The organism is Saccharospirillaceae bacterium (assembly GCA_022448365.1).
Classification (GTDB): Bacteria; Pseudomonadota; Gammaproteobacteria; order Pseudomonadales; family Oceanobacteraceae; genus Bacterioplanoides.
Genome location: JAKVCS010000001.1, coordinates 230,686 through 288,356 on the forward strand (window position 1 = coordinate 230,686; position 57,671 = coordinate 288,356).

General features: G+C 48.0%; 55 protein-coding genes and 1 pseudogene (2 of these 56 only partly in view). 24 read left to right on the forward strand and 32 right to left on the reverse strand.

The window, feature by feature from the left end:
* On the reverse strand, positions 1-255 hold the 5' portion of the coding sequence (locus tag MK185_01000) for a MarR family transcriptional regulator (GenBank protein MCH2039200.1). 234 nt of this gene lie to the left of the window's left edge; 255 of the gene's 489 nt are visible here — the first part of the coding sequence; its start codon is at positions 253-255; its stop codon lies off the left edge, out of view.
* Positions 256-385: 130 nt separating this feature from the next.
* On the opposite strand from MK185_01000, the gene MK185_01005 reads away from it, so the two are divergent.
* Together MK185_01005 and MK185_01010 are read left to right on the forward strand one after the other, a co-directional pair.
* Positions 386-1,276, forward strand: a complete 891-nt coding sequence (locus tag MK185_01005) for an EamA family transporter (GenBank protein MCH2039201.1) — start codon at positions 386-388, stop codon at positions 1,274-1,276.
* Positions 1,277-1,282: 6 nt separating this feature from the next.
* Positions 1,283-1,912, forward strand: coding sequence for a nitroreductase family protein (locus tag MK185_01010; protein ID MCH2039202.1), 630 nt, complete (start codon positions 1,283-1,285; stop codon positions 1,910-1,912).
* 81 nt (positions 1,913-1,993) lie between these two features.
* On the opposite strand, the gene MK185_01015 is transcribed toward MK185_01010, so the two are convergent.
* Both MK185_01015 and MK185_01020 read right to left on the reverse strand, forming a co-directional pair.
* A complete protein-coding gene (locus MK185_01015) occupies positions 1,994-3,625 on the reverse strand; it encodes a phospholipase D-like domain-containing protein (GenBank protein MCH2039203.1) in 1,632 nt (543 codons plus the stop codon).
* Positions 3,626-3,781: 156 nt separating this feature from the next.
* Entirely contained in the window at positions 3,782-4,123 is a 342-nt protein-coding gene (locus MK185_01020; GenBank protein MCH2039204.1) for a hypothetical protein, read from the reverse strand.
* Between the two features lie 175 nt (positions 4,124-4,298).
* Here MK185_01020 and MK185_01025 point away from each other — a divergent pair, with 175 nt between their 5' ends.
* On the forward strand, positions 4,299-5,462 hold the full coding sequence (locus tag MK185_01025) for an L-lactate dehydrogenase (GenBank protein ID MCH2039205.1): 1,164 nt from the start codon (positions 4,299-4,301) through the stop codon (positions 5,460-5,462).
* Positions 5,463-5,516: 54 nt separating this feature from the next.
* Here the strand turns inward: MK185_01025 and MK185_01030 are convergent, their stop codons facing one another.
* From MK185_01030 to aspS, 4 genes are all read right to left on the reverse strand, one after another.
* Positions 5,517-5,921 carry a hypothetical protein gene (locus tag MK185_01030; GenBank protein MCH2039206.1) on the reverse strand — a complete coding sequence of 135 codons (405 nt, stop codon included), beginning with the start codon at positions 5,919-5,921 and terminating at the stop codon, positions 5,517-5,519.
* Positions 5,922-6,082: 161 nt separating this feature from the next.
* A complete protein-coding gene (locus MK185_01035; protein ID MCH2039207.1) occupies positions 6,083-6,352 on the reverse strand; it encodes an alpha/beta hydrolase in 270 nt (89 codons plus the stop codon).
* A gap of 11 nt (positions 6,353-6,363) precedes the next feature.
* The gene (locus MK185_01040) at positions 6,364-7,260 is read right to left on the reverse strand and encodes a hypothetical protein (protein ID MCH2039208.1); all 897 of its coding nucleotides are present in this window, start codon (positions 7,258-7,260) and stop codon (positions 6,364-6,366) included.
* A 138-nt stretch (positions 7,261-7,398) separates the two neighbouring features.
* Positions 7,399-9,174 (reverse strand): aspartate--tRNA ligase, encoded by a 1,776-nt coding sequence (aspS, locus tag MK185_01045; GenBank protein ID MCH2039209.1) that lies wholly within the window; start codon positions 9,172-9,174, stop codon positions 7,399-7,401.
* Positions 9,175-9,524: 350 nt separating this feature from the next.
* On the opposite strand from aspS, the gene MK185_01050 reads away from it, so the two are divergent.
* The 4 genes from MK185_01050 (at position 9,525) to MK185_01065 (ending at position 12,355) form a co-directional block, all read left to right on the forward strand.
* Complete coding sequence (locus MK185_01050) at positions 9,525-10,343, forward strand: SDR family NAD(P)-dependent oxidoreductase (GenBank protein ID MCH2039210.1); 819 nt, start codon at positions 9,525-9,527, stop codon at positions 10,341-10,343.
* A gap of 186 nt (positions 10,344-10,529) precedes the next feature.
* On the forward strand, positions 10,530-10,886 hold the full coding sequence (locus MK185_01055) for an HU family DNA-binding protein (GenBank protein MCH2039211.1): 357 nt from the start codon (positions 10,530-10,532) through the stop codon (positions 10,884-10,886).
* Between the two features lie 85 nt (positions 10,887-10,971).
* Positions 10,972-11,625: a uracil-DNA glycosylase family protein gene (locus MK185_01060; protein ID MCH2039212.1), complete on the forward strand. Its 654-nt coding sequence runs from the start codon at positions 10,972-10,974 to the stop codon at positions 11,623-11,625.
* On the forward strand, positions 11,618-12,355 hold the full coding sequence (locus MK185_01065) for an SGNH/GDSL hydrolase family protein (protein MCH2039213.1): 738 nt from the start codon (positions 11,618-11,620) through the stop codon (positions 12,353-12,355). Before MK185_01060 ends, MK185_01065 begins: the two co-directional genes overlap by 8 nt.
* Positions 12,356-12,470: 115 nt before the next feature.
* Here MK185_01065 and MK185_01070 read toward each other — a convergent pair whose 3' ends face one another.
* The 4 genes from MK185_01070 to MK185_01085 all read right to left on the reverse strand — a co-directional run bounded on the left by MK185_01070 (position 12,471) and on the right by MK185_01085 (position 15,673).
* Positions 12,471-12,872: a hypothetical protein gene (locus MK185_01070; GenBank protein MCH2039214.1), complete on the reverse strand. Its 402-nt coding sequence runs from the start codon at positions 12,870-12,872 to the stop codon at positions 12,471-12,473.
* A gap of 612 nt (positions 12,873-13,484) precedes the next feature.
* Positions 13,485-14,279 (reverse strand): hydroxyacylglutathione hydrolase, encoded by a 795-nt coding sequence (locus MK185_01075; GenBank protein ID MCH2039215.1) that lies wholly within the window; start codon positions 14,277-14,279, stop codon positions 13,485-13,487.
* Positions 14,280-14,296: 17 nt separating this feature from the next.
* On the reverse strand, positions 14,297-14,755 hold the full coding sequence (locus MK185_01080) for an HIT domain-containing protein (protein MCH2039216.1): 459 nt from the start codon (positions 14,753-14,755) through the stop codon (positions 14,297-14,299).
* A 225-nt stretch (positions 14,756-14,980) separates the two neighbouring features.
* On the reverse strand, positions 14,981-15,673 hold the full coding sequence (locus MK185_01085) for a GNAT family N-acetyltransferase (GenBank protein MCH2039217.1): 693 nt from the start codon (positions 15,671-15,673) through the stop codon (positions 14,981-14,983).
* Between the two features lie 395 nt (positions 15,674-16,068).
* On the opposite strand from MK185_01085, the gene MK185_01090 reads away from it, so the two are divergent.
* A complete protein-coding gene (locus MK185_01090) occupies positions 16,069-17,304 on the forward strand; it encodes a GNAT family N-acetyltransferase (protein ID MCH2039218.1) in 1,236 nt (411 codons plus the stop codon).
* A 107-nt stretch (positions 17,305-17,411) separates the two neighbouring features.
* On the opposite strand, the gene MK185_01095 is transcribed toward MK185_01090, so the two are convergent.
* Both MK185_01095 and MK185_01100 read right to left on the reverse strand, forming a co-directional pair.
* Entirely contained in the window at positions 17,412-18,095 is a 684-nt protein-coding gene (locus tag MK185_01095) for a hypothetical protein (GenBank protein MCH2039219.1), read from the reverse strand.
* 56 nt (positions 18,096-18,151) lie between these two features.
* Complete coding sequence (locus MK185_01100) at positions 18,152-18,817, reverse strand: HupE/UreJ family protein (GenBank protein ID MCH2039220.1); 666 nt, start codon at positions 18,815-18,817, stop codon at positions 18,152-18,154.
* A 248-nt stretch (positions 18,818-19,065) separates the two neighbouring features.
* On the opposite strand from MK185_01100, the gene MK185_01105 reads away from it, so the two are divergent.
* The 5 genes from MK185_01105 (at position 19,066) to MK185_01125 (ending at position 26,075) form a co-directional block, all read left to right on the forward strand.
* A complete protein-coding gene (locus tag MK185_01105; GenBank protein ID MCH2039221.1) occupies positions 19,066-19,428 on the forward strand; it encodes a hypothetical protein in 363 nt (120 codons plus the stop codon).
* Between the two features lie 247 nt (positions 19,429-19,675).
* Entirely contained in the window at positions 19,676-21,001 is a 1,326-nt protein-coding gene (locus tag MK185_01110; GenBank protein MCH2039222.1) for a TolC family protein, read from the forward strand.
* 12 nt (positions 21,002-21,013) lie between these two features.
* Positions 21,014-22,264 (forward strand): efflux RND transporter periplasmic adaptor subunit, encoded by a 1,251-nt coding sequence (locus tag MK185_01115; protein ID MCH2039223.1) that lies wholly within the window; start codon positions 21,014-21,016, stop codon positions 22,262-22,264.
* Between the two features lie 14 nt (positions 22,265-22,278).
* Positions 22,279-25,434 carry a CusA/CzcA family heavy metal efflux RND transporter gene (locus tag MK185_01120; GenBank protein ID MCH2039224.1) on the forward strand — a complete coding sequence of 1,052 codons (3,156 nt, stop codon included), beginning with the start codon at positions 22,279-22,281 and terminating at the stop codon, positions 25,432-25,434.
* A gap of 179 nt (positions 25,435-25,613) precedes the next feature.
* Complete coding sequence (locus MK185_01125) at positions 25,614-26,075, forward strand: NAD(P)H-dependent oxidoreductase (protein MCH2039225.1); 462 nt, start codon at positions 25,614-25,616, stop codon at positions 26,073-26,075.
* Between the two features lie 49 nt (positions 26,076-26,124).
* On the opposite strand, the gene MK185_01130 is transcribed toward MK185_01125, so the two are convergent.
* Together MK185_01130 and MK185_01135 are read right to left on the reverse strand one after the other, a co-directional pair.
* The gene (locus MK185_01130; GenBank protein ID MCH2039226.1) at positions 26,125-26,664 is read right to left on the reverse strand and encodes a GGDEF domain-containing protein; all 540 of its coding nucleotides are present in this window, start codon (positions 26,662-26,664) and stop codon (positions 26,125-26,127) included.
* A 63-nt stretch (positions 26,665-26,727) separates the two neighbouring features.
* A pseudogene (locus MK185_01135) lies at positions 26,728-27,120 on the reverse strand (hypothetical protein).
* 132 nt (positions 27,121-27,252) lie between these two features.
* Here MK185_01135 and murI point away from each other — a divergent pair.
* The 5 genes from murI (at position 27,253) to MK185_01160 (ending at position 31,871) form a co-directional block, all read left to right on the forward strand.
* Positions 27,253-28,068 carry a glutamate racemase gene (gene murI, locus MK185_01140; GenBank protein ID MCH2039227.1) on the forward strand — a complete coding sequence of 272 codons (816 nt, stop codon included), beginning with the start codon at positions 27,253-27,255 and terminating at the stop codon, positions 28,066-28,068.
* 104 nt (positions 28,069-28,172) lie between these two features.
* The gene (gene folE / locus MK185_01145) at positions 28,173-28,724 is read left to right on the forward strand and encodes a GTP cyclohydrolase I FolE (protein MCH2039228.1); all 552 of its coding nucleotides are present in this window, start codon (positions 28,173-28,175) and stop codon (positions 28,722-28,724) included.
* A gap of 42 nt (positions 28,725-28,766) precedes the next feature.
* Complete coding sequence (gene cls, locus MK185_01150) at positions 28,767-30,194, forward strand: cardiolipin synthase (GenBank protein ID MCH2039229.1); 1,428 nt, start codon at positions 28,767-28,769, stop codon at positions 30,192-30,194.
* 279 nt (positions 30,195-30,473) lie between these two features.
* Complete coding sequence (locus MK185_01155) at positions 30,474-31,046, forward strand: chalcone isomerase family protein (GenBank protein ID MCH2039230.1); 573 nt, start codon at positions 30,474-30,476, stop codon at positions 31,044-31,046.
* 81 nt (positions 31,047-31,127) lie between these two features.
* Positions 31,128-31,871 carry an SDR family oxidoreductase gene (locus MK185_01160; protein MCH2039231.1) on the forward strand — a complete coding sequence of 248 codons (744 nt, stop codon included), beginning with the start codon at positions 31,128-31,130 and terminating at the stop codon, positions 31,869-31,871.
* Positions 31,872-31,946: 75 nt separating this feature from the next.
* On the opposite strand, the gene MK185_01165 is transcribed toward MK185_01160, so the two are convergent.
* The 7 genes from MK185_01165 to MK185_01195 all read right to left on the reverse strand — a co-directional run bounded on the left by MK185_01165 (position 31,947) and on the right by MK185_01195 (position 40,046).
* Positions 31,947-32,324, reverse strand: a complete 378-nt coding sequence (locus MK185_01165) for a hypothetical protein (GenBank protein MCH2039232.1) — start codon at positions 32,322-32,324, stop codon at positions 31,947-31,949.
* Positions 32,325-32,427: 103 nt separating this feature from the next.
* Positions 32,428-32,928: a DUF2867 domain-containing protein gene (locus MK185_01170; protein MCH2039233.1), complete on the reverse strand. Its 501-nt coding sequence runs from the start codon at positions 32,926-32,928 to the stop codon at positions 32,428-32,430.
* A 430-nt stretch (positions 32,929-33,358) separates the two neighbouring features.
* Complete coding sequence (gene guaA, locus MK185_01175) at positions 33,359-34,939, reverse strand: glutamine-hydrolyzing GMP synthase (GenBank protein ID MCH2039234.1); 1,581 nt, start codon at positions 34,937-34,939, stop codon at positions 33,359-33,361.
* A gap of 128 nt (positions 34,940-35,067) precedes the next feature.
* On the reverse strand, positions 35,068-36,552 hold the full coding sequence (gene guaB / locus MK185_01180; GenBank protein ID MCH2039235.1) for an IMP dehydrogenase: 1,485 nt from the start codon (positions 36,550-36,552) through the stop codon (positions 35,068-35,070).
* Positions 36,553-36,642: 90 nt separating this feature from the next.
* A complete protein-coding gene (locus MK185_01185; protein ID MCH2039236.1) occupies positions 36,643-37,575 on the reverse strand; it encodes a lysophospholipase in 933 nt (310 codons plus the stop codon).
* Complete coding sequence (locus MK185_01190; GenBank protein MCH2039237.1) at positions 37,559-39,460, reverse strand: DUF4105 domain-containing protein; 1,902 nt, start codon at positions 39,458-39,460, stop codon at positions 37,559-37,561. The genes MK185_01185 and MK185_01190 overlap by 17 nt, the downstream gene beginning before the upstream one ends.
* A gap of 115 nt (positions 39,461-39,575) precedes the next feature.
* Entirely contained in the window at positions 39,576-40,046 is a 471-nt protein-coding gene (locus MK185_01195) for a DUF3015 domain-containing protein (GenBank protein MCH2039238.1), read from the reverse strand.
* Positions 40,047-40,264: 218 nt separating this feature from the next.
* Between MK185_01195 and xseA the strand changes: the two genes are divergently transcribed.
* The 3 genes from xseA to MK185_01210 all read left to right on the forward strand — a co-directional run bounded on the left by xseA (position 40,265) and on the right by MK185_01210 (position 44,083).
* Positions 40,265-41,644, forward strand: coding sequence for an exodeoxyribonuclease VII large subunit (xseA, locus tag MK185_01200; GenBank protein ID MCH2039239.1), 1,380 nt, complete (start codon positions 40,265-40,267; stop codon positions 41,642-41,644).
* 85 nt (positions 41,645-41,729) lie between these two features.
* Positions 41,730-42,608: a peptidoglycan DD-metalloendopeptidase family protein gene (locus MK185_01205; protein ID MCH2039240.1), complete on the forward strand. Its 879-nt coding sequence runs from the start codon at positions 41,730-41,732 to the stop codon at positions 42,606-42,608.
* Positions 42,609-42,868: 260 nt separating this feature from the next.
* Entirely contained in the window at positions 42,869-44,083 is a 1,215-nt protein-coding gene (locus MK185_01210) for an HD-GYP domain-containing protein (GenBank protein ID MCH2039241.1), read from the forward strand.
* Between the two features lie 198 nt (positions 44,084-44,281).
* Here MK185_01210 and MK185_01215 read toward each other — a convergent pair whose 3' ends face one another.
* The gene (locus tag MK185_01215; protein MCH2039242.1) at positions 44,282-44,824 is read right to left on the reverse strand and encodes a thioesterase family protein; all 543 of its coding nucleotides are present in this window, start codon (positions 44,822-44,824) and stop codon (positions 44,282-44,284) included.
* 8 nt (positions 44,825-44,832) lie between these two features.
* Positions 44,833-45,714, reverse strand: a complete 882-nt coding sequence (locus MK185_01220; protein ID MCH2039243.1) for an acyl-CoA thioesterase II — start codon at positions 45,712-45,714, stop codon at positions 44,833-44,835.
* A gap of 278 nt (positions 45,715-45,992) precedes the next feature.
* Between MK185_01220 and trmA the strand changes: the two genes are divergently transcribed.
* Complete coding sequence (trmA, locus tag MK185_01225; GenBank protein MCH2039244.1) at positions 45,993-47,105, forward strand: tRNA (uridine(54)-C5)-methyltransferase TrmA; 1,113 nt, start codon at positions 45,993-45,995, stop codon at positions 47,103-47,105.
* 27 nt (positions 47,106-47,132) lie between these two features.
* Positions 47,133-48,503, forward strand: a complete 1,371-nt coding sequence (dbpA, locus tag MK185_01230; protein MCH2039245.1) for an ATP-dependent RNA helicase DbpA — start codon at positions 47,133-47,135, stop codon at positions 48,501-48,503.
* A gap of 456 nt (positions 48,504-48,959) precedes the next feature.
* Here the strand turns inward: dbpA and MK185_01235 are convergent, their stop codons facing one another.
* The 4 genes from MK185_01235 to rlmKL all read right to left on the reverse strand — a co-directional run bounded on the left by MK185_01235 (position 48,960) and on the right by rlmKL (position 54,797).
* Positions 48,960-50,585, reverse strand: coding sequence for a sulfatase-like hydrolase/transferase (locus tag MK185_01235; GenBank protein MCH2039246.1), 1,626 nt, complete (start codon positions 50,583-50,585; stop codon positions 48,960-48,962).
* Positions 50,586-50,837: 252 nt separating this feature from the next.
* Entirely contained in the window at positions 50,838-51,464 is a 627-nt protein-coding gene (locus tag MK185_01240; GenBank protein MCH2039247.1) for an enoyl-CoA hydratase/isomerase family protein, read from the reverse strand.
* Between the two features lie 252 nt (positions 51,465-51,716).
* Positions 51,717-52,466 carry a TSUP family transporter gene (locus tag MK185_01245; GenBank protein MCH2039248.1) on the reverse strand — a complete coding sequence of 250 codons (750 nt, stop codon included), beginning with the start codon at positions 52,464-52,466 and terminating at the stop codon, positions 51,717-51,719.
* Between the two features lie 159 nt (positions 52,467-52,625).
* Complete coding sequence (rlmKL, locus tag MK185_01250; protein ID MCH2039249.1) at positions 52,626-54,797, reverse strand: bifunctional 23S rRNA (guanine(2069)-N(7))-methyltransferase RlmK/23S rRNA (guanine(2445)-N(2))-methyltransferase RlmL; 2,172 nt, start codon at positions 54,795-54,797, stop codon at positions 52,626-52,628.
* A 185-nt stretch (positions 54,798-54,982) separates the two neighbouring features.
* On the opposite strand from rlmKL, the gene MK185_01255 reads away from it, so the two are divergent.
* Positions 54,983-55,177, forward strand: coding sequence for a ribosome modulation factor (locus MK185_01255; protein ID MCH2039250.1), 195 nt, complete (start codon positions 54,983-54,985; stop codon positions 55,175-55,177).
* 95 nt (positions 55,178-55,272) lie between these two features.
* On the opposite strand, the gene MK185_01260 is transcribed toward MK185_01255, so the two are convergent.
* The 4 genes from MK185_01260 to MK185_01275 all read right to left on the reverse strand — a co-directional run.
* On the reverse strand, positions 55,273-56,298 hold the full coding sequence (locus MK185_01260; protein ID MCH2039251.1) for a quinone-dependent dihydroorotate dehydrogenase: 1,026 nt from the start codon (positions 56,296-56,298) through the stop codon (positions 55,273-55,275).
* Positions 56,299-56,423: 125 nt separating this feature from the next.
* The gene (locus MK185_01265; GenBank protein ID MCH2039252.1) at positions 56,424-56,651 is read right to left on the reverse strand and encodes a DUF2835 domain-containing protein; all 228 of its coding nucleotides are present in this window, start codon (positions 56,649-56,651) and stop codon (positions 56,424-56,426) included.
* A gap of 19 nt (positions 56,652-56,670) precedes the next feature.
* Positions 56,671-57,174 carry a hypothetical protein gene (locus tag MK185_01270; protein ID MCH2039253.1) on the reverse strand — a complete coding sequence of 168 codons (504 nt, stop codon included), beginning with the start codon at positions 57,172-57,174 and terminating at the stop codon, positions 56,671-56,673.
* On the reverse strand, positions 57,171-57,671 hold the end of the coding sequence (locus MK185_01275) for an ATP-binding cassette domain-containing protein (protein ID MCH2039254.1). It continues 1,419 nt past the right edge of the window; 501 of the gene's 1,920 nt are visible here — the last part of the coding sequence; its start codon lies off the right edge, out of view; its stop codon occupies positions 57,171-57,173. Before MK185_01275 ends, MK185_01270 begins: the two co-directional genes overlap by 4 nt.

Below are 57,671 nucleotides of genomic sequence, written 5' to 3' on the forward strand. Positions count from 1 at the left end.
CATGGTGCCAGAGGTCACCATCAAAGTAGAAAACAAGGTGGTTGGTGCCAGGCAATAGGGTGCACCGGAGCGCTTTAACGTCGCCAGCACATCAAACTCCCAATAACTCAGATCAAACTCAGCAAATACTTTATCCAGCTTTGGCTGTATCAACGCCGCACAGCGTTTCAGGCGACCAATCGGCCCCATGGGGGTGGTATCGAGATCCGGGCGTTCCGCCTGCCATTGGGCAAGAATGTTGTCGACTTTATCCATCGGTAAATCCTGGGCTGATGCTTCATTGTTATTGGCAAGCGACTCTATCGAGGATTTATCTTGATTTCAAGATAGTTTCGTTTAAACTGAATTTATCTTGAAGTTAAGATAAATTGAAATCGAGTATGTTATGCGTATTGTTTTACTAATTTTGCTGACGGCGTTGGCTCCCATCATCTGGGGTTCAACGTACATTGTGACCAGTGAATTCCTGCCTGCAGGGGTTCCGATTGCTTCCGCTGCTATCAGGGTTCTGCCAGCAGGCCTGCTCTTGTTGCTGATTACCCGGGTATGGCCACAGAAACAGCAATGGCTGAAATTAGCCCTGCTGTCTGTGCTCAACATTGGCCTGTTTCAGGCGCTGTTGTTCGTCGCCGCTTATCGACTGCCCGGTGGCCTGGCGGCCATTCTTGGTGCAGTACAACCTTTTGTGGTGATGCTGCTGATCTGGTGGGTTAATCAGAAAGGACCCAGCCTGGTTGCCGTGATTGCCAGTATCGCCAGTATTCTGGGGATGACAGCGCTGATTCTATCACCGGGTAGTCAGTGGGATTTGATTGGCACTCTGGCGGCTTTGATCGGCGCGATCAGTGTTGGTGGCGGCGTCTTCCTCACCCGCCATTGGCAGATGAATATGCCGACTCTGGCATTTACCGGCTGGCAGCTGGTGTTAGGCGGTTTGATGCTCGTACCGGCGGCCCTGTTGTTTGATGCACCGATGCCGGTATTGAGCCAGCCACAAATACTCGCGTATGTGTATTTGTCTCTGGCTGGTTCTCTGACGGGCTATTTTCTCTGGTTCAACGGTATTCACAAACTATCTCCAGTGGCGGTGTCATCACTGGGATTATTAAGTCCGCTATCGGCTGCGGTATTAGGCTGGGTATTCCTCGGTGAAGCCTTGCAGGGAACTGCCCTGCTCGGGTTTATCACCGTGTTGCTCAGCGTATTAATTGTGCAATGGGCCATGCTGCCTGAGCGTCCGAAATTTCCCACGCTTTTCAAAACGATTAAGGAATAAATCACCATGACAAATATTACGAATACTCACGTCAGCAAACTGTTACAGCAACGTGTATCGACCGGGCGTTATGATCCGGATTTTGAAATTGATAATGAAACAATTACAGAATTAATCCGCCAGACCACTCTAGCCCCCAGCGCTTATAATCTGCAAAACTGGCGATTTATTGCGGTGAAATCCGAAGAGCAAAAACAAGCACTTCACCAAGCGAGCTACCAGCAACCACAGATATTGGATGCAGCCGTTACCTTTATTGTGGTTGGCCAGTTAAATGCGCATAAACAGTTAGCTGTCGCCCTGCAACCATCGGTTGAAGCGGGTTTAGTGCCACAAACTGCAGCAGATAGCTGGGTTACTGCGGCAACACAAAGCCATGAAGGTAACCCTCAATTACAAATGGACGAAGCCTTCCGCAGTGCCTCGTTAGCCGCGATGACCTTAATGCTGGCCGCTGAAGATATGGGTTTTGCTACCGGGCCAATGAGTGGTTTCGTGCGCGAACAAGTACAACAGGCATTTAATCTGAGCGAGGATGATATTCCAGTGATGCTGATCACCGTTGGTAAAGCGGCAGATAAAAGCTGGAGCCAGAAAAAACGCTGGCCAGTAGATAAAGTGCTGGAGATTGCGTAATACAACAATGAGGAGCGTTATGCTCCTCATTGTCTGTCCAGTTCGTCTGCATCCAGAAATACATGACGATCAATGCTGGAATTAAGGGCACTTCCCCTGCTCATAATCGACAAAAGCTGACGATTTTGATTGCTGCCACATAGGGTTTTGATAACTCTGGTAATACTGATGCGCGGCCAGAGTATCTTCAACGATGTAGCCAAAATCCTGCAAGGTTGCCGGATACAGATTTTTAGAACCGATGTAAAAGGCGGCTCCGTCAACTGCGATGGTTTTGGCATGGTTCGCAATCGTATTGCCATTTGGCCAGGCACCAATGCCATCTGCATGCCGTAGCGGTGCCAGCTGAAACGATTGACACATCGTGTGCCGGGCCTGAGAGTCAGACAATGAAGCCCGTTGTTTCAGCTTTCTCAGCAAAATATCGGTAATCTCCGACATTTCTTTCATATTTGAATACGGTGCTACCAGACTTTGTTTGGCTCCCGGTGTGCTCACAACCACCTGAACTTTAACGCCTTCATTCAATTTATCCGCCAAAACGTCAAACAAACGCGCATCGTAATAAGAGTTTGCAAATGGCGGTGCACAAGGTGCGATCAGATCCTGCTGAGAAATAAACACCGATTCGTTGGCACTCTGAATTAGCGCACGCAACCCTTCTTCTTCAGGATTGGCAATGGTGTATTCCCTATTATCGTTAACATAATCTTCAAATAACCCTAAACAATCGGCTTTATGGTCATCGGCATCTGGCAGGCCTCCAAGATTCCCTCCCGGGGTTTGCATACCAAAACCTAACCCCCCTAATGACATGACGGTTGTTTCACCCGCAACATCTACTGCTGGCGCCGCGAAATTCGCAGGACAGTTATCACCGCTGGCAAGGGTTGACACAAGATCGACGTAGAACGTTTTATTGATCGCACCGTCGCGCCAGCGACAGCTGAAAGCCCACAACAAGTCAGCAAACTGGTGGGCCGATACGGCAGCCTCACCTTCCAGGCGCATGGTTAAATCGCTGATCGGATTATCAACCTGACCGTAGGCTGCTTCCCACATATTGTGGCCACCAACAATACTGCTACGGCCATCAACCGCGATAATTTTGGAATGGTTCCAGGAATACAACCAGCTGGTTTCAACACCTGCTACTGATATTTTAATATCGTCTGCGTTTGCACCTAAATCGGTTTTTAATCGTTTCATATACGCATCGGCAGTTTCACTGAAAGGGCTATCAAAATTTCCCATCACCGGAGGGGTACCGCCTAAAATACGCACCTGCAGTTGCGGTGCTACCGCATAGGCAGCCTGAATACCGTCAACAATCGCTTGCTGAAAAACACCATCTGGATAGGTTACCAGGGTAGTAATATCGATCCAGTGACGAGCCGATGCCAGATCCTGACGGATGCTATCGGCATAATGTTGCAATGCTCCGGTATCCGAACAAGTACCATCACCCCAACAGTTCGGGGTTTGTAACAACCAGCTGTCAGGCTGAGCACCATAACCGCTGATGCGATTATTTGTCGTGGTTTGCCACAGTATGCCCGCAGACCCTGGGAATGTTTGCTCAAGATGAGACTGAATATAACCGATATGATTGGTATCGGAGTAAGAAGATACTGAAGCCAGTATTAAAAAAGAGCTAACAAGGATTTTTATTTTTATTTGAAGTAGTACGACGAGATATGTGTAGTTTTTCAAACTAATATCCTTAGCTATAAAATGGGAGGCGGATTCTAATGACCGGCATTCACCAACTCAAGCTATTTATAACAAGGTAGTCAATAAGACAGGTATTATCCAATTCGAGCGTGCTGAAGCGATGAAAAATGGCTCATGCAGATGCTGTTTTAACAATCAGCGACTGGAATTTACAGAAAAATAATCCTTCATCCAGTCATATAAGGTATCGCTGCTGACATCTGATGATTTCAGCGCCTGATAATCATCACCCGGGTCCTGATCACTGAAAGTGAACTGACATTGCACCAGCCCAGGATGCTCATCGTGCAACACCACCAGGATACGTTTTTTGCTCACCAGACAGTCAATGGTCATCACGTCAGCTGGAATACCCATCTTACGCATGCCCTGCATTACCCCAATTACCGGATTAATATCGGTGAAATCCTGTTGAATACGGCCATGGGCTTCACTGGCTATTTCAGACAGGTCTAACAGAGCTTGATTGGCATTCATAACGGCTGATTCTTGTCGTCGCGTAATTTAAAAGCAAGTGCAAACGTTACCATAAAATGCAAAATTCCAGTAACTGAATGACTCGCTTACAAGATGCGTAAAGATCGTATTTCTGTTTAACTAATGACCGGCTTAAATTCCAATAAGAAATACGCTGAACAACAGAGGACAAGTTATGATAGGTTCCAGCCTCAATGTCGCCCCCGCTTGTGTTGATGACTACCGCGAGTTAGCGCGTAAACGCCTGCCGCGCCAGTTCTTCGATTATATTGATGGTCACTCCTATCAGGAAAAAACCGGCCAGGCGAACGTTGAGGCATTTGAAAACTTACAATTGCGCCAGCGCATTTTACAGGATGTATCCCGGGTTGATACCTCAACCGAATTCCTCGGCCGCCAGATGGACATGCCGGTGATTCTGGCGCCGGTTGGTTTAACTGGTTGTTTCGCCAAGCGTGGTGAAGTTCAGGGGTTAAAAGCAGCGAACAAAGCCAATGTCCCTTTTACTCTTTCCACTGTTGGTATCTGCTCGATCGAAGAGTTACAACAAGCGGCAACTCAGCCATTCTGGTTTCAGCTATACGTGATTAAAGACCATAAATTCTGCATTCGTTTATTGGAACGTGCCAAAGCAGCAGGTTGCGACACTCTGGTGTTTACTGTCGATTTACCGGTACTCGGTGAACGTTATCGTGATACTCGTAATGGCTTGTCCGGTAATGGCTCCTTATTGGGTAATTTAAAACGTGGCTGGGACATCATCTCTCACCCGCACTGGCTGCTTGACGTTCCGATTGGCGGCAAACCGCTGACCTTTGGTAATTTGCAGGAAGCCTTGCCCGATGCCCAGGGTTTATCCGATTTTAAAGGCTGGGTTGATGAGCAGTTTGATCCGAGCATATGCTGGGAAGACCTCAACTGGATTCGTGATCATTGGGACGGCAATATCGTATTAAAAGGCATACTCGATGCCGAGGATGCTAAGCAGGCGGTTGCTATTGGTGCCGATGCCATTGTGGTATCCAACCACGGTGGCCGTCAGCTCGACGGCGTGCCAGCCACTCTGGCAGTGTTGCCGGAAATAAAACAAGCGGTCGACGGTAAAACCAAAATCATCGTTGATAGCGGTATTCGCAGTGGCTTAGATGTGGTGAAAGCGTTGGCCTGTGGCGCCGATGCCTGCATGATTGGCCGCGCCTGGTCTTATGCTTTAGCAGCACGTGGCGAGCAAGGCGTCAGCCATATTCTCGATATTATGAAAAAAGAGATGCATGTGGCGATGTCGCTGACGGGTGTAAATCGCGTTGAAGAAATTGATCAGAGTATTTTGGTAAGATGAGTCCATAAACTGCAAAAGGGGGCATCTGATTTCGGCCCCCTCATTACCGTCCTACTATTTATTACAATGTTTCTCCGAAGGCTGAAAAGAAAAGCGCTGCTCAACAATGACTGGCTGCGCAGGCTTAATAACAGCAACATAGTGCTTAAAGCCACCAAGATTCATCATAGATTCCCACAACGAAATATCCTCTTTCGTCATGCCATTCTTAAGCTCAGTAACTTTTACATCCTTTGTACCACCATTATCTGTAATGGTGTATGTAACCAAACCCGAAGGCTTGGTTCCGTCATCGCCAGGTAAAAACAAACCACAGCCAAGCTCCTTACTTCTGACAACCGCGCTGTATTTATTACTTGGCGTCCAGTAGTCTCCTACCTGGTTGGACTTTACATTAATTGGTTTAAGGCCACATGCGGATATCAATGCACAGCCGGAAATAATCAGAGTTTTCTTCATTTGATGTCCTTATTTCAGTTAGAACGATACAGTCAATATTGAGTAGTCTGTTTGACGAGCCACTTTCCAATCTTTGGATAAATATCTTCCCGAGCTGTACGACCTTTTACCACCAGACCATAAGCAAAGTTTCTGGTGACCGGTTTTCTCCAGCACGGTATTTATGGTGCGTCGTTAAAGGCAGGAAATTCAAAGTCTTGTTTATTGGAAAACGGTGTACTGTGGCCATGACCACCCCACTCGAATAACCAGCAATCGAAGCCCAAATCAGAGAGATAAATGGCCAGATCACGAACGGCATCGGAATTAGATAAAGTGCCATGGGCAATAATCACCGGCAGGCCGGTGATATTGGTTTTGGCGTTTAGCAGGCGGTGAAGAACAATTTCACCGCTGCTTCTGATCTTTACAGGAAATTGGAGTTCTTTCATTTCTATTTTGCTTAGCTAGCCCCCGACTCCAGTTCATCGGAGATTAAATCGAGCTCAGCACAATATTCGTCAATTCTAGGTAAGGCCCCAGTTTCAATCGTTTTGATTAACGGTGAATAGTCCCCTTTATTCCTAGACGCCATCCCATGAATTACAGACAGCATCTCAACGTAATCATTTCGAACTACAGCAGCCCAACCAGCTTGAATCTCATGAACTGTCTCAAATCCTTCCGGAACTTTTATCTTTCTTCCAGCTATTTCGAACTCATATGCCCTTTGGTAGGCATCTTTGATTAAGTCGACAACCCTAATCAAATTATGAAAATCAACTTCGTTTGTTTCATCCGCATGCAATGCTTCAAGAAGATCAACAACCAGAAGCTGATGAGAAGTCTGAACAATCCGAATAAGGTTTTCTGGCCTAGTCTTCAACCAAGAAATGTAGTCATCGATATCCATTACTTTCTCAACTTCGATAATGACTCTGTTCCTAAGTACGTCATCCAACTTGGTATTAATGCTCTCGACGCGAGAGTTTAATAATTCATAAGCTAATGAATATTCCCAAAATGGCTTTTGAGAGAATGCAATTTTCTTCACCTTTAGGCTCTCATTTTCAAGTGCCTCAGGATAAGAGCTACGATAAAGGCTGATACAATGAATTAAAGAAAAAACGGCACTTACACCAAGAACAAGGAGTAAATATACTAATTTCGACAAGCCCCATGATTCAAAGTAGAAGTTCAAAGCCTCTATACAGACCCAAAACGAACTGAAAATTACGAAAGCCTCACCTAGCAACCTCTTCCATTGTTTAACAAAAAACTCTTTAACATGTTCGTGCCAAGGGGCATACGTCAGCTTTCGTTCGCCCGACATCCTTGGTTTTTTTGATTCATCTTCCATAACACCGCGCTCCAAATTCAACACAACCAAAAAACTAACAAAGGTTATTTACCATACTATCACTTCAAATATAAATTACTGACCAAAAAAAACGGGAGCCAAAGCTCCCGTTTTTATTACGCTCAAACCAACTAAATCTTAAGATTCTGCTTTCGGCTTCTCACGCAGTTTGATATGCAGTTCACGCAGCTGAGCGTTGCCAACCTCTCCCGGTGCGTCGGTCATAACACACGCAGCAGACTGAGTTTTCGGGAAGGCAATCACTTCACGGATCGACTGAGCACCGGTCAGCAGCATTACTAAGCGGTCTAAACCAAATGCCAGACCACCGTGTACCGGAGCACCGTACTTCAGCGCGTCCAGCAGGAAGCCAAACTTCTCTTGCTGTTCTTCTTCGCTGATACCCAGTACGTCGAATACCGTTTCCTGCATGGACTGTTCGTGGATACGGATAGAACCACCGCCCAGCTCACAACCATTAAGAACCATATCGTAAGCACGAGACAGCGCTGTGGTTGGCGCCGCTTTCAGTTCTTCCGGAGAGCATGAAGGTGCGGTGAATGGGTGGTGAATCGCAGTGATGCCACCGTCTTTGGTTTCTTCGAACATCGGGAAGTCGACAACCCACAGAGGTGCCCACTCACAAGTGTACAGGTTCAGGTCTTCACCCAGCTTACAACGCAGTGCACCCAGCGCTTCGTTTACGATCACTTCTTTATCCGCACCGAAGAAGATAATGTCGCCGTTTTGTGCGCCCAGCTTGTTCATAATGTTCATGGTGTTTTCTTCACCGATGAACTTGATGATTGGAGATTGCAGGCCGTTAACGCCGTTTTCAATCTCGTTCACCTTAATCCAAGCTAAGCCTTTCGCGCCGTAGATGCCAACGAACTTGGTGTATTCGTCGATCTGCTTACGGGAGATTTCAGCACCACCCGGTACACGCAGCGCCGCTACACGACCTTTAGGGTCTTTCGCCGGGCCAGCGAATACTTTGAATTCGATGTCTTGCAGGAATTCAGCCACGTCGACCAGCTGCAAAGGAATACGCAGGTCTGGCTTATCCGAACCGTACTTTTCCATCGCTTCGGAGTATGGCATACGTGGGAATTCACCCAACTGTACGTTTAATTCTTTTTCGAAGATTTCGGTGATCATGCCCTGCGTCAGCGACATGATTTCTTCTTCATCGATGAAAGACGCTTCGATATCGATCTGAGTGAATTCTGGCTGACGGTCAGCACGCAGGTCTTCGTCACGGAAACACTTAGCAATCTGGTAGTAACGGTCAAAACCGGAAACCATCAGCAGCTGCTTAAACAGCTGTGGCGACTGAGGCAGTGCAAAGAAATTGTGCTCGTGCGTACGACTTGGCACCAGGTAGTCCCGTGCGCCTTCGGGCGTAGCACGGGTCAGGATTGGCGTTTCGATATCCAGGAAGCCATTGTCTTCCAGGTAACGACGTACGTGGGAAGAAACCTTCGAACGGAAACGCAGCTTCTCCTGCATTTCAGGACGACGCATATCCATGTAGCGGTACTTCAGACGGATGTCTTCGCCCACGTCGGTGTAGCCGTCTAACGGGAACGGAGGCGTTGCAGCCTTGTTCACCACATTGATTTCTTTACCCAGTACTTCGATTTTACCGGTGCGCATGTTTTCGTTGATCGTGCCTTCCGGACGACCACGAACACGACCCGTGATCTGAACCACAAACTCAGAACGCACGCTGTCGGCGGTATTAAAGGCTTCAACCGTATCCGGATCGAATACCACCTGAACCAGACCTTCGCGATCACGAACGTCTAAGAAAATTACGCCACCGTGGTCACGGCGACGGTGAACCCAACCACAAAAGGTTACGGTTTCGTCAATCAAGGTTTCGTTGATATCACCACAATAGTGCGTGCGCATCGTTTGGTCCCGCATCAATACGTAATAGAAAATAAAAGTCGGGCAGTATACAGAATTTTTTCCGGGCGGCCGATACCCAAACATGAATTAATGATGAAACCTGAAAAGCAATGGCCTGAGATAGGGAAACAGCGGCTAAAAGTGGGCAAGCCACAGTGAGAATGCCTCATCTGCCCTGCCATCACGACGTAAATCCACCTTGAGAAGGCCTTTCACTCAGGTAATCTCAAACGCAGTCTGACGATTCGACATCACGTCAATGGCACATGTATCAGCAAAGCCTCATACAAACACAACAACAATATCGACGATGGGATGCTTATTAATCCCAGCTTAGGAGCCTATTCAGTATGCAATCTTTCACAAATAAAGTAGTCGTAATAACCGGTGCGGCATCCGGCATTGGTCGCGCCCTGGCGCAACAACTGAGTGTTGATGGCGCCCACCTGGCACTGTCCGACGTCAACATGGCCGGACTGGAGGAAACCAAGGCGTTACTGAAAGGAAGCGGTAACGTTACATTGCATACGTTAAACGTTGCTGACCGTGCTGCCTGGGAAGCCTACGCAGAATCGGTAATTGCTGACCATGGCCAGGTGGATGCGATCATTAACAATGCCGGTGTGGCGCTGTCAGAGACCATCGAAAAGATGAGCTACGAAGACATGGAATGGATCGTCGATATTAACTTCTGGGGTGTGGTATATGGCACCAAAACCTTCTTGCCGTTACTGAAAGCGCGCCCGGAAGCCGCCATTATTAACGTTTCAAGCATCTTTGGCATTATCGCACTCCCTACCCAGGGCGCTTACAACGCAACCAAGTTCGCAGTCCGCGGTTTTACTGAATCATTGCGCCAGGAACTGGCCAATACCAATGTCATGGTCACTACAGTTCATCCAGGCGGTATCAAAACCAATATTGTCCGCAATGGCCGCATGAAAACGTCCATGGCTGGTGATAAAACTCTGGAGCAACAAGCCCACGAGTTTGAAAAAATGGCAAGAACCACACCGGCACAAGCAGCCAGCATCATTGTCAACGGCACCTTAAAAGGCAAACGCCGCATTCTGATTGGTTCCGACGCCAAAGCAATGGATCGTGCCCAACGCTTGTTCCCGATCAAATACACCGACATATTCGGCTGGGTGTTACGGAAGTTGGCGTAAGTCAGCCAACCTGGAGCACCAAAATCTATTAATGTAGTGGATTTTTTAACCCGGTGGCTTACAAAAGCCTACAAAAACAGGGATTTCATACTTGCCTCCCTTGTCTTTTTGAATAAGAATCATGGCGCCGGTTGATTGAAGCAACCGGCCATCCGGAATAAGAATACTATTAAGGACCTGAAACTTATGCCTGCCAAAAAAGCCGCTCCTGCACGTAAAATTACTGCAGTAAAAGAGAAGTTCACCAAAACTCAAATCCTGAATGAGATCGCAGACAACACAGGTCTGTCTCGTAAAGAAGTGACTGCTGTACTGGAAGAACTCAACGTTGTTATCGAACGCCACGTTAAGAAGCGTTCAGTGGGTGAGTTCACCCTGCCTGGTCTGCTGAAGATAAAGACCGTTAAAAAGCCTGCCCAGAAAGCTCGCAAAAACGTGCCAAATCCTTTCCGTCCTGGTGAAACCATGGACGTTGCTGCAAAACCTGCTTCTACCAAAGTTAAGGTTCTGCCACTGAAAAAACTGAAAGACATGGCTCTGTAAGAGTTGTATCTTTGCGGGAAAGGCGGTCTTTGATATCCAAGGTATCAGGCCGCTTTTTTTGTGCCTGATATCCTGAATTAATATCATGTCTGAGCTGATTACCCTGCTGCAAAAAATCGAATCCTGCACCTTATGTGCTGAGCATTTACCACTTGGTCCACGCCCTGTTGTAAGGGCTTCGGAAAGCGCGCGGATTTTAATTATTGGTCAGGCTCCCGGGACAAAAGTGCATGCCAGTGGAATTCCATGGGACGATGCCAGCGGTAAACGTTTAAGGGAATGGCTGCAAACCGACCCAGACATTTTTTATGACAGCAGTAAAATCGCCATTATACCAATGGGCTTTTGTTATCCGGGCAAAGGCAAAAGTGGTGACTTACCTCCTCGTAAGGAATGCGCCCCACATTGGCATGAAACACTTTTGCAATGTATGCCCAATATCGAACTGACCTTACTGGTTGGCAATTACGCCCAGCAATATTATCTAAAAGATGCCAGTTCGAACCACAACTCAGACCCGTCGGATTCTTATCTGAAGAAATACAAAACCCTGACCGAAAGAGTCAAACATTGGCATAACGCTCCGGCTGGTTTTATTCCGCTGCCCCATCCATCACCGAGAAATCAGATCTGGTTGAAGAAAAATGCCTGGTTTGAGGATGAAGTCGTTCCTCATATTCGTGCCGAAGTACAGCGTCTTCTACCCCCAGAGCCACCAAATAGGAGCGGTTATGTTTAAACGTTTGCTAATAGTATTCAGTTATTTGGGGTATTTTCTGCTGGCTCCGGTACTGCCATTAATTGTCTGGCAGGGAAAAAACACGCGAAAAACAGCACTCAGACTGCCAGAAGCCGACGGGCCAAGATCCGGGGAGTTTAATTCTGCAACACCCGCTTCGCTGGATATTCTGCATCTCGGGGAAAGCACCGTCGCCGGGGTTGGTGTTAACCATAGCGACCTGGGTTTTACCGTCAGTATCAGTCGTGCACTAGCATCTAATAAGATTAACCACCAATGGCAATATATTGCACAAACCGGAATTGATACTTCCGGATTAATCAAACTGGTTAACGAGCATGGTACGATTCCCGATTGCAGCCACCTGATTATTACCATGGGGGTGAACGATACCACCGGGTTTTCCCGGCGTAAGCTCTGGCGTGAAAACCTGAAAACTCTGGTTAACAACGTTCAGCAAAAGAACCCAGATGCAAAGGTGATTTTCACCCAGATACCGCCCATGCATCGCTTCCCCGCACTGGCGAGACCGTTAAACTATTTTTTAGGATTACGTGCCTGGCAACTGAATCAGGAACTACAGCTGCTCTGCCAGCAGAATAACTGGTGTTTTATTTCTATAGATATTCCACTGCAACCTGAATGGATGGCAGAAGATGGCTATCACCCTAACGCCAGAGGATATCAATTATGGGGAGAAGGTGTTGCGAAAGAAATCAGCGACTTTTAAATTTGATAGAACACCAGACAAGCACTAATTTAAAACGGGCGACTGTAAGTTCGGGGCTGAAATACTATATCTAAACCTCTAAACGCCTTAACTGCAGTTCTAGACACCCTAAGATTCATCTCATCAATGGAAAGTTTTCTCTTAATCTATCTTCGACATTACACACATTAAAATCAATATCAACACTAATCAATTCCTCTTCAAGTCCAGCATGGACAATCGATGCATTAATAAGATCTACAGCATACAAAGAAAGGTATTTTTTCTCATCGAAGTTCAATTTTTGATGATTATTTATTTTTTCAATAGCACCCTCCATAGAACTCTTGCAGCCATCAAAATCCCCTAAAGAGAACAATATATGCCCTCGCAAAAGCAGATGACTATATATGACATTTCCAAACCAGTCAGATACATCAAGGTTTTTCTTTGCCCCAATATAGTCACCTTTAGAAGCTGAGCGAATCGAAAAAGTAAAAAACAAACCTGAAAAAAAAGGAAAAATCAACCTCTTCATTTATTCACCTTCATACTCTTCTAAAATATTTTTAATGCCTTTAGAAATCTTACTACCTGCAGTATGAAGAGCCCCTTTTACATTTCTTTCATGCATAGGCCTTGTCTTCTCAGATGTCTTATATAATATTTTCGTAAAACTCTCGATCAACACTTTCATTATCCAGCGTACTGGCTGAAGTATCCTTCATTCTATCATCATAAGCCTGTTTATCTGCTATGCGTTGTTGTCGTTTTCCTGCAAGACCATCAAACCCTGCCTTATTATCGACGTTATAATAAACTGGCCTTTTCTTCTCTTTCTCAAGATTTTCTTTAATAATCTCCCCTGTCTTATTCTTTAAGGGGAAAGATTTATCCGCGATTTTATCAAGTATTTTTTCACCAATCTTATCAACAGTTGCACTGACAGTGCTTTAATATTGCTTGACCAGCTTTAACCACGGGTACCGTAGCAAAACTTACGCCAGGAGAAAGACCAAAGCCAGCCACACCACCTGCCGCTTGAATTGCTCCTACAGACTATCTTGTAATATTTTCATAACCATCGGGCTTCACGATATTGGTCGTATACTTTGAATGATTATCAAATATAGAAAGGTGATGTCCCAGACTACCATTTATCCCGTAACGCACGTAATGCCTTAAAAACATCGCGGTCACCTTCCCCCAGATGCGGGAATTGTTGTTTTAAGGTTTGCCGGATTGTATCGCTATGGAGACGTAAGAACGGGTTATAACTGCGCTCCTGACCGAGCGTCATAATCGGCATATCATCATGATCCAGCTCTGCGACACTCTGCTGCCAATGCAACGCTGTGGCATTTCCGGGTTCTCGACTCAATGCAAAATTGAGATTGTTCTTCATGTAGTCATGCCCGGGATACAACAAGGTTTCGTCAGGCAGGGGATTCAACTGAGAAACAAAAGTGTCGTACATCGTATCGACATCCCCCCCGTTAAAGCAGTTTCCGGCACAAGCATTAAACAAGGTATCACCAGAGAATAAAATCGGTACCGGATTGTATTCATCGGCTTCTGCCAATAAACATAAATGCACCGGTGTATGCCCTGGCGTATACAACACTTTTAACCGGATCGAACCCAGCTCAACCAGATCTCCTGCTACCAGACCATGATCGACATTGGGGATTTTGCCCATGGCATTTTTATGCGCCCATATTTGTGCTCCGGTTGCTGCAGCAATCACCGGATTACCCTCGATATGATCATGGTGTTCGTGGGTATTAATAATGCGTTTAATTTGCCAGCCATGCTGCTCAGCCAGAGCTAACATATGTTCGCCATCTAGCGGGTCAAGGGCGATGGCTTGCTTAGTTTGTTCACAACCGATCAGATAATTGAAGTTACCCAATCGGTTGAACATATAGCGACGCAGGATTTTCATTCAGTCAGTTACCGATATTACCAGTAGATGTTATCTTCTGCGCCCTCTTCGGCCTGCAGGTCTTCGACAAAGTGGCTCTCGAACAGACTTCTTAGTTCATGTGCCCGCGCTTCCAGCGTATCCGGCGCGTAGGGTACCGCCGGGCTGTGACCCCAAACAGGCCCAGGCCATGCCAGATCATCTTCAAAACGAGCGATATGATGGACATGGAGTTGAGCTACCACGTTCCCCAGCGCTGCCACATTCATCGATTTAGCAGAAAAGTGATCAGCCATTTTTTCCGTTACCCAGACCGACTCTTTCATCATCTGCTGCTGATCTTCTGCCGACAAATGGTAATATTCTCGCAAATCACTGCGGGCCGGGACCAGAATTACCCATGGATAGCGGCTGTCATTCATCAACAGCACCTGGCACAGAGGCAGGTGCCCCAGTAAAACAGTATCTCCCTGCAGACGTTCATCGAGCTGAAACATCGTCGTTCTCCTGATCGTGAGTTTTGCTTAATCTTAGCTCCGATGTTGGCACAGGTCACTGATTTGCAGACAGTTTTTATCGGTGAGCGGCAGCACAGCGATAACATGTCTCATCACTTACCGAGAAGACAGGAACGAACCCTGGCTTACCTTGTGGCATAACATCAGCCCCATGGCCGGTTGTCGCTGGCTTGTGGTGAGTCGATATCAATCATCATATCTGCTTTACAGAGAGCGAATTTGTTGCCCGTTTTTATCAAAGTTATCAGCCACCAACCACGCCTCAAATCGCACTTTTTGTTGTGGCCATTCGCTGTCTAATAATGAAAACCAAGCCGTATCTCGGTTACGCCCGTTATACACCAAGGCCTTACGAAAGGTACCTTCGTATTGAAACCCAAGACGCTCTGCAGCTTTCCTTGAAGGAGCGTTGAAAGCGTCACATTTCCATTCATAACGACGATAACCCAGTTCATCAAAGACATACGTCATCAACAGGTACATGGCTTCGGTGGCAGTAGCTGTTTGTTGTAGCTGCGGTGAAAAATGCACGTGCCCTACTTCAATCGAGCCATGCTGTGGCTGGATACGCATTAGCGCAGTCATACCAACCGCCTGATCCGTCTTGCCATCAATGATGCAAAAAAACAGCGGATCGGTCCCAAGACAGTTCGATACCAACCAGTTCTTAAACGCACTGAAATCGACAAACGGACCATAAGCCAGATATGTCCAGTTTTTACCCGCTTGATCGAGGGCATAGGCACGAAACAATTGCTCAGCATGTTGTTCTATATCCATTTTCTCCAACCGACAAAAGCGTCCAGATAAAGGCTTTGCTTTGGGTTGTGGGCAGGCCTGCCAGTCTGGTAACGGCTCACCGATGGGTTGCCCTAACGTATTCATATACACGGTCATTTTTGCTCCTTAAAAACTCACCATTTCTTTCAAAAAACGTCCTTCGATTTTTACAAACATCAGCCTACGACGGGAGTGTATTCTCATTAATGCCTGCTGTTGTCTTGCATAGTCACACCCATAGAAATAGGCATATTCGACCGCCGGAGCGACCATCGTAGCAAGAACTCCCTGATTGCACCCTGAATATGGTGATTAAATAGCAGATGCCAGAGTAAGGAGACTGCAATACCAGTTAGCAAAACAGAACATTCAGGCATTGCCATTGTCTGAGGATTATCCCGATAATGGAGTGACACACACCGGGATTTAATTCCGCAGCGCCAAAACGTGAAGTTGCGGCAGGTGCACGACGAAAAAATAACCGATTCAACAGACTTTTTGGGTAAATACACTTGTCTGATACTCTGATTTATTATCCAGTACGATCAATTAACGAGATTGATGCATCCATATGGCAACGCTTGTTACACCAGAGTTGTGGTACTCAGCCATTGGACGAACCTGGGCTGCTTTATCCCTTTCTTGATTATCGTTTCTTAAAAGCGCTGGAAGATAATGAGTGTATCGATGCCAATATCGACAATCCTCTCGAACAAAGTCATAGCGGTTGGCTGATTCATTATCTTGTGGGTGAAAATGCAGCCGGAGAAATTCAGCAAATCCTGCCGTGTTTTATTAAACAGCACAGCTACGGCGAATATGTATTTGACTGGGCCTGGGCTGATGCGTATCAACGCCATGGTTTCGATTATTACCCCAAGTTGCTGGTGGCCGCACCTTTTACACCTGCTACCGGGCCAAGGGTATTGGGTACCTCAACACCCGACTGGTCGTCTGTTTCCGCAGAATTGTATCGCCAGTGTGTCGAGCTGGACTTATCCGGCTTGCACATCAACTTCATCAGCCAGGAGAGTCATCAGCAGTTATCCCAGGTCATTAATGTGCTCGGGCGCCAGGCATGCCAGTTTCATTGGATCAATCAGGGAGCAGATGGCGAACGCTATCAGAGTTTTGATCATTATCTGGAACACTTCACCAGCCGCAAACGCAAAAGCGTCAGAAAAGAGCGTAAGAAAGTTAGCCAACAACACATTCGCATCGAGCGTAAAACCGCTGATCAGATCAGTGACGACGACATAAAAGTCTTCTACCATTGTTACCAGATGACCTATGCCCGGCGTCGTTCCCGTGGTTATTTAAATCTGGATTTTTTCCGCCAGTTATTAGCCACTATGCCAGAACAATTATTGCTAGTTTCGGCGGCGTACGAGGATGCTCCGGATAAAACCATTGCTTGTGCCTTGTATCTGTTTGACAACGATACACTTTACGGACGTTATTGGGGGGCGTTGGCTGACATCGATGCGCTGCATTTTGAGGCTTGTTACTACCAGGGCATCGAATTTTGTATCGAGCGGGGATTAAAACGATTTGATCCGGGTACCCAGGGCGAACACAAAATCAGTCGCGGTTTTCAGCCAACGCTTACCTACAGTGGACATCAATTATTGCACCCGGAATTTAATCAGGCAGTGGCGCGTTTTCTTAATGAGGAGGAGCAGCATATTCTCGCTTACCGCGACGACGCCGAAACACTGCTGCCCTTCAGAACTCATGATACTGATTGATACCCACCGGCAAAAATGCAAGCGGTGAGCAACAGAACAAGCCCGGTATCTGATCAGGCGATCTGGCAAAAAGGAGGTCTGCAAACCAGATAAAGAACACTGAGAAATCAGATGATTTTCTTTAACTCGGTGTAATCACCTTTTACGTTCAGGGTTACCGTCACTGGATGTTTGTTACGATTGCGGAAGAACCAGCCATGATTACCGGTAAACGCTGCCGTTAAATGCCCCTGATCTGCGTCAACACCACGACCTTTTTCATAAGAAATGGATCGTCGCTGACCAGCTTCACGACCATTGCCGTGCGCATCAAAGTTGATAGGCCCACCGTCAGAAACCCAAGCATACTGAGCAACAGCTCCGCGTTGCATGACCAGTTTGTATTCCGTCCCCTGTCCCGGTGTTAACACAAATTGAACGGTATCTTTCCAGGCGGATGGTGCTGGCTTGGCATTAACTTCAACCTTGACGTCAGCTGCGTTGCTTTCGGCAATCGATTGTTGCGTTTGTTCTGGAATACGAAGCGCAGAGTCATCGGCGGGAGACGGCAGTTTTACAGCAGTTTCCAGCGTACGATCGGCCTCGGCTTCTTCCGCTAACTGCCGTTTTATTTCCCCCATATCGGTCAGACCTAACCAGCGACCAACGCCGGTTGGGTCAACGGCATATTCGGCTGGTAGTACCAGGGTGACCAGTATCAATATCGCAACCAACAGCGCCAATAAGGTGGATTTAATCAGTTGTTTTGAGCTAGGCAGCTCACCCTTCGACGGTAAATTTGCGTTGTACATAAACGTTCACTGTTAAAAACAAAAGATAAAATCCAAAGTCGCAAGCGGCGCAGAAACTAAACCAGAAAGTAACCGCTGAGTTGATAGCCTATCAACAGAAAACCCGCGCTCATCATAACAATATTTGCCTGATAAGCATGATGACCAAAGGAAGAACTGCGCCGCCAGAAGCCCATCACAATGAGAATGCCACTTAACGCCAATAACTGACCTATCTCCACCCCAAGATTAAACGCTAGTAGATTCGGAATCAGTCCATCTGGTGAAATCTGATATTCAAGAATCTTGGTAGATAACCCGAAACCGTGAAATAAACCAAATACCAGCGTGGCAACCCGGGTATCCGGCTGCACACCAAACCAGCGACGGAAAGCGCCAAGATTGTCCAACGCCTTGTACACCACGGATAAGCCAATAATCGCATCAATGATGTAACTATTGATGCCGATTTCAAAGTACACACCCAACAGCATCGTCGTGGAATGGCCCAATGCGAACAAACTCACGTACACCGCAATGTGCTGCATCCGGTAAAGGAAAAAGATCACACCAAACAGAAACAGCAGGTGATCGTAACCGGTGACCATATGTTTGGCACCCAGGTAAATAAACGCAACAAGATGGGTTCCGGAAATCTCCTGAATGTACCCCTTATCCCCTTCGGCAACGGCATGACCGACCGCGTCCAGCGGTAATGCAAAGAGTACCAGTATAGGCAGCAATCGCTTCCCGTGTTGATAAAACAAGAAGAATGCGCAAGCTGCAATGTAGGTCCGGAGTGCTTTCGTCTGCAAAGGATATAACCGATGTTGGCTGTCTTCAGAATACGATATGGCACGCATTCAATTCATTGATGAGACCTTACCATCGACCACCGGTCGCAAGCCAATCTGAGGCCATGCAGCATGTATAGAAACGTAATCCGAATTGCCTAGCCGTGGGTAATTACGTATTTTGTCGAAAACTTTGTATGGGTCAAATCATGTCGCTGCGACTGGTTTTGGTATTTTTATTATTGCTACAGCACACACTGGTTAACACCGTTGCGGCCTCGGTGCACCTGTCTGCTGAAGACCATTCCATACGAGAAACACCCCATATTCATTCCTTAAGCGCTCTGATCGATATATTTTCAGACCAAACGTCGGAAGCAGATTCGCACGGAGAGGAAGGCCACGATACCCGTGATGAAGTACACGTTCATGTGGTAGTTCCCCTTGCCCATGTTACCGAAGTGGCCCTGGTAGAAATGCAAAGCGAGAGACCGCTGACCGTTTACCTGAGCTACAGCGGCATCACGCATCAGCCCCTGCTCCCCCCACCCAACGCCTGATTCACACTCAAAAACCGTCTTTCACAGCGGTTCTATGCGATTCGGGTCGTCAGTACGTACGGCGCTGAAGGCAGCTTCTAGGTGCTCGTTCATCAAATATAAACGGTGCTTACTTGCTGACCTTTGTCTCCCTCTGACGTCCCCGATAACACTTTGATACCGCTTGGTTTAAAAATTTGAATTTCGTTGCTTGGTATCGACCTGCAGCCTCTGGTTTGCACGTTCGCTGAGCACAGGTGGAAACTCGATGAAAACTCATACCCCGCAAGGCGTATTGATACCCTTGCTGATGTGCTGCGGTTTCAGCACCCTTGTTGAGGCTGATATTTCAGCCAATAACGGCAATGTCCTGACGCTGCAGCAAGCAGTAAATCGCACGCTGCAGAACAACCCGCACTTATTGGCCTACCCGTTTTATCTGCGTCAGGCCGATGCCGATAAGCTGCAGGCTGACATTCGCCCCATCCCACAGGTTGGTCTGAGTGCCAACAATATCCTCGGTAGCGGCAACAAGTCCGGTCTGGATGAGGCGGAAATCACGCTGTCATTCAGCCAAACGATTGAACTTGGTGACAAACGTCAGTCTCGTCATCGCCTCGCTGCAGGCAAGCAACAACTGCTTCAGGTTGAATACGATATCAGTCGTCTCGATACGTTGGCAGAAACCAGCCGTCGTTATTACCAACTGCTGGCACTGCAAGCAAAGGGAGACTTGCTGCAACAACGCATTCGACGCGAGCGTCAGGCACTCAGTGTCATCAAGCAGCGCGCTCGTGCCGGTGCGGTAGCTCAGGCGGATGTTGCCAATATGGCGCTGCAAGTCGCCAATAGTGAGGCTCAACAGCATCACAACTCGCGTGATCAACAACAAGCACGCCTGAGCCTGAGTCAGATGTGGCTGGCCAAAGCCGATTTTACTGCCGTCGCCGGATCACTGATCCAATCGCCTGCCTTACCCGGTCAAACCGAGCTGACAGCGAAAATTGATAACGGTATAAAATCGTTGCCCGATTACCGTTACCAGCTGGCAATGCAACGCCTGGCCGATAACCAACTCAAGCTGGCCCAGGCGAATGGTCGTTCCAACGTCACCCTGACAGCTGGTATTCGCCAACTCGAAGCAACTGGCGATCAGGCATTGATGGTTGGCTTTTCTATGCCACTGGCGTTCGACAATCCCAATCGTGGCCGCATCAGCAAGGCTCAGATAACACAGCAATTATCGCTGCAGCAAACCGACATCAAACGCCAGCAACTCAGCCTGGAGCTGACCGGCATCCAGCAGCAGCTGACAGCTAATCTGGAACACGCAGAGCATATCGAAACACAACAAATGCCTCTTGCGCGTCAACTGCTGCAAAGCAGTCAGACCGCTTATACCCAGGGGCGTTATTCAGTGTTGCAGTGGATAGATGCACAACAACAATTTTTCCGTTTACAGCTGCGCTTAATCGACACACGTCTGGCTGTGTTCAATCAGATTCTTGAGCTGGAGCGTGTGCTGGACCGTCCGATAGTGTCACCAACGGCACAATCAGAAACAACTGACGGTTTGGCAGAGAACAATATTTAAAGGTTTCAAACGATGAAAACATTCACATTTAACACCCTGTTGCGAGCTGTATTTATGGGTTCGCTATTATTCCCGGTTTCGTCTTTTGTAATGGCAGGCGGCGATCATGGTCACCACGACCATCATGAAGAACAAGAAGAAGCCAAAGGACCAAACGGCGGCAAGCTGTTAACAGAGGGGAATTTCGCATTAGAAATGACCATCTTCGAAAATGGCATTCCCGCAGAAATGCGTTTGTTCTCTTATGAAAATGGTGAAGCGATTGCACCCGAACAATTGAACGTTAGCGTGACACTTGATCGCTTAGATGGCACACGTAACACACTGCGCTTTAGTCCGGAGCGCGGTTATCGCGTCAGTGATCAAACCATCGCAGAACCGCACTCTTACGACGTGACCGTTCTTGCCAGCTTCGAGGGCAGAAGTTTCCAATGGAAATTCGATAGCCACGAGGGTCGCACTGAAATCACACCGCGTTTAGCGCGATTATCGGGCATAGAAACCGAAATCGCAGGCTCACAGGTGATCAGAACCAGCGATACCTTATTTGGCGTTATTGGCGCTCCTCAGGATCAGGTATTTAACCTGCACGCGCCATACTCCAGCATTGTTGAAAAAGTATTGGTCACCGTCGGCGATTCGGTGAAAAAAGGCCAGATATTGATGCGTCTGAAAAATACCGAGACTCTGCAAAGTTACAGTCTAACCAGTCCAAGCGGCGGTGAGGTAACTGACCTGAACGTTAACCAGGGTGATCGCGCTTTTAACCAGTCATTGATTCAGATTTCCGACCTGTCCAGGGTCTGGGTGAACTTATCCGCTTTTCCGGAAAATATTGAACACATCGCCATTGGCCAGGAGGTCGAAGTGTATGACATGCATGATCACGAACGAACCCTGGGGACCATAGAATACGTTGCACCACAAATGACTGGCGGTCATATCGCTCGTGCTCGTGCAGTCATCGATAATCAGAAAGGTCATTGGCGACCCGGTATGCACATCAAAGCCGATGTAAAAATTTCCGAACGACAGGTGCCACTGGCAGTTAAAACCTCTGCCCTGCAAACCTTCCGTGAGATGCCGGTGGTATTCGCAAAATACAACAACCAGTATGAAGTGCGCATGCTGACAATGGGTGAACAAAATGACGACTGGATCGAAGTGTTGGAAGGCCTTACGCCCGGCACAGAATACGTCACAGAAAACAGCTTTTTATTAAAAGCTGACATTCTGAAAGACGGCGCCAGCCACGATCATTAAACAGGGAGCGACCCATGAATCAATTAATTAACTTTGCCGTTGAACGGCGCTGGTTGGTGTTAGCTGCCACCTTGTTAATTGCCGTGCTTGGTATGTATAACGCCACCAAACTTCCGATCGATGCGGTGCCGGATATTACCAATGTACAGGTACAGATTAACAGCGAGGCCACAGGTTATTCGCCGTTAGAAGCGGAACAGCGTATTACCTATATCGTTGAAAATGCCATGGCAGGGATTCCTGATCTGGATTACACCCGATCGGTATCTCGCTACGGTCTGTCTCAGGTAACGGTGATATTTAAAGAAGGTACGGATATTTATTGGGCACGCCAGCAAATCAGTGAACGTCTGCAGGGCATCCGTAACAATCTGCCACGGGGTATTGAGCCGGAACTCGGCCCGATTGCCAGTGGTTTGGGTGAAATCTTTATGTATTCGGTCGCGGCCGAAAAAAATGCCGTTAAAGCCGATGGCACAGCTTACACCGCTCAGGATCTGCGCGAAATTCAGGACTGGATCATTCGTCCCCAACTGGTGACGGTGCCCGGCATAACGGAGATCAACACCATTGGTGGTTATGAAAAGGAATATCAGGTTGCTCCCTTCCCAGGCAAGCTGTTGGCCTACAAGCTAACCATCGCCGATATTATTACGGCACTGGAAAACAATAATCAAAATACCGGTGCTGGTTATATCGAGCGTAACGGCGAGCAATGGTTAATTCGCTCACCAGGCCAATTACATTCTCTTGATGACATTGCGCAATTAGTCGTCGCTAAGCGTGATGATGCGCCGGTAAGAGTAAAAGATCTGGCTGATGTACGTTTTGGCAAAGAACTGCGAACCGGAGCGGCTACCCGCAATGGTGAGGAAACGGTGCTCGGTACCGCCTTTATGTTGCTGGGTGAAAACAGCCGAACCGTTTCTGAAGCTGTCGCCCAGCGGCTCAAGGAGATTAATCCGAGTTTACCCCTGGGTGTGTATGCCGAGGCCTTATACGACCGCACGACGCTGGTAGAAAAAACCATCGATACCGTCAAGACCAACCTGTTTGAGGGGGCCGTACTGGTTATTGCGGTGTTGTTCGCTCTGCTGGGAAATATTCGAGCGGCATTAATTGCAGCATTGGTGATTCCGCTGAGTATGCTATTTGCCATTACCGGTATGACCAGCAATCGGGTATCGGGCAACCTGATGAGCCTGGGTGCGATTGATTTTGGTCTGATTGTCGATGGTGCTGTTATTGTTGTGGAAAATTCTTTGCGCCGCTTAGGCCTGGCGCAACAGCAGCATGGTCGTTTATTAACCCTGCAGGAACGCCTGAAAGAAGTGGCGGTCGCCACCCGCGAAGTATTCCGCCCGGCAGTCTTTGGCGTCTTAATTATTATGCTGGTGTATTTACCAATTTTCGCTTTAACCGGTGTTGAAGGAAAAATGTTCCACCCAATGGCTTTTACCGTGGTCGCAGCATTGTTAGGTGCCTTAATTTTCTCGGTGACCTTTGTTCCGGCAGCTATCGCCATTCTGGTGACAGGCAACGTCCGCAAGCAAGAAAATACCGTAATGAATAAAGCACGACAGCTGTATTTACCGATATTAAAAACATCACTCAATAACGCTCCTTTGGTGATGCTGACTGCGTTGCTTCTGGTACTGGGTAGTGCTTTTCAGGCAAGCCGCATGGGCAGCGAGTTTCTGCCACAGCTGGATGAGCATGACATCGCGTTACATGCATTACGCATTCCCGGCACCGGTATTGAACAGGCAACACGTATGCAACAGGTGCTGGAGAAACAACTACAACAAATACCCGAAGTCAGAACCACCTTTGCTAAAATCGGTACCGCAGAAGTAGCAACGGACCCGATGCCACCGAATGTCGCTGATGCATTTTTAATGTTAAAGCCGCGAGCTGAATGGCCAGATCCGGGCAAGAGTAAACAACAACTGGTGCAGGAAGTGCGTGAGTTGGTAGAGCGTATTCCAGGCAATAACTACGAGCTCACCCAACCAATTGAAATGCGTTTCAACGAATTAATCGCCGGGGTGCGTTCCGACGTTGCGATTCGTATCGTTGGCGATGATCTTGATGTGATGGCGCAATACGCCGAAAAAGCGACAGCCCTGTTAGCAACAATTGCCGGCGGCCGCGATGTACGTATGGAGCAGGCCAAAGGTTTGCCAATGATATCGGTGGTTCCGGATCGCGATCACCTGGCATTGTTGGGGTTAACCGTAGCCGATATTCAGAACGCTCTGCAAACCGCTATCAGTGGTCGGCAGACGGGCTTGATATATGAGGGTGATCGCCGTTTCAAACTGCTGGTGCGTATGGATAAAAGTCTGCGTAAAAATCCAGAAGCGCTGGCGCAGATTCCGGTGGCGATTCCCTACCCCGCTAATCCGGATGATGAAAAATCTGAGCTGGATTATGTGCCGCTCGGAGAAGTCGCAGACATCATCGAAATTCAGGGTCCCAACCAGATTAACCGTCGCTTTGGTAAACGCAATATCGTTGTCACAGCGAATGTTGAAGGTCGTGACCTGGGCTCATTTATAAAAGAGACCCAGCAGGTTATGCGCGATCAACTTGAGTTACCGGCCGGCTATTGGCTGGAATACGGCGGCACATTTGAACAGCTGCAGTCTGCCAGTCAGCGCTTGAGCATGGTGGTTCCGCTGACGTTATTGCTGATTTTAGGGCTGCTTTACAGCGCCTTTCATTCGCTGCGTGATGCTTTGGTGATCTTTACCGGTGTCCCGCTGGCATTAACTGGCGGCGTAATTGCTCTGACACTGCGCGATATGCCACTGTCGATTTCGGCAGCTGTAGGCTTTATTGCGTTATCCGGTGTTGCGGTTTTAAACGGCGTGGTGATGCTGTCGTTTATTCGCGAATTACGCGATGAGGGCCAACAGATGGCTCAGGCAATCTGTGACGGTGCCAGTCAGCGTTTGCGTCCGGTACTGATGACAGCACTGGTGGCCAGCTTGGGTTTTGTTCCCATGGCGTTTAATTCCGGGACAGGGGCTGAAATCCAGCGACCACTCGCTACCGTCGTTATTGGTGGGATTATTTCATCGACTCTGCTTACGCTGGTCGTGTTACCAACATTGTATCAGTGGGTATACCGATATTTCGGTGAGAACAATGCCAGCACGAATTAATTACTGACAGAAAACAGCGCGCGATTCGCTAATACCGCGCGATCATATTCACACAACAAAGCGATCCTCAAATGAGGATCGCCGCAATGGACCGCAACAGATCGTCTGAATATCAAACGTAAGGAATCGCGTTGTAAACTGCGTTATGCTTTAGCCATCCAAGTTCACGCAGCCAAACCATGAAGAACCTACTGGTCATAGCGCACACACCGTCTGATAATCTTCAGAAAATTACTTCAGCAATCAGAGCAGGCTTTGAATCAGCAGAGTCCAGACAGGTTTCGATCACCATACGGTCCCCCTTTGACACGCAACCGCACGCGGTAAAATCTGCAGCAGCGATTTTATTGCTTACGCCAGAAAATCTCGGTTATATCTCTGGCGCACTGAAGGATTTCTTTGACCGTTGTTACTATCCTTGCCTGGAAGAAACTCAGGGTAAACCCTGTGCAGCCATTATTCGTGCAGGTCATGACGGGACCGCCAGTGTTAGCGCTTTACAGACCATCACAACCGGACTGCGCTGGCGCTGGGTACAGGCGCCATTAATTCTTCGTGGTGAGTGGCAAAAGCACTTTCTTGAGCAAGCGGAGGAGCTGAGTTGTGCCATGACCATGGCGTTGGATCAGGGAATCATCTGATGATGGCAGTAATAAACTGAAATACACCCGGTGCTGGGTATCATTAAAATCACTGTTCGACGCTTAAAAAGCGATCTCTGCCTTGTTTTTTAGCGCGGTACAAATAGCTGTCGAGGAAGTCGAGAACCTGAGACAGTTTCAGTTCCTGATGAGGACGAGGAGTAACCGAGATATAGCTGCCTGAGGCAGTCAGTGGAACTACTTTGCCATGATCATTTTTTACCGCCATGCCATGAATGGCTTTTTGCACCCGGGCAACAACCGCATCTAGCTGATCCGGCTGACAACCGGGTAAAATCAGCGCAAATTCTTCACCACCCAAGCGACCCACATGGTCGGTTGGCCGCATTACTCCTTTCAGGGTTTTACACAACTGTTTCAGAACACGATCACCGGTACCGTGACCATGCACATCGTTGACTTGTTTAAAGTGATCGATATCTAACAGAATCATGGCAAACACATGATATTGACGTTGGCCCCTCGACCATTCGCGGCAATAGGTGCGTTCAAAACCACGACGATTTTCCGCTCCGGTAAGCGGATCGGTCAGTGCCAGTCTCGCTTGCTCTTCCGATTGTTTCACCATCACCAGGCAGGCAGCAATCACCGCTGCCAGATGTTGCATAAAGTCGGTCGCCATACCCGGCTGAAAACGATCATCATTATTTGAATATAAACGCAGCTGACCGAGGTACAGATTATTCCGCATCAGAGGCAATGCCAGACCACTCTTCCAGGGAGGAGGAGGCGTTACGGCATGTGCTTCAATAATGGGAACACGGCTTTGGAATTCGAGTTGATTCAATAACACGCCCTGATCAATATCCAGCGCTTGCAACATAGCCGCTTTCAATTCGCCGTCGGGATCGCAGACTTTCAGCGTGGCAGCATCGAGATCAAACTGGTCGGGCAACCCCTCCAGCAACAGAGTCAGAAAGTCCAGCCAGGTCTGGCAGGAAAGTAGTTGTAGTTCAAAAGCCTGCAGTCGCTTTAACAGCGCTTCATTGCGCCTGGCGTTTTCCAGCAGTTCCGTCAGATCCACGCGGGTACAGCTCCTTTATCAATTTAATCAGTATAGATGCTCGTTTCAATTTCACCTGCCATTCAATGAAATCGGCGGAAAAAAAACCGTTTCTTTGCTAGACTCTCGCGCTTTCATTTGTCCCGTAGCGATATGTCTCAAAGCGTCTTATTTTTTGACTCTGGTGTTGGTGGCCTCAGCGTATTGGCAGAAGTACGCCAGCTCTGTCCGCAGCTGGAATTGCGCTACCTGATGGATGATGCCCAATTTCCTTATGGTCTGAAGCCTGACGATGCTTTGCAAAAACGGGTTGTTGAGGTTTGCCAGCAGGCAGTTAGCGCGTTTGCGCCAGACCTGCTGGTAATTGCCTGCAACACCGCCAGCACCCTGACGCTACCGCAGTTACGCCAGACAATAGACATCCCGATTGTTGGGGTGGTACCTGCCATAAAACCCGCAGCCGCGTTGGCTAATGGTGGCCATATTGGCTTGCTTGCCACACCAGCAACGGTTGACCGCCTGTACATCAAAGACCTGATTCAGGACTTCGCTGAACATTGCCAGGTGGTTCGCTTTGGCAGTTCGCAGTTGGTGCAATGGGCTGAAGATCATCTGCTCAATGACCAGCCCCTGACCCAACTGAAAGACCACCTGCAACCCTGGTTTAACGATTACCCAGCGATGTCTCATGTGGTGCTTGGTTGTACCCATTTCCCGCTACTGAAACAACAATTACGCCAGCACTGGCCGGCTATCAGCTGGATTGATTCGGGTGAGGCCATTGCCCGCAGGGTGGCTTCACTGCTGCAACAACCGTTAACGACCCCGTCTCAGATATCTGGACAAACCGCTGCCACGCACGCCGGAATGCACCTTTACTGGACTTCATCTCAGCCACATCAACCCGGCGCAGAACGTTTTCTGCGACAGCTGGGCGAACTGCAGGACGTAAGGTCTTTGCCGTGCTGAAACTGAAAATTCTTATACAATCAACCAGCCGTTGTATAACTTTTTAATTTTTGAGTAAAATACACAACTTATTATCAAGTCAGCAACCGAATAACGGAAACTTCATGTCGAATCTTGATCAACACTACCGCCAGATTCTCAGCGAACTGGGCGAAGACGTTAACCGCGAAGGCTTATTAGATACGCCCAAACGTGCTGCTAAAGCCATGCAATACCTAACCAGCGGTTACACCACCAGCCTCGAAGAAGTGGTCAATGGTGCGGTTTTTACCAGTGATAACGATGAAATGGTGGTGGTCGAAGGCATCGAATTCTATTCCATGTGTGAACACCACATGCTGCCGTTCCTTGGTAAAGCGCACATTGGCTACCTACCCAATGGCAAAGTACTGGGGTTATCTAAATTCGCACGAATTGTTGATGTGTTTGCCCGTCGTTTCCAGATTCAGGAAAACATGACCAAGCAAATAGCCGATGCAGTAACGGAAGTTACCGGCTGTCGTGGCGTCGGTGTGATCATCGAAGCGAAACACATGTGTATGATGATGCGCGGTGTACAGAAACAAAACTCCATGATGCGTACGTCTGTGATGCAAGGTGACTTCCGCGACAACCAGTCAACCCGCACTGAGTTTATGCGCTTGATTGGAATGTAACTTTACTCTGATAATCATCGCAGCAACAAATTCGGAGCTGCGATGACTTTACCCGATTGGTGGTTAGCCACACTTTCTCTTTATCTCTTAGGCACCGCCTTCGCACTTGATGCCGTTTGGCAGGGACGAACCGCACAAGGAACCATCGCCTGGCTCGTTGTACTGATCTTTATCCCGATGGTTGGCATTCCGCTGTATTTACTATTCGGCAGCCGTAAATTTCACGGTTACCGACTGGCGCGTCGTCGTGGAGACGCCCGTCTTAATGCACTGAACCATCAAATTCGCCTCTCGTTAATGCCTTTTGCCAGCCCTGCGAACGCCATTACTCAGCCGCTTTATAATCTCTTTCGTTTGCCAATGACACACAGTAATCACTGTCAATTACTGATTAATGGCGAGCAAACTTTCGCAGCAATGGAGCAAGCGATTCGTCAGGCAAACCATTCCATCTGCGTACAATTTTATATCGTCCGGGATGACGCTACTGGCCAACAGCTGGCCGATGCGCTAATCGAAAAAGCGCAGCAAGGTATTCAGGTGTATTTCCTCTACGATGAGATTGGTAGCCATGGCCTGAGTACCACGTTTACAGAAAAACTGGCGAATGCCGGCGTGCGTATTTCACGATTTAATGCATTACAACTGCGCCATCGTTTGCAGATTAATTTCCGCAATCACCGTAAATTAATGCTGATTGATGGCGAACGATGCTTTATTGGCGGCATCAACCTGGGCGATGAATACCTCAATAAGAATCACCAGTGGCGCGATACACATATACAGATTCACGGTCCGTCGGCGTTAACCTTTCAATTATCTTTTATTGAAGACTGGTACTGGGCGACGCAATATCTTCCGCGGTTAAAATGGCAGCCAGTGGCTGCCATCAATTCGCCAGATAATCGTCCATCAGACAGCGACAACACCAGCCACAGCGCGGTAATGTGCATTAATACCGGTCCGGCAGATAACCAGGAAAGTGCCAGCTTATTTTTCAGCCATTTGATCCACCAGGCAAAAAAACGCGTATGGATTGCCACCCCCTACTTCGTGCCAGACATCGCCACTCTATCGGCATTGAGGCTGGCTGCTCTGAAAGGTCTCGATGTCAAAGTCCTGCTACCCGCCCGCACCGATAAATGGCTGGTACAACAAGCGATGGGCAGTTATGTCGAAGAACTGAGTCCTTGTGGTGTGCAGTTTTATCACTATCAGCCGGGCTTTATGCATCAAAAGGTGCTGTTAATTGACGAGCACTGGAGTTCAATTGGCAGTGCTAATCTTGATAACCGATCGTTACGGATTAATTTCGAGGCCAATGCACTCATCTTTGATGAGCAGTTTGCAGCCCAGATTGAAACGATGTTGCAACAGGATCTGGAACAATCGTTGCCTTTGGCGGTTAACAACAGTCGCATCAAACGATTAATAACTAAAACAGCACGCTTAAGCGCACCAATTTTGTAATGACTGCAATCCTGAAGTTTGCCTTTAACAAACTCTGTTTGAAAATAATTCCACTGAACGAGATCAGATCAAAATTAATTCTTTTTAATTAGACAAAAATACCAACATCATAAAATCGATCACTTGATGCCTACGTTGGTTACCTAACTACGACGTAATAAAAGCTGATATCCGGGGTTTATTTGATCAAATAGTCAAATCCGATTACCTTAAACCTCCCAAGGAGCATAACAATAACTATAAGAGGCTATGTCAATGAGGCTATTACAGGCATTCATATTGGCTACAAGTTTGCTTGCCCTGACAAGTCAGGCGCGCACCATCGCCAGCACCGATTTTTCTGAAATTCTTCCTCCAGCTGCCGAACAGCCACAACTGCACCTTAATGGTGCCTCCATCCGCAGTTATTACTATCTGGTTGATACTTACATTGGCCTGCTATACATGGAAAATCCGGCAAACAGCGCCGAAGCTATTATCAATGACGAAGGCTACAAACGCATCATGTATCACATCTTGGTACACCGGGTTTCAGGCCGTCGCATTGCAAAAGCCATGTACGATGCCTTGCAGCTGAATGTATCTCGCGAGGAAGCCATTCAACTCGAAGACCGCCTGGACCAGTTGGTAAAAATGTTCGATGCAAAAATGAAACGTGGTGATGAAGGGTATGTCGATTACGTCCCCGGTGTGGGTTCAAGAATCGTCATTAAAAACGAAGTAAAAGGCATCTTGCCGGGTAAAGACCTGTACGACGCACTGCTGAAAATCTGGGTGGGGGAAAATCCGGTGTCACGTCGCTTTAAACAAGAAATTTTGGATTACAATCAGGACCAGCTGGCCTCAGACTGACGCTTTTCGCTCTTTACAGCGGCGGTTTGATATCAGACTCTTTGGTTAATTATTACCGACTAATAAAAATCAGGGTTTGATATGTCTGAAAAAGTTGTGATTACCGGAGCATCATCCGGTATTGGCGCCGCACTTGCGTGGCAATATGCTGCTAAAGGCTGTGACATTGCCTTGTGCGCCCGCCGTCAAGACAAGCTGCAGCAATTGTGTGAGCAACTGCAAAAGCAATATCCTCATCAGCAGTTTATTCATGAGTCTCTTGATGTTGCACAATTGGACACCGTTGCCGATGTATTCGGACGTCTGAAATCACGCCTTGGACAACTGGATATCGTAATTGCCAATGCCGGCATCACCGATGTAAGAGCCACAGGCAATGGCCAACTGGACAAAGATATTCGCATTATTAACACCAATTTGCTTGGTGCTATCGCAACCATCGATGCTGCGGTTGCTATTTTCCGGGAGCAGAAAAAAGGCCACCTGGTGGGTATCTCTTCGTTCTCCGCCTTCCGGGGTATTCCCGGCAGTGCAGCGTACTCCTCCAGCAAGGCGGCATTGACCAATTATCTTCAAGCTGTCGGTACCGAGCTATTTAGAAAAAATATTAAAGTGACTTGTATTCACCCTGGATTTATTAATACCGACATCTCCGACAATATGGAAAAATTCCCGTTTGTTATCGAGGCAGATAAAGCCGCGAGTGCCATGGTGAAAGCGATCAACCAAGGAAAAAAGAATGCTACCGTGCCATCGTGGCCGTGGGCGATCTTAAAAGGTGTGATGCCGAGGTTGCCAGATGCTATCATTTCGAAGGTTTTCTGATCACAACATAATAATCTTTCGGTTAGGCGCGAGACGCGCTTGAATTATAGAACGTCGTCTCTTGCCCTTGTCTGCTTACATTATGCCAAGCAAACCAAAAACTCCGATGGGTAATAGCAGTGTCCACTGGGGTAACGTTATAAACGTTTTGAAATTAAAAAAATACCAGCCAACACCAATAAACACTAGCGAGAAAATAATAAAGGCAACCGAGATACCGCCGATAATATTTTCAAGCGAACTTACGTTAAACCAACCCACATACGTCAATACCAGTCCACACATAATCAGAGTGACTGATACCATATGCCAACAGGCGATCAGTGTTGCTTTAGGGATGTCGGGCAGATCGGATTTAAGAAACGGCCTAATCGGATCCAGCTGACCAGCAAAAACATGCACACAGGATGTGAATAAGCAGATTAATCCTGCCATAAAAATCCAAATATTCATAAAAACTCCTTACAACAATAGCGACGTATAACCAATGAATGAAGACCTGCCAACATGCACAAGAAAAAGTGCCCTGCTATTAACAGCCTACCCCAGGATTTTGCTAGGCAGGTGGTAGCATTTTCAGCGTTGCTGGCACGATTAACTTGTGCATTGGTGTAATAAAAAACATATACAGTTTTCCTAGTGTATTTTTTATATGAACAACCGTGCTGGCGTAAACCTTGACCTGACTACCTGTTGGTTCAATGTAAAATGACACCTTAACATTTAAGTGTTTATCACAATCTTCAAGTATCACTTCATTTTGCGAATGAAAGTGAAGGGTAAAAATTCCCACCCGATCACCTACCTTATAATCGTTCGCAGCCTTAGAGGAATCAATATCGGATAACAAACCAAGATCTTTCAGACCAAATTTTGAAACAATCTTATTGCGCAGAGACATCAAGGAGTTGATCCACTCAGGCGAATTGTTAGCGACGGACAGGAATACATCTAAAGCTGACTGGTTTTCGTAACGAGTTACAGATGTGAAGCAATCAGAAAAATAGGCGCCTGCGACGTATGAAACGACCTCTGATTCGGCAGGAATAGGTTCCATAAAGCTTTCCTCATAATGAATATGGCGCCTCGATAAGAGACGAGAGCCAGTTGATAAAAATGTGTAGCAAAGTACAACTGAGCCAACGGTGCAAAATTCCGGTTTAATTTCTTGTTACGTGCCATGTTTATACACTCAACTTGATCATGTTACTCCTCCCTGGCATTGAGTCTTTCGCTGCTACTGGCCGGAAATATTCCCGCCAGCTCTTACTCTTCGCCACATCAAATTGAAGCGTCTCTTCACTCTTACTAAACACGTCGTTGAAACCGTCATCTCACCTTACATCAATAACACAACACAGATAATGATAAAATTAGTATTAATGTATTATTTTGTTCCACTCAAAACAACAATCAAACATCTGATAAGCACAAAAAAACCGCCCGAAGGCGGTTTTGTTAGCAGAGCTTAATCTTCCGAGGGAGGTTTATTCCCACTCAATCGTAGCCGGTGGCTTAGACGAGACGTCGTAAGTCACACGAGATACGTGCTCAATCTCGTTAATAATACGGTTAGAAACCTTCTCCAGCAGCTCATACGGCAGGTGTGCCCAGCGCGCTGTCATAAAGTCTACCGTTTCTACCGCACGAATCGCGATTACCCATTCGTAACGACGTGCATCACCCACAACTCCTACCGATTTCTGGGGAATAAATACCGCAAACGCCTGCGACGTTTTGTGGTACCAGTCGAAGTTATGCAGCTCTTCGATAAAGATGGCATCCGCTTCACGCAGAATATCGGCGTATTCTTTCTTCACTTCACCAAGAATACGAACACCTAAACCCGGACCCGGGAATGGGTGACGGTAAACCATGTCATATGGCAGACCTAATTCCAGACCAATTTTACGCACTTCGTCTTTAAACAGCTCGCGCAGTGGTTCTACCAGTTCCATTTTCATGTCTTCTGGCAGGCCGCCCACATTGTGGTGCGATTTAATCACGTGTGCTTTGCCGGTCTTAGCCGCAGCCGATTCGATCACATCCGGGTAGATGGTGCCCTGCGCCAGGAAGTTAACCCCCTGCAGCTTGTTCGACTCTTCATCGAATACTTCGATAAAGGTGTTGCCGATGATTTTACGCTTCTGTTCCGGGTCGGATACCCCTTCCAGTTTACTGAGGAACAGCTCTTCGGAGTCAGAACGAATGACTTTAACGCCCATGTTCTTGGCGAACATGTCCATAACCATATCGCCTTCGTTTTTGCGCAGCAGGCCGTTGTCAACGAACACACAGGTCAACTGATCGCCAATGGCTTTGTGCAGCAGCGCTGCCACAACAGAAGAATCGACACCGCCAGACAGACCCAGCAGTACTTTCTGGTCACCGACCTGAGCTTTCACTTTTTCGATCTGGTCTTCGATTATTTTTGCCGGAGTCCACAGCGCTTCACTACCACAGATGTCCATCACGAAATGTTCCAGTAAGCGCTTACCCTGAAGAGTGTGCGTTACTTCCGGGTGGAACTGAACACCAAAGAAGTTTTTCTCAGCGTGATACATACCAGCAATCGGACAGCTTGGTGTAGACGCCATCAGCTCGAAACCTTCCGGCATGGCGGTTACTTTGTCACCGTGGCTCATCCAGACATCCAGCAGTGATTTGCCGGACTCTGCATCAACGTGGTCTTTGATGTCTTTTAACAGCTCACTGCTGCCTTCAACCGCGATTTGGGCGTAACCGAATTCACGAACATCAGAACCTTCAACTTTACCGCCGAGCTGCTCTGACATAGTTTGCATGCCGTAACAAATACCCAGCACCGGCAGGCCAAGTTCAAACACAACTTGTGGTGCACGCGGTGAGCCTTCTTCGGTGACCGACTCAGGGCCGCCCGCCAGAATAATACCGGTCGGGTTGTATTCGCGGATTTCCGCTTCGTCCATATCCCAGGCACGGATTTCGGAAAATACACCAATTTCACGTACGCGACGTGCAATCAGCTGTGTGTACTGAGAACCGAAGTCGAGAATCAGAATACGTTGAGCGTGGATGTCTTGAGACATAAAACAACACCAAATTTTAACTTTTGCAAAAACGAAAACGGGGATGAAAAAGTTTCACCCCCTTTTAAAATCGATCGCCATTATACACCAAACCACGGTGTAATATTTCGAACCTGACCGTTTGGTCATTATCCTAAACGGTAGTTCGGCGCTTCTTTAGTAATTTGTACATCGTGCACGTGAGATTCTTTCATACCCGCCGCTGTAATTTTCACAAACTCAGGCTTGGTGCGCATCTCATCGATGGTGGCACAACCGGTATATCCCATGGCCGCGCGCACACCACCCATTAACTGGTGAACAACGCTTAACGCCGGGCCTTTCACCGCGATACGACCTTCAATTCCCTCAGGCACCAGTTTATCGACACCGGCTTTTTTGTCCTGGAAGTAACGGTCAGAAGAGCCCTGACTCTGACCCATTGCACCCAGAGAGCCCATACCACGGTAAGATTTGTAAGCACGCCCCTGGTACAACTCAACTTCACCTGGAGCTTCATCAGTACCTGCCAGCATAGAGCCAACCATAATGACAGAGGCACCGGCAACAATCGCTTTAGCAATATCGCCAGAGAACCGGATACCCCCATCAGCAATAACGGGAATGCCGTATTTTTCCATCGCAGCGGCAACATTTGCTACGGCGGAGATCTGCGGCACACCAACACCGGCGACAATACGGGTAGTACAGATAGAGCCTGGGCCAATACCTACTTTGACACCGTCGGCACCGGCTTCTGCCAGAGCAATCGCGGCTTCCGCCGTTGCAATGTTGCCACCGATCACCTGAACCTGCGGATACGTTTCTTTAACCCAACGAACGCGGTCGATAACACCGGTACCACTTGGGTTACTGGTGTGGCCATGAGCGGTATCCACCACAATTACGTCAACACCCGCGTTAACCAGCGCGGTAACCCGATCTTCGGTTCCCGGGCCGGTACCAACCGCTGCGCCCACCAGTAATCGACCCTGATCGTCTTTTGCCGCATTCGGATAAGCACGCGCTTTCTCAATATCCTTAACCGTCATCAGACCGGTTAACTTACCATCGGCATCCAGTACCATGACTTTTTCGATGCGATGCTTACGCAGTAATTTTTGCACGTCAGCAGCAGCGGTACCCTCAACCACAGTGACCAGATTTTCTTTCTGAGTCATGACACTGGCAACGGAGGCATCCAGATTTTTTTCGAAACGCACATCACGACTGGTAACAATACCGACCAATTCACCGTTATCGACGACAGGCATTCCTGAAATATTGTGCTGAGCAGTCAGCTCCAGTAATTCACGGATGGTGGTGTTACTGGTGACAGTGAAAGGATCATTGACGATGCCGCTCTCGTACTTCTTCACTTTACGAACTTCAGCGGCCTGCTGTTCTGCGGTCAGGTTCTTATGAACGATGCCTAAGCCCCCTTCCTGAGCGATTGCAATCGCCAGACGGGCTTCGGTCACGGTATCCATTGCAGCAGATATCAGTGGAACGTTCAGCTCGATGCCTTTAGTCAATTTGGTCTTGAGAGAGACCTGATTAGGCAGAACTTCAGAGTAGCCGGGTACCAAAAGCACATCATCAAATGTGAGTGCATCCTGAGCGATTCGCAACATAAGGTGCCTTCCAGAAAGAGGAATATTAGAAGGCGGCGCATTATAACCGAACAGCCCCTCCCGGCCAAGCCAGATTTTCCTTAAACTGATCTAGCCAGAACCCAGAGCTGGCGTGGCCTCAGCGCAAGACTGCCGCACCATAAAAAGCTGACTAAAAAGTCTGTTTTTCACTTGATTGAATGAGGTGATATGAGGGCCTGATGTTTCCAACCAGCAGCGATCACCCGCCAGCTGCGTAAACACCGCCCGACCCTGCTCATAAGGAATGACCTGGTCGTAGGGACTGTGCATTACTAACGTAGGAATTGTTACTGCTGAGGCCTTATCAACCGGGTCCCAATCATCTGGAATAAGCCAGGTAAACGGCACAAATATCCAGCCCAACCAGGTAGAAGTAAACGCGGAACGTGCAACCTCAGGAAATCCAGCGAATGGGGCGTCCAAAACCAATGCCTGAATCGCATACTGCTCCTGAGCGGCAGCAACAAAATTCACTGCCAGAGCAGCTCCCATACTCTGCCCCAGCACTACCAGTTTTTTATCCGGAAAGTGTGCTTTCAGCCAGATGGCGGCAGCTTCAACATCTTGTAACACCGACGGCATAATGGCTTTTCCCTGTGAAGCACCAAAACCGCGGTAATCCAGTGCAAACACACCCACACCTAACGGTGGCAGCCATTCGACGTTACGCACATGGCTGCTGACGTTTTCAGCATTACCATGGAGAAATAGCACCACCAGATTGCTGGCGGCTTGTTGTCCGTTTTCGTCGACTAGCAGTTGCCCAGACGAGCCTTTACTTTGCGGCTGTCCCGGCAACCACCAGCCGTGCAATTCTGTACCATCGGCAGCGGTCAACCAGACATCCTGGTATTCCAGGCCCAGTGCTTCAGGCGTTTGAATCCATACCGTTTGCGGATAAAAATACAATGAGGTTAATGAACTACAGCCCGACAACAGTAAACACGCGATAAGCAGTGTTGTTTTTACATGGCCATAGAGCCACTCAGAAATACCAGACAAACGACAGCTCCGTTTCGTTGTTGCCCTGATCTTTGAGTAACTGACGTTTAAAGCCTGCACGAAGTTGTTTGTTGTCCGTCAGGCGCCAGCCCATTTGCCAGCTGAATTGTCGTCGAGCAAGGTTTTCGTGAGTGGTCAGTGGCTGCCAATTCAGTTCCAGTTGATGCTGAATCTGACGATGCTGGATCAACCAGCCAGTGCGAGGGCCAAGGGACAACTGAAAACCCTGATCAAATTGGTTATCGGCCAATAACTGACTCTCAGCAAGGGCATACAAGCGCCCCAGTGGGGATAAATAACTTTTACCAAACGCCACCTTTAAATAAGAATACAGCTGCGCTTCAGGATGGCTGAAACGTTCCAGACCGAAACTCACCGTCCAGGCAGTTGGCTTTTGGAAGAAGGTCTGATGACTGAGTGAAAGCACGTCAATAATTTTAAATTGTTGCAGTCGCAAGGCCTGCTGATCGGTCCAATAACGGAAATCGAGTATCCCCATTTGAATCTGCGAGCCGGGAACGAAGCCCTGGGGTAAATCCATTACTTCGTGATAGGCAATACGCCAGCTACCTTCGGTAAAACTTTCATCACCGGAACGACCAACGTTGAATTGCAGGCGCTGTGTCAGGTGACCTTCATCATCACGAACCGGCGGTGGTGGTAATTCGTCAAATTCACTATCAACGCGGATCTTGCTGCGCGCCGATAATAGTTTCAACGTGCGTTTACGCAGCTGTGGACTGGATTTTTTCTTTTTAATCGCGAGGTAGCGGGCATAGGCATGCGCCAGCTCTAATGCTCTTGCCCCATCTCTGTCACTGAGCGGCATGAGTAACTGATGGATATCCTCGTCTGTTTCTACCAGCTGTTTAGCAATCTGGTTGACCAAGTCACTGGCCTGCTGACCCTTGTATTCAAGAGAGCTGGCCGCCGACGGGCGATAAAATACATCGCTGACCAGGCCACGCTTTTGCAACGAGCGAATGGTATCAACAGGAACCGCTTTTACCGAAAAGTCATCGGCTACATCGGAACGCTCGCTGGCCGCATCGAGCAATGCCAACAGCCGATACGAGCAGTTCTCGTCAAAGAAGTAATAGTCAAAATACGTGTCTTTGGTTTCCCATACATGACGGGCAAATTGCTGTACCTCTTGTGGTGTGAAATTCAGCTTATATTCCCAGACATCACGGTATTCCATGTGCTGGTATTCATTGGTTTTTACGTAATACGGCATGACTGAAACAACACCCGGATAACCGCCGGCCAGCCCCTTATAACTGAACACCAACTCATTATCCGTTGGATCCGCATTGGCAGCGAAGTTAACACTGTACGATAGCAACTTACTTTTATTTGGATTCTCACGATCCATACGCACCAACGTGTGACCGTACATGGACGACGGAGAATTAATGTGAGATGCAGGAAAAATCAGTGTTAATGAATGGGCTTGCAGTTGTTCTAACCAATCCTCCAGTTCAAGGCACGACTGATCCTCAAAATGCCCTGCGGCTAATTGCGCTTTCAACCAATGATACCGTGCCGGAAAACGACACTGAGCGGATTGGCCATCCTTCAGCCCGGTTTCTTTAAACGCCAGGTAGTTGGCTGTCAACTCTTGCAGTAAATCGGTCTTCCCCTGTGCTGCGAGAAAAAAGTCACTGTCGTCGTTCTGACTTAATGTGCGGACAGTGAGAACATGACGGCGATAATGTAATAGATGCTGCCACTGGTCGTGTTGCGCCAGACGCATTAACTCAGGCGGAAGTGGCACTCGGCTTTCGGATGAACCTGCCGTTGCTGCAGTGGCACTGCTGACGCCGGCCAACAACAAAATAATAACTGCGGATAAACGAATCACTGCTGTGATAACCCGATGCATACAATTCCCCAATTTCTGCATCAATGACATCGCGCCGGAATAAAATATATTTACGGCAATAAAAAAGCGCGACAGCAATTACTGACGCGCTTCTTTGAGCGAAAATAACCGGAAATTAACCCAGGTATTTTTTCAGCTCTTCGTCCTGTGCCATAGCAGCAGTCATTGCATCATACGCCGATCCAGAAGTGCCTTCGGCGCTGAAGATGGCATCAAAGTTAGACTGCATCGTGCGGTTAAACGCCGCCTCGTCCTGAGCTTCCACACCAATTACTTCGGCCAGAGCCGCCAGAGTTTCACCCTGACCTTTTGCCGATTCCAGAGCCAGCTGATCCATGTTGTCATCCATAAAGGCCTGAGCCAGTTTCAGAGGACCGTTCGCGCTCTGGCAACCTAAAGTGCCAGAAGTCATACCAAAAGTCTGGTTACCGGACGTACCGTTAGTAGTAGCAGCCAGAACGTGCTCATGCCATTCGTTCGCATCCGGGAAAACAACCGCAGTACCCAAACCACAACCCGCAGGGCCGTTAGCAAAAGCCAAAGCTGAAGAGGAAACCAGAATTGCACCTGCAATGATTTTTTTCATGGACATTATCCTTGTTCGATCTAATTGGAGGATCAGCGTTTGCTGAGGTGGTTAACACTAGACCCATTATTTTTTTCTGTCTAGCGCCTTGACAACTTTAATGCTGTTTAACATTAGGCTGCTGGTACACCAGATCAATTTATGGCAGCCTTGCCAGAGTACTCATTCCTGGGTACGACTTTACCCCTGCAACATTAACCTCAGTTAAACAGAACCCGATGTCTTCACAATCTGCAAATGCCGTCTTCACCGTAAGTCAATTGAACCAGCGCGCCAAACAACTGCTGGAAATTTCATTTGCGGCCGTACGAGTGGAGGGTGAGATTTCGAATTTATCGCGGCCGTCTTCGGGCCACTGGTACTTCACGCTGAAGGACCAGAGTGCTCAGGTTCGCTGCGCCATGTTCCGTTCACGCACGTCACAATTGCGCTTCCAACCCAAAGAGGGTGATCAAGTTGAATTGCGCGCGAAAGTCAGTCTGTACGAAAATCGTGGCGACTATCAGCTGATTGTCGATGCCATGAAACCCGCCGGGGAAGGTGCATTATTGCTGGCCTTCGAACAGTTAAAAAATCGTCTGGCGCACGAAGGTCTATTCGCCGGTGAATACAAGAAACCAGTCGCACCGGTTAAGCGCATTGCCCTGATTACATCGCCGACCGGTGCTGCTGTACAAGATATGTTAACGGTGCTGAAACGCCGTAATCCAGCCATTGAAGTAAGTATTTATCCGACTCAGGTGCAAGGCCGGGAGGCGACACCACAAATCGTCAGCGCGATTGAACGCGCCAACCGAGACAACTGGGCTGAGGCCATTATTGTTGGACGCGGCGGTGGTTCTCTCGAAGATTTATGGTGCTTCAACGAGGAAATTGTTGCCCGGGCCATTTTTTCATCTCACATCCCGATCGTCAGTGCGGTTGGACACGAGACGGATACAACCATCGCTGATTTTGTCGCGGATGCTCGCGCTCCGACGCCTTCCGCTGCTGCCGAATTGCTGAGCAGCGATCAACAGATTCAGCAACGTATGCTGACGCTTCTGAATCACCGCTTGCAACAAGGCTGGCATCATTACCTTAATCAGCAACACCAAAGAGTGGCTCAGAGGTTCAGTCGCTTACGTACGCCTCAGCAGCAATTGAATTCAGCCGCTCAGCAGCTGGATAATCTTGAGATTCGCCTGACCCGCGCCTGGCAACAGCAGCAACAGCAGCGTCGTCAGACGCTGCAAGTGAAACATCAGGCACTGGTGCATCAGCATCCGACACGACTATTAAATGACTATCAGAAACAAATAGAGCACTGGCAGCAGCAGTTGCAGCAAGGCATCAGTCACAGACTGCAACAAGCGAACCAGAGCCTGAATCAACAGGCACAGCTACTGAATAATCTCAGTCCATTGCAGGTATTAAGTCGCGGTTACTCAATTTCCCAGAAACCGGACGGTGAAGTGTTAGAAAGTGTAAAACAGTTAGCAAAAGGTGATTCGCTTCACACACGATTACAGCACGGCTGGATAGAATGCAGTGTAACGGATATCCACAATGATTCTGATATCCACAGTGAGGGCGATGACCAGCTGGGAAATCGGTAAACTTCAGTATCATAAACAGGTACTGCGTGGCGCTGGTACCCGCCGTCTACACTGAAAATTCAATTATTAAGATCGGGAAAATGATGTGGTAGAACTGATACAGGGTGTTAGCCAGTTTCTGATGTCTGTTTTTGCAGCCGGAAGTATTCAGACCAGTGCTGAACTTAATCAGCTGCAACAAGCTGAACTGCCGCTACAGCAACGGATTCCTGGTGGGGTTGCGATTATTCCCATCGGATATGGGTTAAAACAGCCCAAAGCCAGCTTTAATGGCCATCAGGTGATGGTTTTGCGCCCGGACGAACAAAAACCCTGGCAAGCAGTCGTGGGAATTCCTCTGGGCCAAACGCCCGGTAGTGCGGTCATCAAAGTGGGAAATAAAAGCTATCGCTTTGACGTCAAAGATTTTCCTTATAAAGAACAGCGCCTTACGGTCAATAGCAAACATGTTTCCCTCAGCAAAGACAATCTGCAACGTGTTCGTCGGGAAAAGGAGCAGATTGTTGAAGCTTTTAAAACCTTCAGTAACGAACACTCTTATTCACCATTGGCCTGGCCACTGGTCGGCCAGATCAGTAGTCCGTTCGGCTTAAAACGATTTTTTAACGATAAGCCACGCAAACCACACAGCGGTTTGGATGTTGCAGCAGCCACCGGTACTCCGATTCTTGCGCCAGCAGATGGTAAAGTCATTCTTACCGGCGATTTCTTCTTCAATGGTAACAGCGTATTTATCGATCACGGCCAGGGGTTGGTCAGTATGTATTGCCACCTGAATTCGATCGAAGTGACACAGAGCGAACGTGTTACCGCGGGCGATCGTCTTGGTACCGTCGGAGCGACTGGGCGCGTAACCGGTCCACATTTGCACTGGAGCGTCAGCCTGAATAACGCGCGGGTCAATCCACTGTTACTGATGGCTCCGCTGCAGGGAGTTGCCAGCAACGCTGAAAAAGAGGGCTGACGGATGTCATCAAAGACTTCCCCTACTTCATCGTGGATGCCGGTTAAAGGTTCCGGTTGCGGTATTCGCCCGGATCTTGATCAAATGAGCTCCGATGTCGCTTTCGATTTTTCCAAATCAACTGACTTTTTGCAGGAAAATCAAAAAGATAGTACCAGCAAGGAAGCCCACGCTATAGACACAAAAAAGGTCAGGAAATAACGCACAAGCTGACAGAGTCAGGTCTATACTTCGAACATCGATGAGCATTACGTCTGGCTATGAAAAAGAAGATATCGGTAGATCAGCTACGCCCCGACATGTATGTCTCTGATCTCAACTGCGACTGGATTCCGCATCATAACTATCAGAAGGAAGGTCGCATTCCCGATCAGGCGACCATCAACGAGCTGGTACGCCGCGGCATCAAAGAAGTCTACATAGACCCGGCCCGCGGCCTTGATGTCGACGATGCCACGCCAGAAAACGAAGTCGCCCGCCATAATCAACAAGCGCTCGATCGTGCCGCTGATATCCTGCTGCCCGACAACCAACACTCGGTAACTGCACAGGAGGAAATGCACAAAGCAGGCAAAATTCATAACGAAGCCAAAAGCCTGGTGACCAATGTTCTGCATGATGTAAAAACCGGCAAAGCCATCGACGTTGAAGCGTTTGATGTACTGGCAGACAGGATGGTCGATTCGGTATTACGTAACCACAATGCTCTCGCCTGCCTTGGGCGCATCCGCCAGAAAGATAACTATTTGCTGGAGCATTCCGTTAATCTGGCCGTGTTAATGGGTATTTTCGCCCGGGATATGAAACTCGACAGAGAAACCATGCACCAGGCGGTGGTGGGAGCCATGTTGCATGATATCGGTAAGGTTCTTATTCCTGACGAAGTCTTGCACAAACCTGGCAAATTGACCGACGATGAATTTGCCGCGATGCGTCAGCACGTGGTCTTCAGTAAAGAGTTACTGCAGCAAACTCCGGGCATCAAAGATCTGACTGTGAAAATTGCGGCGCAACATCATGAGCGTATTGATGGCAGTGGTTACCCAATGGGACTGAAAGGATGTGATATCTGTCGAGAAGGGAAAATGGTGGCCATTGCCGATGTGTATGATGCCATTACCGCAGACCGGGTTTATCACAAAGGTCTTCCGCCAACAGCCGCACTGAAAAAACTACTGGAGTGGAGTGGTACCCATCTTGAAGAAAAACTGGTACACCGTTTTATTCGCTCAATGGGTATTTACCCGGTTGGCTCTCTCGTAAAATTAAAAAGCGAGAGGCTGGCAATTGTTCAGGAGGCCGGAGAAAGAGATCAGCGGCAACCGATTGTCAAAGTCATTTATCACGCTAAAAGCCGTCGTTACCTGCCGGTGGAATATATCGACCTGGCGCGACCTGGCGTTCAGGATGAGATTGTTCAGGCGGTAGACCCGGCACGCTGGCAAATCCGTTTAAACGATTTCCTTGGTTCCTGAAGCGACGGTACTCCTGTACCCGGTTGCATAACCAATCTCCCCACGCCTGCTGCTGACAACCAGAACTGCGCTGATTATTTTCCATGTTAATTCCTCAGTAACTGTGTACTCAGTCAGTTTACGGATAAACACTGACAATAGCTGTCAGGATCCGTTAAAAATCACCTGATACCCTTGTTAACATTGTTAACATTGTTATTACAATACCTCCGCCTGTGCTTTTTTCGCATCCAATAAATCGATCTTCGCCTGCACATGAGGCGGTGCTGCCGGTGGCTCAAATTGTCGGGTGTTGCCATGAATGGCTTCCAACATCACCGAAAAAGATCGAACCTTACGATCATGCAACATGGCTATCCTAGCCAACGCCGACGCATGAAGCTTTCCGTCTACCAGGAAGCGATGTTCGATATAGAGATATTTACGATCCCAGTGCAATACCTGGCTATGAACATCAACTTTTGCAAACGGTTTTATTTCACGAATAAACGTCAACGTTTGGCTGGCCAGTACCGACCGCCAACCTTGCTTGATAAACAATGGAACCGCACCGATTTCGATAAAAAAGCGGGTCCGCACCAGATCCAGCCAAACGGGATAACGGCCATTGGTAAGGTGCAGGTTAAGATCGCAATCCCAGGGCATTACCCGAAATACATGGGCGCTGTTTCGCAGCGGACTTTGGCGTTTACGCCAGGGTTTTTGTGCCATCAGAATGGCGTAGCGCACTAATTGGATCATAACGATACCTATGATGTTTCCTTGGGCATATCACGTTTACGCATCAGCCCTTCCTGAGCCACTGACGCAACCAACTCACCCTGCTGATTAAAGATCTGGCCACGGCAGAAGCCGCGAGCGCGACCCGCATTCGGGCTATCGATGGCATACAGCAACCACTCATCCATACGAAACGGACGGTGAAACCAGACGCTGTGATCTAAACTGGAAACCTGCATGTCTTTCTGAGCGACGGAAACACCGTGCGGCTGCAAAGCCGTCGTGATCAGATTGAAATCACTGGCATAGGCCAATACCCGCGCATGCTGATTGAAATCGCCGTCTATTGGCGCATCTGCTCGCATCCAGGCGTACTTAACCGGTTCGGTTTTCTGCGGAGCGAAGATATTCACCGGATTCAGCACACGAATTTCAATCGGTTTGTCGGCGGTATAGATATCGCGTAAACGCTCCGGAAAGTGTTCCTGAAACATGCGGGTCAATTCCAGCTGCGAAGGAATGCCTTTCGGGCCCTCAACTTGTGGCATAGCAGCCTGATGATCGAACCCCTCTTCCGGATGCTGGAACGATGCCATCATCGTCAGAATGGCTTTGCCATTCTGACTGGCCTTAATCTGTCGCGAAGCAAATGAGCGGCCATCGCGCAGCACATCCACTTCAAATTCGATTGGGTCGGATACACTGCCTGGCCGCAGAAAGTAGGCATGCAAAGAATGTGGATTCCAGTCTTGCTGATCTAGCGTCTGAATCGCGGCAGACAAACTTTGTCCTAAGACCTGGCCACCAAAGAGGTGGCGGAATCCAAGGTCCTGGCTCTGACCACGAAAGCGATTCACACCGATCGACTCGAGCCGCAACAGCTCAATCAACTGTTCAAGAACATCACTCATAACGCCACTCCTCTCTATACACAAACACGATGGCAAGAACCCGGGATTATTCAGTATTTTATGATTAGGCATCCACCTTATCGCGTCACTGGAGACTAGCATTGGCCGAAATGACAATATCCCCAACCAACCCACGAATTGAAGGTAATTGTGCAATACACGGTCATCCCTGACTATTCTTTGTTCAATTCCGGAATCAGATGCAGTCACCGCTACAATCCGTATAATGGCCGCCCCTCTGATTCAAGTAGTATTACAGCGCGAGCACAGCAAACATCATGGCTAATATCGAAATTTACCAACATCAGGTAAACCCGGATCAATACCCTGCCCTACTAGATGCTAAAGCGGAATGCTTACGCCAGTTGTTTGAAGATTTTCAGGTACCAGAATTGGAGGTGTACGCCAGTGCCCCCAAACACTTCCGCTTGCGTGCCGAATTCCGGCTGTGGCACGAGGGTGACCGCTGCTTTTACGCCATGAGTGAGCCGGGCGATAAAAGTAAAAAATACGAAGTTCTGGAATTTCCGATTGCCAGTCAGTTAATCAACCATCTGATGACAGAGCTGTTGAAAGCGATCACTCCGAATGAGTTGTTGCGCCGTCAGCTGTTTCAGGTGGAATTTCTTACAACGCTCAGCGGTGATGCGTTGATTACTCTGATCTACCATAAGAAGCTGGATGAAGAATGGCATTCAGAGGCAGAAAAACTGCAACAACAACTGGGATATCCGATTATTGGCCGTTCAAGAAAGCAGAAACGGGTACTGGAACGTGATTATGTGACCGAGGTATTGAATGTCGATGGCGAACAGTATTCTTACCGCCAAATCGAAGGTGGCTTCACCCAACCTAACGGTGAAATGAACCAGAAAATGCTGAGCTGGGCGCGTCATGCTTCCGATGGATTTTCTGGTGATCTATTAGAGCTGTATTGTGGTAACGGCAACTTCTCAGTTGCCTTGGCCAATAAATATCAGCGCGTATTGGCGACAGAAATTTCAAAAACATCGGTCCACGCTGCGCAAGAAAATATACGCGCCAATAACATAGAGAATTTAATCATTGCTCGGTTGTCGAGCGAAGAGTTTGTTCAGGCTCTGCGCGGAGAGCGTCAGTTTACCCGGTTAAAGGATATCGATCTGAGTAGCTACGATTTCCAGACCGTATTAGTTGACCCACCGCGTGCAGGGCTGGACGACGAGTCGGTTAAACAGGTTCAGCAGTATAACAATATAATTTACATCTCCTGTAATCCCAATACACTTGAACGCAACCTCGCAGTATTGACTGAAACTCACGAAATCAAGCGTTTTGCTTTGTTCGATCAGTTTCCTTACACCGACCATATCGAAACCGGCGTTGTATTAGTACGTAAAATTCAAGCCTGACTGAGAACCCAAGATAGAAATCAAATTATGTCTAATTTTAAGAATTTAAATATCAGTAAGGCACAAATCGATAACCTGAATAATATGGGTTATCAATCGATGACCGATATTCAGGCGCAGGCATTGCCCCTGGCATTGGCCGGGAAAGACGTTATTGCTCAGGCAAAAACCGGCAGTGGAAAAACAGCTGCATTCTCTCTGGCAATTCTGGATAAAATTAATCCTCGATTCTTTGGCGTACAAGCGTTGGTATTGTGCCCTACCCGTGAGCTGGCAACTCAGGTTGCGCAGGAAGCCCGAAAGTTAGCGCGTCATATCGCCAATATCAAAGTAGTCATTTTATCAGGTGGCCAACCGATTGGTCCGCAAATCGGATCTTTGTCACATGGTGCTCATATTGTAGTGGGCACACCAGGTCGAATTAAAGATCACCTGCGCAAAAACACGTTAAAAATCGATCAGATTAAAACGCTGGTGCTGGACGAAGCAGACCGTATGCTGGACATGGGCTTCCGTGATGATATCGAAGATATTGCCGCTCATACCCCGGAACAACGTCAGACTCTGCTTTTTTCAGCAACCTATCCGGACAATATCGAACAGCTGAGTAAGCACTTACAATACCAGCCAGAGTCTATTCGTATTGCTGATACTCACGACCAGAAAAAGATTCAGCAACAGTTATTTATCTGCCCGCGTTCAGAAAAAATTGAAACCCTGAAAAAAGTTCTGAGTTATTTTGATATTCAGCAAGCCGTGATTTTCTGTAATACCAAACAGGTTGTACACGAAGTTGCTCAAGCGCTACAGGATTTACGCTGCAGCGCTATGCCACTGCAAGGTGATATGGATCAGAAAGATCGTGATCGTGTGTTAATTCGCTTCAAACAACAAAGCGCTAATTTCTTAATTGCCACCGATGTAGCTGCTCGAGGACTGGATGTCGATGATCTGGAATATGTGATCAATTTTGATTTACCACGCGATACTGACGTATACGCTCACCGCATTGGCCGTACTGGCCGTGCAGATAAATCCGGTATTGCTATCAGTATTGCCACGGACAAAGAGCAATATAAAACGGATGCAATTAATGAACACCCTGCAGGTGATTTACACGTCGAACAGGAATTAACTGCAGAGCAGGCAACGACGATCACGCCAATGCCATACGTCAGCCTGTGCTTACAGGCCGGGCGAAAAGATAAGCTTCGCCCGGGCGATATTCTCGGAGCATTAACCAACAACGGGGGGATTGACGGCAAAACTGTTGGTAAGATTGATGTATTGGATTACGTTGCCTATGTGGCGGTTGAACGCGACCAGGCCAGATTTGCGCTGGAGCACCTGCAGCAAAGCCGCATTAAGGGTCGTAAAATTAAAGTACGGAAAGCCTGACCTGAAGCCGTTTAAAACTGGATACCAAAAGCAACATAACACCGAAGGATGGATGCCGATTTATCATCCTGGTCGTCAGGCTTTTACAGCCATGGATGATGATGTGTTATCGCCCTCAGATAACTCATTAAATTATGGGTACTGAACTGGCGATAAAACCCCGATTACCTGACGATTGACAAAGGGAATTTGCTGCATCTTTACACGATCCGGTCGAACCGTGACGGAATGAAGCCATTACGCCATTGGCGACGACGGCTGTCATATAACATCAGCTTCAGCGTGTGCGTAAAACTGAATCTCTCGTCACTGTTTTCTATGATTATAGGCCCGCTTCGTGTGACCCGCGGGTCAAACGTTATCGTACTTATTTACCGATTCGGATTTAAACGGTGCTCTATGATGGTTTAGACAACGATACCCAGGGGGCACCCGTCTTTACTTAACTCAAGTTGACTATTGTCGTGCCATCTCCCCCTCAGGTTGATAATCAAAGGGATTACGGCTAAGTTGCCCACGCCCGGTTATATCTCCAGATAAAAATAGCCGTTGCCCCTGCCATGGCCTCGTTAAGTCCGGATCCATATCCGGCATATCAATCGTCAGCCCCATGGATTTGATAACACTGGGAAATAACTGAAATTGTGAGTATTCACCACCTGAGGGTCGCCATTGTTTATCCAGTGTCATATTTATCGCACCGACGAGCAAGGGTACTCTGGCCTGTACATCAGGTACCTGCTGGGGTAAACAATGCGTCGAACGAATATTCATCTCTCCCAACCCCTGGCCATGATCAGAGGTATAAAAAATAAGGCTGGGCTCATGCAGCGATCGCAAGCCTTCAACCAGCACTTGCATAAAATGATCAACGCTCCAAGTTAACGCTTTACGGTAGTGATCTGCCTTGCCGTCATGTTCATTTTGCTGAACTCTCGGATAAGTCAACTCATATGGGAAATGTGTACCCACTTTATTCATGTAAATAAATACTGGAGATTGAGCCCGATCTATGGCTTTGACAGCGTTAACAGCCATATGCTGATCTACTTCTTCATCGGCTAGCTTATGTAGATTTCGAAACGCTTTATATTGATTAATGGAGTTAATTTCATGACGGGTAAAATAGTTATTTAACCGCTTACCCTTTACTTGCCCATCAAAATAATGCGTTTCAAAACCAGCTGCGCTGGCATACTGAAATATATTAGCGTCTTTAAATAAACGCTCCGATTTCTCCGGTAGTGCTGTCTCAGAAACACCACTGCGTAACAGCAGGTTCGCCGATGCCGAACAATTCGACATTGAACTCACCACTCCAAAATTACTCCAATCCGAATCAGAGACCAATCGCTCAAGGTACGGCGTAGTTGAGGAATAAGGATTGTTAATCGATAACCAGTCGCCGCGAATACTCTCATCCACTATCAGTAAGATATTATAATTGACTGGCTGGGTTGCAATGATTCGGGGATCGTCTCTGTCACCCTGGTAAATCGTCTGTTGGGCTGCAAAATACAGCGATGATGGGACCTTTAGCGACATTGCAAAATGCGTAATCCAATAACCACCCTTGGCAATGTGCAAATATACGACAGGAAGAGTCAGCGGTAAAAACAACAGAACCTGCAATGGGACCGACAGCCGAATACTGGGCCTGGTCAGCCATAACAGACTGGCAGCAAACACACTAAAAGCCAGAGCTTGAGCGATTTCCGGTAAAAACTCATTAATCGCGTCGCCAGCAAAACTCAGTTCATTAAGGAATAACGTTGCCTCCCACGCCGAGAATTGCCCATTAATAAGTCGAAAGCTGACGCCGATGGTCACACTGATGACAAATAATAGAAACAGCGATAAACGCAGCCACAGAGCACTTACTAGCAACGGTAAACTAACCAGAGCTGATGTAAAGAACAGGATAACAATGCGTGGGCCAATCGGGTCCCCCTCTTTCAAGTCATATGCCAGAGAATTGATCCAGTTCGATAATCCCGGATCAGCACACACCATTGCAGTTACCATCACTGAGAAGAACAGCAATAACCTTAACAAAGGAAGTTCTTTCAAAAAGGTATTCATGCCGCCGCTCCAATAACCTGGTATTCAGAGGTTGCATAAACTATGCCTGACTAAATCGATTAATATCGCTGAATATTCGTATGATGAATAGCAAATCAAAAATAACTGCAAAATGCAGCGCAATCTGCAATAAAGGATCTACATCTTATTTTTTTGCATCAGATTCGTGAGTATAACGCTCATTTTTTCAATGAATTCAGGATCTTCATGATCCATGGCAGCGGTAATGTGTTTATTCATCTGAGATTTATTCTACCCATAAATCCAACGGTTCTTTTTCAACTCAGAAGCAAAATTCATGGCACCATCGAATAATGCCTGTTCATCATCAAAAATGGCTTCCACTACCTGATTGGCCAGCAGTTGTTGCGCACCAACACGCTCTCCAGTCATCGCCAGACGGTTAAAGAAAGCCTGCGGAATGGCTTTGTTAATCAGCGGGAACATAGACGGAAAGAAGGGTACAAACACATCCACTTCGGGGAAGCAGAAAAAGCCCTTATCTGATTTCATAAAACGAAAGTCACAGGCGCAGGCCAGAACCGAACCATTGCCAAACGTGTGCCCGTTCAATGCCGCAATAATGGGCACCGGGTAATTGATCATACGTTTAAGTAAACCGGTCACATCACTCATAAACTGAGCGTTATCTGACGCATCATTTTCCGGATCAGCCATCCACTCCAGATCAATCCCTAATGACCAGTTCTTTTTCGATGCTGAAGTTAGAACAACCGCACCAATGCTCTGATTTTTTTCCACTGTGTCCAGGTGTTCGTGAAAACTGAACAAAAAATCGGGATTATGACGATTCTCGGCGGTCATCATGGTAAAAACTGCAACACTGCCCTGAACCGAATAATCAATGGCCGAATTCATTAGACTCCTCCGCTGCTGATGAAAATACCAGCATATAAGGGTTCAGAAGATTGATATTCACAAATGATTGATTATTAGATACAAATAATCAGGAAAGCCACGAATGTCCGATTGCCATTAACACACTGCCATAGTGCTCAAAATCAACTAATTATGACCAGACGACTTGTGCTGGGCTAAAAACGAGAAAAGATCACCTGTAATGGCTTGCGCAAACAAGTACCTAATTCTCCACGTCTATTTATGCTGATTTCAGCGCACCAGCAAACTCACACTCATGGCGATGCATACGGCTACCGTCATGTAACGAATAAAATCGACGCCTTGCTTTAACGCTGCTGCGGCGCCTAAACGTGCACCGATTGCCTGACCAACAGCCATCGCCAGGCCAATCTGAAACAGAATCTGCCCAGAGGCGATAAATACCACCAGTGAGACAACATTGGTGGTGAAGTTCAGCAACTTGGCATGGGCTGTTGCATCAACCAGATTCATGCCACGCAGTTTACTGTAACCGAGACTGAAGAAGGTTCCGGTGCCAGGGCCAAAGAAGCCATCATAAATACCTACTCCACCGGCGACGGTTGCGTTAAACGGGCCTTCTTGGAGTTTCGCCTTCCCTGTTCCCTGACCAAAATTCCGAGCGAATAATAAATACACCGCAATCGCCATCAAACCAAATGGCATAGCGCGCACCAGCAACTCACTATCAAACAGCTGAATCGCAATAGCCCCGATCACTGCACCAATTGCGGTGGCAACAATTGCCCATTTTTGTCTTGAAGGTGACACCAAACCTTCGCGAATAAAAAACCGGCTAGCGGTAAAACTGCCAAAACACGCTTGCAGTTTATTGGTAGCAATTGCCTGTACCGGCGGCACACCAGCAAATAACAACGCGGGAATCGTCAACAGACCACCACCACCAGCAACGGCATCGATAAATCCGGCAGCAACAGCAATAGCGGCCAGCAATGCCAGAAATTCCCAGCTCAGTTCCAAAATATGCCCCCTTGACCGAGCGCAGCGAAATACATCATTACCGATCAGAATGGATATTCATCAAGATTACAAATTCCCTGAGATAACCCAGGGAATAGTTGTGTCACAGGTCTGCATTACCAGTAACGTTAGTCGCCTGCGACCGTACTCTAAAATTACTCAAGACGCTTTGTGGCGAATATGAAAACACATATGAATGTTCTTACGACGAGCAAAATCTTGCGGAACCGATTTGTGACTGACGTTATCAATATCAAAAGCAGCTAACGCGTCGTTATCAATGTCAAACTTGCGGTAATTATTTGAGAAGATTAACAGACCGTCTGATTTTAATAACACCATGGCATCCTGAATTAACTGCACATGATCACGCTGAACATCAAGCACACCCTCCATTCGCTTCGAGTTGGAGAAAGTGGGCGGATCCATAAAGATCAAATCGTATTTTGCGTCAGCATCCTGCGCAGCATCTTTAAGCCACTGCATACAATCGGCCTGAATAAATTCGTGATCGCTGATGGCTAAATCGTTAGCGCTAAAATTAGCTTTTCCCCAATTGAGATAGGTTCGCGACATATCAACACTGGTGGTTTTTGCTCCGGCAATGGCCGCATGCAATGAGCCCACTGCGGTGTAACAGAACAGGTTCAGCATACGAGAACTTTGTGGCATTGCCGCACAACGCTTGGCAATATCCAGGCGAGTCGGACGATGATCGAGGAATAAGCCGGTATCCAGGTAATCTTTCAGATTCACCAAAACCTTAGCCTGACCTTCAATCACCTCAAAACGACGAGATTCAACGTCCTGCTGTTTTTCATACTGACGCTTACCCGACTGGCGTTCACGGCGCTTTAAAATAATCTGCTCAGCTGCTACACCGGTCACTTCCGGCAGCGCGGCTAACACATCCAATAAACGGCGTTCGGCTTTTTCTTCATCAATGGATTTTGGTGGAACGTATTCCTGAACATGCAGCCATTCAGCTTCTGAATTAAAATCGCGATACAAATCAACCGCCACTGCATATTCCGGGATATCAGCGTCATAAATGCGGTAAGCATGAATGTTCTCACGCTTTGCCCATTTATTCAGCGGCTTTAAATTCTTTTTCAGTCGATTAGCGAAAGCTTCCACCGGTCCACGAATGCGGCTTGGCGCTGGTGCTGAAGACTTCTCATCCGCTGGGCCCAATACCAATAAACGTGTCTGAATTTTACCGTTCATAAAGCGGTATTGTTTATCCAATGGGCGACGAATACTTTTTGATAAATCCGTATTGCCGGTGAATACCGCCAATTTCCAATGCGGTAACAAACGCAGGGTGGCGTCATTAAAATCCTGATACAACGGCGCCAGCTGCGGCAATTCGCTCAAGCGTTCACCGTAAGGCGGATTACACACCACCATACCGCCTTGCTCAGCGGTTTCTTTCTGAATACGCAGGTTTTCAATCGAACGACGCTCCAGGTGTACTTTGTCTTTTAGACCGGAACGTTCGAGGTTTTTATTCGCAGCGTTTAATTGTTCAGGATCGATATCAAACCCGTATAAACGACTAGTCATTGCCACGAGGCCATCGGTGCGACGCTGACGAGCTTCTTCAACCAGCTCAATCCACATCTTCCGGTTGTGGCGCTGCCAGCGTTCGAAGCCCCATTTCTGGCGATTCAGACCCGGAGCGATATCCGCTGCCATCATGCCTGCCTCGATAAGCAATGTACCGGAACCACACATTGGGTCTGCCAGATGGCCACCTTCTTTCAACGTTTCCGGCCAACCTGAACGAATCAGGATAGCCGCCGCCAGGTTTTCTTTTAGCGGTGCTTTACCTGGCTGCAGACGATAGCCACGACGATGCAAACTGTCACCGCTGACGTTGAAGTACAGCGCCAGTTTACCTTTGCGCAGTTGCGCCTCGATTCGTACATCACCGTCTTTGTCCACAGAGGGCCGCGCCCCCAATTCATCGCGGAAACAATCAACGATGCCATCTTTTACCCGCTGAGCGCCAAACTGAGTGTTACGGACGAAGTCAGTTTTGCCATGAAAGTCGATGCGAAACGAAGCACCCACCGGGAATACGGTTTGCCAGTCTACGTCACGCGCCACCTCATAAAGTTGGTCGACATTGTCTACCTGACTTTCATGTAACGGAAACAACAATCTGCTCGCCAGGCGTGTCCACAAACAGAAGCGATAAGCGGTTTGCAAATCGCCCAGCCACAACACCCCCAAGTGGGTTTCTCGTTCAACTTCACCACCTAAGTCCCTGATTTCAGCCGCAAGCAAAGGTTCAATTCCTTTAGGGCAAGCCGCTAACCAGCGCATTTTTGGTACCGGTGACTCATTCTGCATGGTGATAAAACCCATCTCGTCAAATAGTTTGTAGCAGCAAGACCGCCGCTGCTTATAAAAAATTGTTCATTAACATTACGCACCGCTCGCGGTACAAAAATAGCCGTCCGGTGAGTTTTTACCGGATCATCGTTTCCAATATAGCGAGGATGCTAAGTATGAAAAAACAGAAACGCGACATGCAGGAAAGAGCTTTTGCACGAGGTTATCGCGCAGGTGTCGAGCGCCGTTCAAAAGATCTTGCCCCTATGGGCACCCAGCGCGATGCCTGGCTAGCCGGATGGCGTTCTGGCCGTGCTGACCACTGGGATGGTTACACCGGCGTTTCTGGAGTTCATAAAATCGCTGTTTAGCGACCCACGGCTCTGCCGTTAAAAAACCACACCTCCTCTCCAGGGAGGTTAAGCCCGGCTAAAGCGCCGGGCTTTTTATTTCTATCGAACCCGCCTTATTTCATCGCCGCAATGGCATCAACACATTCACCAACCAGTTCGGGTCCCCGGTAAATAAAGCCTGAGTAAATCTGAACCAACTGAGAACCAGCGTCCATTTTTTCGACCGCACCTTTGCCATTAACGATGCCGCCAACGCCAATCACAGGTAATTTACCGTCGAGCGCTTTTACCAATCGCTCGACAGTTTCCGTTGCCAGCTCTTCAACCGGTGCACCACTCAAACCACCCGCTTCTTCACCATGCTTCAAACCTTCTACACCGTCACGAGAGAGCGTGGTATTGGTAGCAATCACACCGTCGACCTCGGTATCGATCAGAGTTTGGGCAACCATTTCAACTTCATTTTCGTCCATATCTGGTGCAATTTTTACAAACACCGGCTTATAGCCGTGTTCTTCCGCCAGTTCTTTCTGGCGTTTTTTAATCGGCTCAAGCAGTTCTTTTAACGCATCACCGTATTGCAACGTGCGCAATCCGGGCGTATTCGGAGACGAGATATTAACCGTGATGTAAGTGGCGTACTGGTAAACCTTTTCCAGACAAATCAGGTAATCAGAAGTGGCGTTTTCAACCGGCGTATCAAAGTTCTTACCGATGTTGATTCCCAGAACACCGTCATACTTCGCCTTTTTCACCTGCTCAACCAGATGATCAACACCTTTATTGTTGAAACCCATACGATTGATGATTGCGCGACGCTCCGGAATACGGAACAAACGTGGCTTAGGATTACCCGGCTGAGGACGAGGGGTAATGGTACCGATTTCGATAAAGCCGAAACCTAAGCGGGCAAAGGCATCGATATAGTCACCGTTTTTATCCAGACCCGCGGCCAGACCAACCGGGTTCGGAAATTCGATACCCGCTACGGTAGTTGGCAAACCCGCCACCTGGGGCGCCATATACTGCAATAAACCCAGGCGCTCACCAGCCCCCAGTAAGTCCAACCCCAGCTCATGGGAGGTTTCACCACTTAAACGAAAAAACAGTTGCCGGGTCAGGCTGTACCAATCCGCCATTTTCTACCTCTCATAAGCCACAGTTGTTGAATTGCGCGGCATTATACGCAAGCCAACGGCAGATGTAGATGATCTTATGCAGGGAAAATAAAAATGATGAAGAACTGCCAGAGCTGGCATTCCGCTCAACCGATACGCTGTATCTGCTGAAACTTACCCTCACCATTAAATTCGATAATAAAACGACCGTAGACTCCCTCCCGGGTGACCATCTTCTGCAGAATATTGGCCGGGAATTGCACCCGGCGCCCGTCGGTCGCAATTGCGCTGACCAGCTTGGCCGAGCCTTGGTAAAACCTCAGATATTCATCCGCAGAGATGGCAAGATCCACAATAATACTTGGATTACTCATACATCAGATCCGGCTTCAGTTAGTCCGAAGGCAACAGCGCCTGTAAAAAGGCCAGGTATTGTTCAGCATTAGCACCTTGCTTCTCGGCCGTCATCATCAGCACCCGTCGCTCATACACTTCAAGCATTAACAGCTCATCGGACAAATCGGGCAGCAGTGCTGCAAGCTTATCGGCATGTTGACTGGCGAGCGCCTCGTCACCTTTATGATGCCAGCTTAATCCTTCCGGCAGGAACTCCTGATCCCAGGCCGGTTGACGCACTACACTGAATTGCAATGCACCGCCTGAGACATCTTCGTGAGAAGTCGCTTTTTTCAGCCAGGTATAACTGGTCGCGGTTATATCGTCCCGCACACCGGTTTTGGCGGCATCAGGCTTAAAAGTAAACTGACGCACCTGTATACCGCTGCGAATGGCATTAAAGCGCAAGTCCGCCAGACGAGCATCGCGGGCACTGGGTTTGAGCCAGAATACCGATCCCATAATCGCCATGACCACACCCGCGATGATGAACCAGGTCATTCTGTCATCTCCTCAAGCTCAAGCCAGCGCTCTTCCAGCTGCTCAAGCTTTGCTTCTTGTTCCGCCAACTGAGCCAATACCGTCTGAACTCTCTCAGCATCACCGGCATAAAAATCCGCCGCATTACTTTGTTCTAGCAGCGCATCTCGCTCAGCTTCGATTTCTGCAATCTGATCAGGCAGGCTGTCCAACTCGCGTTGCAGTTTATAGCTGAGTTTCTTTTTCTGAGACGCAGGCTCGGAAGCTGTTTCTTTCACCGATTCCGCCGACTTTGCAACAGTCTTCTGCGCAGTCGGCTTAACGAACTGTTTTTCCAATGCGAGTTTGCGTTCCTGCCAGTCGCTATAGCCGCCCACTTGCTCGTCTATCTGACCATTTTGGCCAAACACCCAGAGCTGCGTTACGACATTATCAATAAAGGCACGATCGTGACTCACCAGCAACAATGTGGCGTTGTATTCCAGCAACCGTTCTTCCAACAATTCCAGCGTCTCCAC

Excerpts from the sequence above, each read along its gene's own strand:
- MK185_01095 (MCH2039219.1), bottom strand. The coding sequence starts at position 18,095 with ATGTACAACGCAAATTTACCGTCGAAGGGTGAGCTGCCTAGCTCAAAA.
- MK185_01260 (MCH2039251.1), bottom strand. The coding sequence starts at position 56,298 with ATGGCGGATTGGTACAGCCTGACCCGGCAACTGTTTTTTCGTTTAAGT.
- MK185_01110 (MCH2039222.1), top strand. The coding sequence starts at position 19,676 with ATGAAAACTCATACCCCGCAAGGCGTATTGATACCCTTGCTGATGTGC.
- cls (MCH2039229.1), top strand. The coding sequence starts at position 28,767 with ATGACTTTACCCGATTGGTGGTTAGCCACACTTTCTCTTTATCTCTTA.
- MK185_01220 (MCH2039243.1), bottom strand. The coding sequence starts at position 45,714 with ATGAGTGATGTTCTTGAACAGTTGATTGAGCTGTTGCGGCTCGAGTCG.
- dbpA (MCH2039245.1), top strand. The coding sequence starts at position 47,133 with ATGTCTAATTTTAAGAATTTAAATATCAGTAAGGCACAAATCGATAAC.
- MK185_01010 (MCH2039202.1), top strand. The coding sequence starts at position 1,283 with ATGACAAATATTACGAATACTCACGTCAGCAAACTGTTACAGCAACGT.
- xseA (MCH2039239.1), top strand. The coding sequence starts at position 40,265 with ATGTCTTCACAATCTGCAAATGCCGTCTTCACCGTAAGTCAATTGAAC.
- MK185_01085 (MCH2039217.1), bottom strand. The coding sequence starts at position 15,673 with ATGACCGTGTATATGAATACGTTAGGGCAACCCATCGGTGAGCCGTTA.
- MK185_01105 (MCH2039221.1), top strand. The coding sequence starts at position 19,066 with ATGGGTCAAATCATGTCGCTGCGACTGGTTTTGGTATTTTTATTATTG.
- MK185_01075 (MCH2039215.1), bottom strand. The coding sequence starts at position 14,279 with ATGAAAATCCTGCGTCGCTATATGTTCAACCGATTGGGTAACTTCAAT.
- MK185_01070 (MCH2039214.1), bottom strand. The coding sequence starts at position 12,872 with ATGAAGAGGTTGATTTTTCCTTTTTTTTCAGGTTTGTTTTTTACTTTT.
- MK185_01215 (MCH2039242.1), bottom strand. The coding sequence starts at position 44,824 with ATGATCCAATTAGTGCGCTACGCCATTCTGATGGCACAAAAACCCTGG.
- MK185_01060 (MCH2039212.1), top strand. The coding sequence starts at position 10,972 with ATGTCTGAGCTGATTACCCTGCTGCAAAAAATCGAATCCTGCACCTTA.
- MK185_01035 (MCH2039207.1), bottom strand. The coding sequence starts at position 6,352 with ATGAAAGAACTCCAATTTCCTGTAAAGATCAGAAGCAGCGGTGAAATT.
- MK185_01125 (MCH2039225.1), top strand. The coding sequence starts at position 25,614 with ATGAAGAACCTACTGGTCATAGCGCACACACCGTCTGATAATCTTCAG.
- MK185_01265 (MCH2039252.1), bottom strand. The coding sequence starts at position 56,651 with ATGAGTAATCCAAGTATTATTGTGGATCTTGCCATCTCTGCGGATGAA.
- folE (MCH2039228.1), top strand. The coding sequence starts at position 28,173 with ATGTCGAATCTTGATCAACACTACCGCCAGATTCTCAGCGAACTGGGC.
- MK185_01050 (MCH2039210.1), top strand. The coding sequence starts at position 9,525 with ATGCAATCTTTCACAAATAAAGTAGTCGTAATAACCGGTGCGGCATCC.
- MK185_01120 (MCH2039224.1), top strand. The coding sequence starts at position 22,279 with ATGAATCAATTAATTAACTTTGCCGTTGAACGGCGCTGGTTGGTGTTA.
- MK185_01080 (MCH2039216.1), bottom strand. The coding sequence starts at position 14,755 with ATGTTTCAGCTCGATGAACGTCTGCAGGGAGATACTGTTTTACTGGGG.
- rlmKL (MCH2039249.1), bottom strand. The coding sequence starts at position 54,797 with ATGCGCTGGTTAGCGGCTTGCCCTAAAGGAATTGAACCTTTGCTTGCG.
- MK185_01020 (MCH2039204.1), bottom strand. The coding sequence starts at position 4,123 with ATGAATGCCAATCAAGCTCTGTTAGACCTGTCTGAAATAGCCAGTGAA.
- MK185_01130 (MCH2039226.1), bottom strand. The coding sequence starts at position 26,664 with ATGGTGAAACAATCGGAAGAGCAAGCGAGACTGGCACTGACCGATCCG.
- trmA (MCH2039244.1), top strand. The coding sequence starts at position 45,993 with ATGGCTAATATCGAAATTTACCAACATCAGGTAAACCCGGATCAATAC.
- MK185_01065 (MCH2039213.1), top strand. The coding sequence starts at position 11,618 with ATGTTTAAACGTTTGCTAATAGTATTCAGTTATTTGGGGTATTTTCTG.
- MK185_01210 (MCH2039241.1), top strand. The coding sequence starts at position 42,869 with ATGAAAAAGAAGATATCGGTAGATCAGCTACGCCCCGACATGTATGTC.
- guaB (MCH2039235.1), bottom strand. The coding sequence starts at position 36,552 with ATGTTGCGAATCGCTCAGGATGCACTCACATTTGATGATGTGCTTTTG.
- MK185_01170 (MCH2039233.1), bottom strand. The coding sequence starts at position 32,928 with ATGGAACCTATTCCTGCCGAATCAGAGGTCGTTTCATACGTCGCAGGC.
- aspS (MCH2039209.1), bottom strand. The coding sequence starts at position 9,174 with ATGCGCACGCACTATTGTGGTGATATCAACGAAACCTTGATTGACGAA.
- MK185_01005 (MCH2039201.1), top strand. The coding sequence starts at position 386 with ATGCGTATTGTTTTACTAATTTTGCTGACGGCGTTGGCTCCCATCATC.
- MK185_01115 (MCH2039223.1), top strand. The coding sequence starts at position 21,014 with ATGAAAACATTCACATTTAACACCCTGTTGCGAGCTGTATTTATGGGT.
- MK185_01055 (MCH2039211.1), top strand. The coding sequence starts at position 10,530 with ATGCCTGCCAAAAAAGCCGCTCCTGCACGTAAAATTACTGCAGTAAAA.
- murI (MCH2039227.1), top strand. The coding sequence starts at position 27,253 with ATGTCTCAAAGCGTCTTATTTTTTGACTCTGGTGTTGGTGGCCTCAGC.
- MK185_01270 (MCH2039253.1), bottom strand. The coding sequence starts at position 57,174 with ATGACCTGGTTCATCATCGCGGGTGTGGTCATGGCGATTATGGGATCG.
- MK185_01165 (MCH2039232.1), bottom strand. The coding sequence starts at position 32,324 with ATGAATATTTGGATTTTTATGGCAGGATTAATCTGCTTATTCACATCC.
- MK185_01235 (MCH2039246.1), bottom strand. The coding sequence starts at position 50,585 with ATGAATACCTTTTTGAAAGAACTTCCTTTGTTAAGGTTATTGCTGTTC.
- MK185_01030 (MCH2039206.1), bottom strand. The coding sequence starts at position 5,921 with ATGAAGAAAACTCTGATTATTTCCGGCTGTGCATTGATATCCGCATGT.
- MK185_01190 (MCH2039237.1), bottom strand. The coding sequence starts at position 39,460 with ATGCATCGGGTTATCACAGCAGTGATTCGTTTATCCGCAGTTATTATT.
- guaA (MCH2039234.1), bottom strand. The coding sequence starts at position 34,939 with ATGTCTCAAGACATCCACGCTCAACGTATTCTGATTCTCGACTTCGGT.
- MK185_01255 (MCH2039250.1), top strand. The coding sequence starts at position 54,983 with ATGAAAAAACAGAAACGCGACATGCAGGAAAGAGCTTTTGCACGAGGT.
- MK185_01195 (MCH2039238.1), bottom strand. The coding sequence starts at position 40,046 with ATGAAAAAAATCATTGCAGGTGCAATTCTGGTTTCCTCTTCAGCTTTG.
- MK185_01240 (MCH2039247.1), bottom strand. The coding sequence starts at position 51,464 with ATGAATTCGGCCATTGATTATTCGGTTCAGGGCAGTGTTGCAGTTTTT.
- MK185_01025 (MCH2039205.1), top strand. The coding sequence starts at position 4,299 with ATGATAGGTTCCAGCCTCAATGTCGCCCCCGCTTGTGTTGATGACTAC.
- MK185_01040 (MCH2039208.1), bottom strand. The coding sequence starts at position 7,260 with ATGGAAGATGAATCAAAAAAACCAAGGATGTCGGGCGAACGAAAGCTG.
- MK185_01160 (MCH2039231.1), top strand. The coding sequence starts at position 31,128 with ATGTCTGAAAAAGTTGTGATTACCGGAGCATCATCCGGTATTGGCGCC.